Source organism: Mesorhizobium sp. M0923 (genome assembly GCF_040319365.1).
In the GTDB taxonomy this organism is placed as follows: Bacteria; Pseudomonadota; Alphaproteobacteria; order Rhizobiales; family Rhizobiaceae; genus Mesorhizobium.
The window spans coordinates 220,133-277,803 of the sequence record NZ_JAMYNW010000005.1; the positions used below are offsets into that span (position 1 = coordinate 220,133).

Genomic DNA, 57,671 nt, shown 5'->3' on the forward strand with positions numbered 1-57,671 from the left:
CGATAGAGCGAGGTGTCGCCCTTCACCCCCTGGCCGTTGCCGCTGTCGCGCGCCAGCATCAGGAAGGTCTTGTCCGACAGAGCCACGATTTCGCTCTGCGCGGCAATCTTGGTCTTGCCCTTGGCATCGGTGAACACCGGCAGCGGCACAACATATTCATGCGCAAGCTTGAGTTGGGCCGGATCCGAGGCATCGTAGACCAGCGCGCGCGTGTTCTGGCGCGTCGAAGCGGAATCGCCGCCATCCTGCCTGGGGGCCGATTGCAGCACCGCGATCAGGAACTTGCCGTCGGGCGTCAGTGCCATGCCTTCGAGGCCCTGGTTGTTCTGGCGGCCGGTTTCGGGATCCTTCGGATCTGGGTCTGCCGCGCCAGGTCCCGGATTGTTGGACGCGAAGTTCGGCGTTCCATGACGCATCGGGACAAGCGCCGCCGGTGGCTGCGTTGCCGACATCAGACGCCCATCGGCGGAGAAGTGGTAGATGTTCGGACCATATTCGTCCGAGATGAACATGGTGCCGTCGGGCAGCCGCACGATCGCCTCGTTATCGAGCGCGAGCTTGCCGTTGGCTTCGGGCAGGATCGGCATGTCGTCGGTCGCTGCGCGCACGCCGTTGAGCGGATCTAGGCCGGTTGCATCGATGCCCTTGTCGTCGGTCAAAAGCATGGTGTCGGCTAGCGTTGCCTTGAGGCCCGACTGTTCCTGGCCGGCGGCTGGCACTGCACCCGGCGCGATCGGGGCGAACTCGAGGGCGATCGTGTTGAGGCGCGGACGGTAATCGGTGGTGCCGACGACATTGTAGCCGCGGTCCGGCAGCAGCCATAGCGAGCCCTTGTAGCCATCGGCGCCATGCGTCCAGCCGGCAGCGTCAATCGCCATGCCCGAGCCGGAGCCAAATGTCTCGCCGAACCTGTCTTTCTGGCTGGCCGGGATGCGGCCGACGCCGACCAGGCCCTTGTTGACGAAGTTGGCGCCGCCGACGGTCGCGGCGTTTTCCGCCAAGGCCGGACTCAAGGCCGTGAACATCGCGAGCGCGACAGCGAGGGGCGCGGTTCGGTGCAGGTTTTTCATGGATATCCTCTTTGAGACAAAGCTGCCGGGATCTGAAAAGCGCCGCGTCGCATCGAGAATGCCGCGAAAGCCTTCGGAGAAGCGATCTAGGACGCGAACATGATACTTGCGTGACAGTGCTGCGCTTGCCTGGCCTCGTGTGGTCGCAACTGGCCTGTGCATGGCGAATCGTTGCTATCGAAAGAGCAATTAATAACTTTACAAATAACCATTTTTGTGTGAAGTTATGACAATGAAAGATCACCGATGACAGTCTGTCGTTTCGCCACCCGCCTCAATTCCTTTTCCTCGCGGCCACAGGCCGAGTGGCCTGATCTTGTTGGTAAACCGTCCATGCTGCAAATGGCGGCGCGTGCGGCGAAGGTTGCGGAATTGACCGATCTCGACCTCAACTTCCCCGATCATGTCGATGAAAAACCTGCGGAAATGGCGCGCAAACTCGGCGATCTCGGGCTTTCCATCAATGGCTTCGCCATGCGCTACTACTCTAATCCGGCCTTCAAGCTCGGCGCCTTCACCAATCCGGATCCTTCCGTTCGCCGCGAGGCCATCGACCTGACCAAGGCCGGCATCGACGCCGCGCGCGAGGCCGGCGCCAGCCTGATGACATTGTGGCTCGGGCAGGATGGCTTCGACTACGCCTTCCAGGCTGACTACGCAACACTCTGGCAACACGAAATCGATGGCATTCGTGAAGTAGCGGCGCATGATCCGGGCTGCCAGATTAGCCTTGAATACAAACCCAACGAGCCGCGCTCCTACAGCCTGATGCCCGATGCGGCGACGACATTGCTGGCGATCCGCGAGATCGGCCTGCCCAATCTCGGCGTGACGCTCGATTTCGCTCACGTGCTCTATGCCGACGAGCAGCCGGCTTTCGCTGCCGCCCTCATAGCACGGCACAGCAAGCTGCTCGGCGTGCACCTCAACGACGGCTACGCCAAGCGCGACGACGGCCTGATGGTCGGTGCCGTGCACACGCTGCAGACGATCGAGCTGCTCAGGCAGATCCGCCGCGACGGCTATGCCGGGGCCATCTACTTCGACACGTTCCCCGACATGACCGGGCTCGATCCCGTCCACGAATGCGAAGTCAACATCGCCACCGTCAAGCGCATGCTGCGCGTCGTCGAGCGGCTGGAAAAGGACAACCGCCTGTCAGCCGCCGTCGATCGTCAGGACGCGGTCGCGTCGCAGGCCATCATCCAGGAAGCCATGCTCGGGCCGGACAGCTGAGGCCGGCGCCATCACCGTTTTTCAACAAGGGAGGAAAGACCATGAAATTTCTGCTCGTCACCGCTACCGCTGCCCTGATGACGCTGTCCATCGGCTCGGTGTTTTCCGCGGATCTCGCGCCGCTCAATTCCGACACCGAGAAGGATCGCATCGACTGGTCGCAGCTCGAGGCCAAGTTCGGGGCTTTCCCCAAGCTGCCCGAGGGCACCAAGGCGGGTGCGGTCTCCAAGACGCTGACCAACGAATACTGGCGCTCGCTGGGTGAGGGCTACAAGTCGTTCGGCGACCGCATCGGCGTGCCCGTCGTCTACCAGGCGGCGCAGAGCGAGGGCGACCAGCTCGGCCAGCTCACCATCGCCGAAGGCCTGGTCACGCAAGGCTACAACGTGCTGCTCGTTTCACCGCAGACCGACTCCAATTTGCAGCCGATCATGGAACAGGCCAGGGCCGCCAACGTGCCGGTGGTCAACGTCAATGACGCGGTCATCCCGCAGGCCGAGTACTATGTCGGCAATGTCCAGCGCGACAATGGTGTGCGTGTCGCCAAATGGTTCATCAAGAACCGGCCGGATGGCGGCAAGGTTGCCATCGTCGAAGGCCAGGCCGGCGTCTACGCCGCCGTCCAGCGCACCGACGGCTTCAAGAGCACGATCACTGAAGGCGGCAAGTTCGAGGTCGTCGCCAGCGTGCCGGGCAACTGGGATCGCCAGACCTCCTACGACGCGGCCACCAATATCCTGCAGCAGCACCCCGACCTGATCGGCTTCTATGCCAATAATGACGGCATGGCGCTGGGCATCGTCGAAGCGGTCAAGGCGGCCGGTCTGCAGGACAAGGTGGCCGTCTTCGGCACCGACGGGATTTCCGACGCTTATGCCTCGATCCGGGCCGGCGAGCTGACCGGTACCGTCGACAGCTTCCCGGTGCTGACCGGCGAGGTGGCGCTGGAATCGGCGCTGCGACTGGTGGCTGGGCAGAAGCTGCCGCGTGTTGTTGCCACCCCGCAGGCGCTGATCACCAAGGACAATGCCGACCGTTACTCGGGCGGCGGCGACGCCGTGCGCAAAGCGCTGCTCGAGGACGCGGCAGCAGGCCAATAGAGCAGGGCGGCGGGTGCCGGCCTTGGGTCGGCACCCTTGCTTGGAGAACCGAAGCAATGTCAGCGCGGCTGCAATTCGAGGGCATTTCCAAGCTGTTTCCGGCCGTGCGGGCGCTGAGCGACGTGTCCTTTTCGGTCGGCGCCGGCGAAATCCATGGCCTGCTTGGCGAGAACGGCGCCGGCAAGTCGACCCTGCTGCGCATCCTGTCGGGCGTCTACCGGCCGACGGCGGGAAGCGTGCTCATCGACGGCAGGCCGGTGACGCTGAACAACCCGGTCCAGGCGCGCGCCGCGGGCGTCGCGATGATCCATCAGGAATTACAGCAGGTGCCACGTCTCAGCGTTGCCCAGAACATGTTCCTGGGCCATCCGCTGACGCGCGGCGGCGTCTTCGTCGACCGGCGCGAGCAGGAACGCCGCGCTGCGGAAGCCCTCGCCGCCATCGATCCGACCATCGACCCGGCAGCCCCGCTCGGCAGCCTGAAGGTGGCGCAGCGGCAGATCGTCGAGATCGCCCGGGCGCTGCTCGACTGCGCCAGGATCGTGGCGATGGACGAGCCGACGTCGAGCCTCACGCCGAGCGAGTTCGAACGGCTGGCGGAAGTCATTGCCGGTCTGGCGCGCGACGGTGTCGCCGTCGTTTACGTCTCGCACAAGCTGGACGAGATGTTCGGCATCTGCCAGCGCGCCACCATCATGCGCGACGGCGCCGTGGTGGAAACCGTTGATCTCGCGCAGGTGTCGGAAAAGGCCGTCGTTTCGATGATGGTTGGCCGCGAGCTTGCGCAGGAACAACACCGCTCGCATGCTTCCGGCGAGATCAGGCTGAGCGTGCGTGGCCTCGCCTCGGCGACCAAGGTCCGTGACGTTTCGTTCGACCTGCATCGCGGCGAGGTGCTGGGCATTGCCGGCCTGGTCGGCTCGGGCCGCACCGAGCTGCTGCGATTGCTGGCCGGCGCCGACCGGGCGTCATCAGGCACAATGGAGATCGACGGCAAGGCGACAAAACTTTCCAGTCCGCGCGACGGCATCGCCGCCGGCATCGGCCTGGTGCCGGAGGAGCGCAAGCGCGAAGGCATCGTGCCGTTGCGGTCGATCTCCAGCAACATCGCGCTGGCGTCGATGGGCGTGTTCGCGCCGCGCGGCGTCATCGACCACCGCCGGCTGAAGCGCGTGGCAGCCGAGAAGATGAAACGCGTCAATCTCAGACCGTTCCTGCTCGACCGGCCGATCCGCCTATTCAGCGGCGGCAACCAGCAGAAGGCGATCATCGGCCGCTGGCTGGCGGCGGGAACGCGGATCCTTCTGTTCGACGAGCCGACGCGCGGCATCGATGTCGGCGCCAAGGCGGAGATCTATCACTTGATCGAGGAGCTCGCCGCCGAAGGCCATTCGGTAATCGTCGTTTCGTCCGAGTTGCCCGAGGTGATCCGGCTCGCCGACCGGGTGCTGGTCATGCGCGACGGCACGGTCGCCGCCGAACTGGGCCGCGCAAGTCTCAGCGAACAGGCGATCGCCGCGCACGCCATACCCCAAACGGAGATTGAGGCCGGCAAGGCGCAAGGCCGTCGGGCCGGTGCATAACGGACAGGACCATCGGATGACCGATATAGCCGAACACACAGCAGCGCGCCCAAGCGCAGATTTCCTGCACCGGTTTTCGGTGCGCGACGCTGGCACGCTGATCGGCCTGGTGGTGATCCTCGCTGTCTTCGGGGCGCTGGTCCCCGGCTTCTTTGCCGAGCGTAACCTGATCAACATCCTGCAGCAGTCGAGCATCAATGCCTGCCTGGCGTTGGGCATGACGCTGGTCATCATCTCGGGCGGCATCGATCTGTCCGTCGGGCCGACGGCAGCTCTTTCGGCCGTCATCTCGGCCTCGATGCTGGTTGCCGGCGTGCCGTTTCCGCTGGCCATCGCCGCCGGCTTCGCCATCGGCCTCGCCTGCGGCCTGCTCAATGGCGTGCTGGTCGCCTATGTCGGGCTGCAGCCCTTCATCGTCACGCTGGGAACCCTCAGCACCTACCGGGCGCTGGCGCTGATCTATACCGGCGGCAATCCGGTGCTCGGCCTGCCTGCCGGCTTCCGTGCCATCTTCAATGGCTCGCTGTTCGGATTGCCGTTGGCGGTCATTATCGTGGCCGTGGTCGCGCTGATTGCCTGGATCATCCTCAAGAAGACGCCGTTCGGCGAATATCTGCTCGCCGTCGGCGGCAATGAGGAAGCGGCCTATATAGCCGGCGTGCCGATCGCCCGCACCAAGATCGCCGCGTATATGATCTCGGGCCTGCTGGCGGCGCTTGCCGCACAGATCCTGATCGGCCGGTTGGGTGCGGCCGAACCCATTCTCGGCAATCTCTGGGAGCTCGACGCCATAGCAGCGGCGGCGATCGGCGGTGCCTCGCTGATGGGCGGCAAGGGCAGCGTCGTCGGCACAATCCTGGGTGCCGTCATCCTTGGCAGCATGCGCAATGGCCTGACGCTGATGAACGTGCAGTCCTTCTATCAGCTCCTGGCAACTGGCCTTATAATCCTCGCCGCGATGCTTATCGATCGCGTGACGAGGGGACGTGGATGACATTGACCGGGCTGGATCTGAAAGCAGTAGGGCCGCGCATCCGCATGATGATGCCGCATCTGACGCCGCTCGAGGCGAAGGTGGTGGAAACCGTCTTCGGCAGGCGCGGCTTCGACGAGACTATCCCGCTCAAGCAGATCGCAGAGGAGGCCGGCGTCTCAGAGGCGATGGTGGTCAAGATCGCGAAGAAGCTGGGTTTTTCCGGCTATCGTGACTTTCGCACGGCGGTCTATGAATACAGCCGCCTGCCGACCGCCGAGATGCATCAGGAGCTGTCGGTGGACGACAGTTCGGCGGAAATCGTGCAGAAGGTGTTCCGCACCTCCATCCAGGCGCTGGAGGAGACGCTCGCCATCCTCGACATGGACGATTTCGACCGCGCCGCCGATCTGCTTTACCGCGCCAGGAACCGCGATTTCTACGGCGTCGGCGGTTCGGCGCAGATCGCACGCGATGTCTCGCACAAATTCCTGCGCATCGGCATCCGCACCTCCGTTTACGACGATTCGCACATGATGCTGATGTCGGCCTCGCTGCTCGGCGCCGACGACATTGCTGTCGGCTTCTCGCATTCCGGCAACACGAGCGCCGTCATCGACGCCATCCAACTTGCGCGCAAAAGCGGCGCGCGCACGCTGGCCATCACCAACTACGATAACTCGCCATTGGCAGCCGTCGCCGACATCGTGCTCTGCTCGACCGCGCAAGGCTCGCCGTTGATGGGTGAGAACGCCGCGGCGCGCATTGCCCAGCTCAACATCCTCGACGCGCTGTTCGTCGCGGTGGCGCAACGCGACTACCAGGCGGCGGAGCGCAATCTCGGCCGCACCATGTCCGCGGTGACGTCGAAACGAAAAGACAAGAACTCATGAAAGGCAGCGGCTCGTGAAAGTCAGGGGCACATGACGGCTTCCCCGCCGCTGGTCACCGTATTCGGCAGCCTGCATTACGACATCATGGTCGAAGCCCCCGATCGCCCACGCAAGGGCGAAACGGTGACCGGTCATGCCTGGCATCCAAAATGCGGTGGCAAGGGCGGCAACCAGGCGGTATCGGCAGCGCGGGCCGGCGTGCGTGCGGCAATGATCGGAGCTGTCGGCGATGACGATTTCGGCCGCACGCTTCTCGACAATCTCGATCGCTGGGGCGTTGACCGGCGCTCCGTGCGGGAGGCTTCCGGCGCCGGCTCGGGCATGAGCGTAGCGATTTTCGACGACAGCGGCGACTATGGCGCGGTGATCGTCTCGGGCAGCAACCTCACTCTCAGCGAAAAGGACATTGCGGAGGCGGCCGAGCTGATCGCGCAAACGGCGGTGCTGCTGCTGCAAAACGAGGTGCCGGAAGCCGCCAATATCGCCGCGGCGCGGGCGGTGAAGGCGCAAGGCGGCCGCGTCCTCCTCAACGCCGCACCCGCCCGGAAACTGTCCGCCGAGCTGATCGCGCTCACCGACATCGTCATCGTCAACGCCATCGAGGCGGAATTCCTGGCCGGTGTTCCGGTCGTCGACACGCTCGAGGGTGCTGCGAATGCGGCCGGTATGCTCGTCGGCTCCTACCCGGCTGCCATCGTCACCGCCGGCGGGGAGGGGGTCGCCTATCGCGACCGCGACGGCCAGGCGTTCGCCTTGCCTGCGATGCCGGTGAAGGTCATCAGCACCCACGGTGCCGGCGACGAATTCGTCGGCGCCTTCGCGGCGGGGCTTGCGCGTGGGCAGCCTGTCGAGGCGGCACTTGCCGCCGCCAATGCCGCAGCGGCCTTGCTGGTCGCAACGCCGGAGCGCGAGCGCGGCCGGCTTGATCAATCTGAGCCTGCTCAGTGACCGCCGCGCTCAATCGCTATCGCGCGCGATAAGCTCCAGCGGCCAGACTTCGCGGATGATGCGAGCGCCTTCGGTGCCGGCGAAGGCCGGAATCGATGCCAGCAGCATTTCGGCCAGCCGCTCGCCCATCGGCTCCAGCGCCGGGCGGAAGCCGGTCAGCGCCGGCGAAAAATAGCGGCAGAGCGGCGTGTCGACGATGACGATCACCGCGATGTCGTGGCCGGGCTTGATTCCCGCCTCGGCCAGAGCCTTGCAGCCGCCAAGCGCCATCGCGTCGTTGTTGAAGATGATGGCGCTCGGCGGGTCCTTGGAGCGCATGACCTTCGGTGTCACCGCGTAGCCGCCGGCCTCGTTGATGAAGCCGTCGGCGATCAACTCGGAGTCGAATTCGATGCCGTGCCGCCGCAACGCCTTGCGATAGCCGGCGAGGAACAGATAGCCGAAATTGAGGTCGAGCGACGGGCGGATGGCGGCGATGCGCCGGTGGCCGCGCGCGACGAGACGATCGACGGCGTCAGCTCCGGCTTTTTCGAAGTCGAGGTCGAGCGAGGGGTAGGCATCGCCGCCGGAACGGCTGCGGCCGAGCGTCGCGAACGGGAAACCGGCCTGGGTCAAATAGTCGATGCGCTCGTCTTCGCGCCGCGTCCAGGCCAGCACCACGGCATCGGCCCGGCGGGTCTCGACGACACGGCGCAGGCGCTCCTGCTGATAGTCGCCCGGCGCGCCCATCACCACGATCAGGTCGAGCCCGCTTTCGGCGAGCTTGGCCTGCAGCCCGGTCAGGAATGGAATGAAGAACGGCTCGCCATACTCCTGGTCGCCCGGATGCGGCTGCAGCATGAAGGCGATCGAATGGGTGGCGCCGCGCCGCAGGCTGCGGCCGGACTGGTTCGGTGAATAGTTCAGTTTCTTGGCCGCATCGAGCACGCGCTGGCGTGTGTCGGCATTGACGTCGGCGCGACCGTTGAGCGCGCGCGACACCGTGCCGATCGAAATGTTCAGGTGACGCGCAAGGTCGTGAATGCTGGACGCCAAAGGACAGTTCTCCCCCTTGCCTGGCTAGCACCGGCTGCTCTCCGGGCCAAGCCGACACCACGATTTTTCGCAACCGGCCAATTGACATTCTACGCCATCGGGTGTGTTCTCGTAAACGTTTACGGAAAAACATTCACGGCCCTGCCGTGAATGCCGTGAGGATCGGTCTGGAGGGGCCGAGAGGGAGGAACACTGGATGATCAATGTCGTCCTGGTCGGCTGCGGAGCGATGAGCAAGGCCTGGCTCGATGCGGCCAGGCAGATCGACGGGCTCGCCATTGTAGGCCTGGTTGATATCGACGCCGAAAGGGCGCGGGCGAGGGCGCGCGAATACGAGCTTTCCGGCGCTGTCATCGGAACCGACCTCGACGCCGTGCTCGACCAGACCAGGCCCGACGCGGTATTCGACGTGGTGGTTCCCGCCGCCCGCCGCGAGGTCGCGTTTTCCGCCTTTGCCCATCATTGCCACCTCTTGACCGAAAAGCCGCTGGCCGACAGCCCGGGCAATGCGCGTGCCATTGTCGAGGCCGCCCGCAGCGCCGGGCGCATCCATGCCGTCGTGCAGAACCGCCGCTATGTCGCCAATGTCAGGCGCATCCGGCGCTTTCTCGCTTCCGGCGTCATTGGTGCTGCGACCAGCATCCACGCCGATTTCTTCGTTGCGCCGCATTTCGGCGGTTTTCGCGAAGAGATGCGCCATGTGCTGCTGCTCGATATGGCGATCCACACATTCGATGCCGCCCGCTACATGGTGGCCGGCGAGCCGGCCGGTGTCCATTGCCAGGAGTGGGAGCCGGCCAATTCCTGGTATCGGCAAGGGTCGTCGGCAACCGCAAGCTTCGACCTCGGCGGCGGCAAGCTGTTCACCTATGCCGGCAGCTGGTGCGCGGCCGGCTTCCGTACCAGTTGGGACAGTAGATGGCGTATTGTCGCCGAGCGCGGCAGCATTGTCTGGGACGGCGAGGATGGGCTGAAGGCGGAAGTCGTGCGGCCGGTCCGTGAAGGCCTGTTCGACCGCACCGAACCGATCGCCGTGCCGCCGCTCGACCCGGCCGATCGCGTCGGCGGCCATCTCGGCATTATCCAGGATTTCGTCCGCGCCGTCGAAACCGGCACCGAGCCGGAGACGCGCGGTGCCGACAACATCAAGAGCCTGGCCATGGTTTTCGCTGCGATCGAGAGCGCCGAGACCGGGCATCGGGTCGCTATCACTGCACAGGAAGGATCATGATGCCAAACCCGCTGCTCGACATCAGGATCGGCACCATGGTGCGCGCCAATCTCGACGACCCGGCCGCCTATGTCAGGCAGATCCTGCCGCTCGGCTTCGAGAGCATCCAGCCGTTCTTCTGGCAGACGCTGGGCGGCAAGGACATTCCGCGGCTGGCGGGCGAGATCCGCGAGGCGATCGGCGATGCCGATGTCATCGTCTCGTCGATCGGCGTGTTCGGCAATCCGCTGGAGAGCGGTGAAGTTGATCGCGGCGTGCTCCAGGCGTGGGAAACGATCATCGACAACGCGCATCTATTCGGCACCAACATGGTCAGCGGCTTCACCGGCCGCATTCGCGGCAAGCCGCTGCCAGACAGCCTGCCGCGTTTCCACGAGGTATGGGGGAAGTTGGCAAAACGGGCTGCCGACAAGGGCGTGCGCATCGCCTTCGAGAACTGCGCCATGGACGGCAACTGGGCCAGCGGCGACTGGAACATCGCCCACAATCCAGACGCCTGGGAGCTGATGTTCAACGAACTGCCGGACGACAATCTCGGCCTGGAGTGGGAGCCCTGCCACCAGCTGGTCTACCTGATCGACCCGATCCCGCAGATCCGCAAATGGGCGCCGCGCATCTTCCACGTCCACGGCAAGGACGCGACGGTGCGCTGGGACGTGATCCGCGAACATGGCGTGTTCGGCCGCCTGCCGTTCGTGCAGATGCGCACACCGGGGTTCGGCGACAGCGACTGGACGCGAGTGATCAGCGAGCTGCGGCTGGCCGGCTACAAGGGCGCCATCGACATCGAGGGCTGGCACGACCCCGTCTATCGTGGCGATCTCGAGATCACCGGCCAGGTGCGGGCACTGGATTATCTCAAACAATGCCGGGGAGGCGCGAGCTATCTGCCGAACCCGGTGTGAGAAGTCGGCCGGCGGGAGGTGCCGGCCAGCGAAAGATTGCGGCGCGTTGCCGAAGCGATCGTCAAAACCCCTCGGCTAGCGAGGGAACAAAGGGAGGAACGTGCATGAGCATTACGATGAGAAGGACAGTTCTGCGCTCGACCGTCGCGGCGGCCGCGATGGCGTTCGCCGCCGCACTCTCGACCTTGCCGGCGCAGGCGCTCGACGCCCAGTGGTGCAAGGATGTCCATATCCGTTTCTTCGCCGGCGGGGCGGAGGGCGATGCGTTCGGCACCATCGTCTATAATGGCGCCAAGCAGGCGGCCGCCGATCTCGGGCCCAAGGTCGACTATATCTTCTCTGGGTGGGACGTGGAGAAGATGGTCCAGCAATTGCGCGAGGCTGTTGCGGTCAAGCCCCAAGGCATCGCCATGATGGGCCACCCGGGCGACGCCGCCATCATGCCGCTGGCCGAACAGGCGCACAAGGACGGCATCAAGATGATGTACCAGAACGTGCCGGTGCCGACGGTCACGGCGGCGTTCGGCGGCGGCTATGTCGGCGCCCAGCAGGAGCAGCAGGGCCGGGCGCTCGGCGCCGAGGCGTTCAAGCTGGCCGGGCTGAAGGCCGGCGACAAGGCGATCATGATCGGCCCGTTCGAGAACGAGAGCCGCGGCGCGCGCGAACGCGGCACGGTCGCCGCACTGAAAGAGGCCGGCATCGACGTCGTTCAAATCAATTCTCAAACCGAGTGGGCAGCCGATCCCAATCTGGCCATTCCGGTGATCACGGCAGCACTGCTCAACAATCCCGACGTCAAGGCGGTCGGCTATCCCGGCGGGCAGCTGCTAGGCAATGTGCCGACTTACATGCAGGCGGCGGGCAGAAAGCCGGGCGACATCTTCAACTTCGGCTTCGACACCAGCCCGCAGATCGTCGAGGGCTTCAAGGGCGGCTGGGTGCAGCTGACGGCCGACCAGCAGCCGTTCATGCAAGGCTACCTACCAATCCTCAGCCTCTGCCAGCAGGTGGTGCTGGGTCTGGCGCCGATGAATGTCGACACCGGTGCCGGCTTCGTCACGCCGCAGAATTATGAGATCGTTTCCGAACTCGCCAAGCAGGCGTTGCGCTGATCGCCCGATCTGCCGGCCGGGTTGAATCCCGGCCGGCGACGACCGACAAACAAGCGAGGACCGCCATGGCCGAACGCCTCATCGAACTGCGTGAAATCAGCAAGTCCTACGGCCAGGTCTATGCGCTTGGCGGCGTCAGTCTCAGCGTCGACCGCGGCGAGGTCGTCGGCCTGATCGGCGACAACGGCGCCGGCAAATCGACGCTGATCAAGATCCTTTCCGGCGTGGTCAAGCCGACCAGCGGCGAAATCCTCATTCGCGGCAAACCGGTGACCGGGTGGAGTGCTGCGCGCTCGCGCGACGCCGGCATCGAAACGGTGTTCCAGGACCGGGCGCTCGCCGTGCAGCAGACGATCGTGCGCAACATCTTCATGGGCCGCGAGCTCACCGGCTGGCTTGGATGGCTGAAGGTCAACAAGGAGATCGCGGAGGCGAGCCGGCTGATGCGCGAGATCGGCTTCACCTCGAAGGTGTTCACGCCGCAGTCGATCGTCGGCCAGCTGTCGGGCGGCGAACGCCAGGGCGTGGCGATCGCCCGCGCCATCTACAAGCAGGCCGACCTGATCATCCTCGACGAGCCGACGACGGCGCTGTCGCTGACCGAAACCGCGAAGGTTTTTCATTTCGTGCGCCAGGTGCGGGCGAGCGGCCGGTCGATCCTGTTCATCGGCCACAACATCCACCACGTCTTCGATATCGCCGACCGCTTCGTGGTGCTCGACCGCGGCAAGGTCGCGCTCAGCGCCGACCGCAGCGAGGTCAAGTCGGCCGAAGACCTCATCAATTTCATGGAAGACGTGGCACATCCCGGCGGATTGCCGGGACTTCGCGACGCCGGGGAGCAGATAGCGCGATGAGCAAGACCATGGATCCCGATCTGCAGACCCCTCTAGGCAGCAGCGATGCCGCCCGAAAGGCATGGAAACACCCGTCCGATAACTGGCTGCGCGGCTTTGTCCTCGACAACCGCGCCGCACTCGGCACGCTTGCCGTGTTCATCGTGATGATGGCGGTGTTCATGATCGCCAATCCGACGGTCTTCACCAGCTGGTATCTCTATAGTTCCGTGCTTACCACGCTGCCTGTGGCGCTGTTCGTGGTGGTGCCGCTCGTCTTCGTCGTCACCTGTGGCGAGATCGACCTGTCGTTTCCGGCGACGATGGGCTTCGCCTCGTGGGTCTTCGCGCTGGTCGTGCAGGCCGGCTACGACCCGTTCGTCGGCATCGCCGCCGCAATCGTCACCGGCATGCTGCTCGGCTTCCTGGTCGGCTCGCTGGTCGTCTATGGCGGGCTGTCGTCGCTGATCGCCACGCTCGGCATGAATTTCCTGCTGCGCGGCCTGATCCAGATCATCAACGAGGGCAGGTCGACCGCGCTGACCGGCCTTGCCGACAGCTGGGCCTACAAGATCTTCTCCAGCCAGCTTTACGGCATCCCGGTGCAGATATTCTGGGCCATCGCCTTCGTCGTGCTGTCGGCGCTGCTCTACAACCGCCATCGCTTCGGTGCCCAGGTCAAGGTGGTCGGCGACAATCCCGACAGCGCCCAGCAGATGGGCATCGATGTCAAGCGCGTCAGGGTGAAAGTGTTCGTCTTCGTCGGTATCGGCGCGGCGATCGCCGGCACGTTCTCGGTAATGATCAACTTCACCTGGTGGCCGACGGCGGGCGACGGATACCTGCTGCCGGTGCTGGCATCGGTGTTCGTCGGAGGCACGCCGACCTGGGGCGGCATCGGCACCGTCGTCGGCGGCGCGATCGGCGCGGTTACGGTGTCCTTCATCCAGACCGGCGTCGTCGCGGCGGGACTGAGCGGCTTCTACGTCCAGTTCTTCAACGGGCTGATCATCATCCTGTCGCTGCTCGGCCATAAGTGGAACCAAGCGCGGTATCGGTGACCGGCGGCCTCAAACCCCCGTGACAAACCCGTCCAGCACGCGTTTCTGGCCGGCCTTGTCGAAGTCGATGGTCAGCTTGTTGCCTTCGATGGCCGAGATGTTGCCGTTGCCGAATTTCTGGTGGAAGACGCGGTCGCCAACGCTGAAGGGGGAGGGCGTGTCGGCGACGGATTTGGCGACCAGCTCGCCGTCGATGGTGCGGCCCTTGATCGAGGTGCGGCCGGCACCGTAGCCCGAGTCGGTTTCGCCATAGCCGATGCGCTCGACCTGGTGGCCGGAGCGCGTGCCCCAATTGCGGTCGGTCGCTTCGGTGCGGTTGGCCTGAGCACGTTGCCAGCCCGGTGTCGCATAGGTGCTGGAGAAGGCGCCGGATTTCTCGGCGCCGTTGTTGCCACCGATGTTATCGAAGCGCGACGCCCCATAAGGATTCTGTCTTCCAGCCCCCTGGCCGCCACGACCGGGAGCGAACGAGCCGCCACCATAGGCATTGCCGTAGCCGCCATAGGAGTTGCCGCTCTCGGCGACCTCGACATGGGCTTCCGGCAGCTCGTCGAGGAAGCGCGACGGGATGGTCGATTGCCAGAGGCCGTGGATGCGGCGGTTGGAGACAAACCAGAGATGCAGGTTCTTCTTGGCGCGGGTCAGGCCGACATAGGCAAGGCGGCGCTCCTCCTCGAGCCCGGACCGGCCACCCTCGTCGAGGGAACGCTGGTGCGGGAACAGGCCTTCCTCCCAGCCGGGCAGGAACACGGTTTCGAATTCGAGGCCCTTGGCCGAATGCAGCGTCATGATGTTGACGGCGTCGAGCTCAGCGTTCTGCTCGGCGTCCATCACCAGCGCGACATGTTCGAGGAAGGAGCGCAGCGATTCATACTCCTCCATGGAGCGTATCAGCTCCTTTAGGTTCTCCAGCCGGCCGGGCGCTTCGACCGAGCGGTCGTTCTTCCACATGTCTGTGTAGCCGCTCTCCTCCAAAATGGTCTCGGCGAGTTCGGTGTGCGGGGTGGTTTCGAGAGCCTTTTGCCAGCGCTCGAAATTGGCTGATACCTCGCGAAGTGCGGCACGCGGCTTCGGCTTCAGCTCGTCGCTTTCGGCCAGTTTTGCCGCCGCCTCCAGCATCGGGATGCGCAGCGCGCGTGCGGTGTCGTGGACCTGGCGGATGGTGGCCTCGCCCAACCCGCGTTTCGGCACGTTGACGATGCGCTCGAAGGCGAGGTCGTCGGCGCCTTGTGCGACGACGCGGAAGAAGGCCAATGCGTCGCGAATCTCGAGCCGCTCATAGAAGCGCGGGCCGCCGATGACGCGGTAATTGAGCCCGAGCGTGACGAAGCGGTCCTCGAATTCGCGCATCTGGAAAGACGCGCGGACGAGAATCGCCATATCGTTCAAATTGTGCTTCTGGCGCTGGTAGGCCTCGATGGTCTCGCCGACGGCGCGGGCCTCCTCCTCGGAATCCCAGGCGGCGTGGACATGCACCTTCTCGTCGTCCTCGGCGATCTTCTCGGTAAACAGCGTCTTGCCGAAGCGGCCCTCATTGTGGGCGATGAGATGCGAGGCGGTGCCGAGGATGTGCGCGGTCGAGCGGTAGTTGCGCTCCAGCCGGATGATGGTGGCGCCGGGGAAATCCTTGTCGAAGCGCAGGATGTTGTCGACTTCGGCGCCGCGCCAGCCATAGATCGACTGGTCGTCGTCGCCGACGCAGCAGATGTTAACTTTGCTTTCGCTCACGGCCGCGCGCGAGCTTCGCTCGCTGGCCTCCGCGGGGGCGGCCTGGCCGGCCGACGCCCGGTCGGGCTTGCGGCCTTCGGCCGAAGAGCGCCCAATCTCCCCCGCGAGGGGGGAGATTGGCTTGCCTTGAGGCCGCTGGGCCAGCAGGCGCAGCCACATGTACTGTGCGGTGTTGGTGTCCTGGTACTCGTCGACGAGGATGTAGCGGAAGCGCTTGTGGTATTCCTTCAGCACGTCCGGATTGGCGCGGAAGATGCGGATCGGGTGACATAGGAGATCGCCGAAGTCACAGGCATTCAGCGTCTGCAGCCGCTCCTGATAGGCCTTGTAGAGTTCGCGGCCCTTGCCGTTGGCGAAGGCACGGGCATCGCCCTCGGGGATGTCGGCGGGACCGAGGCCCTTGTTCTTCCAGCCGTCGATCATCTGGGCGAACTGCTTGGCCGGCCAGCGCTTGTCGTCCAGCCCTTCCGCCTGGATGAGCTGTTTGATCAGCCGCACGACATCGTCGGTGTCGAGAATGGTGAAGTCGGATTTGAGCCCGGCCAGCTCGGCATGTCGGCGCAGCAGCTTCACGCCAATCGAGTGGAAGGTGCCGAGCCACGGCATGCCCTCGACATTGCCTTCGCCGATCAACAGGCCGATGCGCTGCTTCATCTCGCGCGCCGCCTTGTTGGTGAAGGTGACGGCGAGGATCTGCGAAGGGAAGGCCTTGCCGGTGGCAAGGATGTGGGCGATGCGGGTGGTCAAGACGCGCGTCTTGCCGGTGCCGGCGCCGGCCAGCACCAGCACCGGGCCTTCGGTGGTTTCCACCGCCAGCCGCTGCTCGGGGTTGAGGCCGTTGAGATAATCGGGCGCGTTGTTTTGATTGCTGCGGGCAGCCATGGCGCGCGCGGCGATGCCCGACGGGGCCACGGGCCGCGCGTTCGGTTCGTCAAAAAAGGGCATGTCTTCCGAAAAGCCGGACATCTCTCCCCGAATGTAGTGATTCGGCAGCGAAAGGCCAGAAGTGTCTCCGTTTTGTTCTCTGTCCAGTCGGTAGACTCACAATCTGAATGGGTCCGCTAACCAAAACGCCGAGCTTGCCGTGGGTCGACGCCGTAAAACGCCGAGCTTGCTTGACAGGGGAAGCGGGCCGGAGAAAGTTGCGTGGGGGCAGGCACGCAATGCGGGGTTGCCCATGGACGCGTCGCGGAGCGCACCAGTCGAAGGAGCACCGTCTTGGCTGTGGTCATCACCTCCCTGATCCTTTTCCTCATCGGCCTGGCGCTTGGCGGCGGCGGCATCTGGCTCGTGACGCTGGGCGGCAGCTGGTATTACGTCATCGCCGGCATAGCTTTCCTGATCGCTGCCTGGCTGCTCTACAGGCGCAGATCCACGGCGCTGTGGCTCTACGCGGCGATCGTGCTCGGCACGCTCGCCTGGGCTGTCTGGGAAACCGGCTTCGACTGGTGGGAGCTCGGCCCGCGCGGCGGCATCATCGTGCTTGTCGCGCTGTGGCTATTGACGCCATGGGCGCGGCGCGGGCTTACCGGTCCCGACGGACGAGCGCCGCTGATCCTCGCGGTGCTGGCATCGCTCGGCGTCGCCGGTTATTCGATGACGACGGACCCAAAGGATATTGCCGGCCAACTCAACACCGACAAGGTGACGCCGACGGCCGAACTCGGCGGCAATGTGCCGGCCGGCGAATGGCACTATTACGGTCGCACGCAATATGGCCAGCGCTATTCGCCGCTCGACCAGATCACCCCCGAAAACGTTGCCAATCTGCAGCCGGCCTGGACCTATCGCACCGGCGACGTGAAAGGGCCCGACGACATCGGCGAGACGACCTATCAGGTGACGCCGCTGAAAATCGCCGACACGCTCTACATCTGCACGCCGCATAATTTCGCCATCGCCATCGATGCCGCGAGCGGCAAGGAGAAATGGCGTTTCGATCCGCAGGTCAAGCTCAACAAGGACCGCCAGCACCAGACCTGCCGCGGCGTGGCTTACTATGCCGATGCCAAGATCGCCGCCGGCCAGCCCTGCGCCACGCGCATCTATCTGCCGACATCGGACGCCCGGCTGATCGCGCTCGACGCGGCGAATGGCCAGGTCTGTCCGACATTTGCCGAGGGCGGCACGCTGAACCTGCTCGCCAACATGCCATATCCGAAGCCGGGCTATTACTATTCGACTTCCGCGCCGCTGATCGTCGCCAACAAGATCATCGTCGGCGGCGCGGTCAACGACAATTATTCGACGCAGGAGCCGTCCGGGGTCATCCGTGCCTACGATGCCGACACCGGCGCGCTGTTATGGAATTGGGATTCCGGCAATCCGGACCAGACGACGCCGCTGCCGCCGGGCCAGACCTACACCAACAACTCGCCCAATATGTGGTCGACGGCGAGCGCCGACGAGAAGCTCGGCCTGCTCTATGTGCCGCTCGGCAACAAGACGCCGGACCAGCTCGGCGCCGGACGCAGCGCCAATGACGAGAAATTCTCTTCCTCGATCACCGCGCTCGATCTCAACACCGGACAATTGCGCTGGGTGCGGCAGACCGTGCATCACGATCTCTGGGACATGGACGTGCCGGCGCAGCCGACGCTGGTCGACATAACCACGGCCAGTGGTGTGGTGCCGGCGCTGGTCGGGCCGACCAAGCAGGGCGACCTCTATGTGCTCGACCGGCGCAGCGGCGAGCCGATCGTTCCGGTCAAGGAAGTGCCGGCGCCGGGCGGCGCGATCGAAGGCGACCATACCTCGCCGACGCAGCCGGTCTCGGACCTCAGCTTCAGTCCGAAGCCACTGACCGGCGCGGATATGTGGGGCATCACCATGTTCGACCAGCTGGCCTGCCGGATCGAGCTTCGGAAGCTGCGGTATGAGGGCCGCTATACGCCGCCGTCGCTGCAAGGCTCGCTGATCTATCCTGGCAATTTCGGCACCTTCAACTGGGGCGGCGTGGCAGTCGATCCGGTCCGGCAGGTGATGTTCGGCATGCCGACATACCTGGCGTTCATCTCCAAATTGGTGCCGCGCGCCGACGTGCCGCCGCCGGGCGATACCAAGGGCAGCGAACAAGGCCTGAACCGCAATGACGGTGCGCCTTACGCAGTGATATTGAAGCCATTCCTGTCGCCGCTCGGCATTCCCTGCCAGGCGCCTCCGTGGGGCTATGTGGCCGGCGCCGACCTTCGGACCGGCAAGATCGTCTACAAGCATCGCAACGGCACCGTCTACGACATGACGCCGCTGCCGCTGCCGTTCAAGGTCGGCGTGCCGGGCATTGGCGGGCCGATGATCACTGCCGGCGGCGTCGCCTTTCTCGGTGCGGCGGTCGACGACTATGTGCGCGCTTATGACCTGACGACCGGCAAACAGCTCTGGCAGGCGCGGCTGCCTGCCGGCGGGCAGTCGACACCGATGACCTACACGGTAGCCGACGGACGCCAGTTCGTCGTCATCGTTGCCGGCGGCCACGGCTCGGTCGGCACCAAGCCGGGCGATTATGTGATGGCCTATACGCTGCCGAAATAGAGAAGTTCCTCAGAGCCCGAGATGCCCTTTCAGGTCGGGTACCGATGCAAGTACCTCGTTGGTCAGCTGCGGGCCGGCGGCTGTCTCGGCCTGCTGGACCAACGCGGCATCAAGGCCATCGTGCAGAGACTTATGGCAGCCCTCACTCAGCCGTGACTGGACCAGCCAGGCTTCGACCCTATGTTGCTGCCGGGGGCCGAAGACCTAGGAGCGCGCCATGACAACACCTGCCGGCCCCGCCAAGCCTGTCATTACCCAGGCGATGATCGATGCCTATGATGAATACACGCATCTGACGCTCGACCGGCGGCGCTTCATGGAGCAGTTGACCAGGCTTGCCGGGTCGGGTGCGGCAGCGGCCGCGATCGCGCCGCTGCTGGCGGCGAATTCGGCCCAGGCGGCAATCGTCGCGGAAAACGATCCGCGCGTGAAAGGCGAGGACATCAGCTATCCAGGCAGCGGCGGCGAGATGAAGGGTTATCTGGTCAAGCCGGCGGGTCAGACCGGCAGGCTGGGCACGGTCATCGTCGTGCACGAAAACCGGGGGCTCAACCCGCATATTCGCGACGTGGCGCGGCGCGTGGCGCTGGAGGGGTTCGTGGCGCTTGCCCCGGACTTCATGACACCGCTCGGCGGCACGCCGGCCGATGAAAACAGGGCACGTGACCTGTTTTCCCAGCTCGATCCAGCACAGGTCGCCACCAATGCCGTCGCAACGGTCGCCTACCTCAAAGGCCACAAGGACGGCAACGGCAAGGTCGGCGCCGTCGGCTTCTGCTGGGGCGGCGGCACGGTGAACATGCTGGCCGTCAACGCGCCGGATCTTGCAGCCGCCGTTGCCTATTACGGCATGCAGCCGAAGGCCGAGGACGTGCCGAAGATCAAGGCGCCGCTCATGCTGCATTATGCCGGGCTCGACACCCGCACCAATGCCGGCATCGACGCCTTCAAGAAGGAACTCGACGCGGCCCATATCGAATATTCGGTCTATGTCTATGAAGGCGCCAACCATGCCTTCAACAACGACACATCGGCGGCCCGTTACGACAAGAAGGCGGCTGACCTCGCCTGGGGGCGGACGATCGCTTTCCTCAAGGAGAAGTTGGCCTGATCAGGCGGGCGCCAGCGCCGGTTTGTGAAGGGCGACGCCGGCCACCACCAGCGCGATGCCGAGGCAGTCAGTGAGGCTCGGCACCTGCCGCAGCACGATGACGCCGATAAACGTCGCGGTAACCGGAAGCAATGACAGCATCAGCGCGAAACTGGAGCGCGGCAGCCGCGACATGGCAAGCTGGTCGCAAATATAGGGAATGACCGACGAGCAGATGCCGACACCGACCGCCGCAAGCAGCAGCGGCGGCGTCGAGAACGCCGGCAGCGCATCGGCAAGACCGATCGGCAGAACGACGAGAAGGGCGACCGCCATGGCGGCACCCAGCCCGGCGATGCCATCGCCAGCGTCGGCGCGCGCGACGCGGTGGCCGAGCACGATATAGAAGACGAACAGCGCGCCATTGAGGAAGGCCCAGAACAGGCCGACAGGATCGCTCGACCATTTGACGTCGATGAGCAGCAAGGTGCCGGCGACGGCGATTGCAAGGGCGGCGAGATTGCGCGGGCTTCTGAGGCCGACAAGCGCGACGCCGATGGTGCCGACGAATTCGATCGCCGCTACCAGCGAGATCGGCAGCCGGTCGAGCGCCAGGTAAAACGAGCAATTCATCACCCCAAGGCAGACGCCGAAACCCACAAGCAACAACCGCGTCGAGCGATCGGCGCGGGCGAAGACCGCCCATGGTCGGGTCAGCGGGGCAAAAACCAGTGCCGCGGTGGCGATGCGCAGCCACGCCATGCCGAGCACGCCGACATGCGAGAAAAGCAGGACTGCGAAAGCGGGGCCGAGATAGTGGAACACGGCGCTGACGCCGAACCACAGATGGGGCGGCACCGAGCTTGCCAAGGTAAAAGCCGGGCCGGCGAGTGCCGGACTTGCTGCTGGGGCTTGCGTCCGATCTTCCATGGGGTCAGTATCGCAGGCGATTTTTGCCGTTGATATGGATGATGGCCGGGCATTGCGGCTATTCCCTTTTCGAAAGCAAGGAGTATTCCGCTGAAACGCCTTCGAAATGAAAATACCGATCTGGATCCGGCGGATCTAAAAATCCTGCGCCTGCTGGAGGAGGATGCGCGCACCAGTATTGCCGAACTGGCGCGCTCAGTCGGCCTGTCGGCGCCGAGCGTCGCCGAGCGCATCAAGCGGCTGCAGGAAAGCGGCGTGATCGAGGCCTATACGGTGCGGATTAATCCGGCCGCGCTCGGCATGAAGCTGTCGGCATGGCTGCGCATCAGGCCGGTGCCGGGGCAACTCGCCGTCGTGGCCGAAATCATCCGCGACCTGCCGGAAATCGCCCAATGCGACCGGGTCACCGGCGAAGACTGTTTCATCGCGCTGGCGCATGTCGGCTCGGTCGCCGAGCTCGAGCGGGTGATCGACCGGATCATTCCCCATGCGATGACCAATACGGCGATCATCCAGTCGACGCCGGTAGTGGCACGCTCGCCGCTAGGGGCGGTGAAGCGCCCGGCCTGATGCTAGATTTAAATCTGCGACGTCAGCTCGACCGGGAAATCGTCATTGTCGGCGTCGCGCATGGCGGCGAGGCTGCGGTTGTCCAGCACCTCTGCGATCGCCTGACGCACCTCCAGCATCATGTGCCGGACCTGGCAGGTCGCCTCGTCGCAATCCTCGCAGCGCTGGTATTGTGTGCGGCTGGCGCAAGGGATCGGCGCCAGCGGCCCGTCGAGGACACGCACGACATGGCCGATCTTGATTTCGGAAGCGGGACGGGCGAGGCGGTAACCGCCTTCCTTGCCCTTGCGGCTCTGGACGAAGCCGGCATTGCGCAACTCGCCCAGGATGGCATCCAGGAATTTCTTGGGGATGTTGTTGGCGACCGCAATGTCGTTGACGAATGCGAGCTGGCCGACCGGCAGGCCGGACAGATGCACGAGAGCCTTGAGGCCGTATTTGCCTTTTTTGGTAAGCATGCCCGAGTCAACCCATTAAGCCCCAACCACCCGCATCTGGCGGCTGTTTGTGTGCAAATAATGACGGTTTGGCCGTGCGATGCCGTTCGCGCAGACAGGCCGCCCGAAGACATATTGCGCGCAAACGCGTTGATTCTTCGTAACGTTTTGGAGGGCGGGCGTCCGGAACGGGCGGAGGCCACGTTTTCGGCGAGCAAATGAAGAAAGCCGGCAAACGCCCGCTTTCAATCAGTTCACGAGGTTGCAGACGTCAGCGGCTGCCGTAAGTCTGGTCGAGCAGGCCGCCAGCGGCGAAATGCTCGGCCTGGACCTTGGCCCAGCCGCCGAAGACATCCTCCACCGTCAATAGGCGGACATCGGGAAACTCAGCCTTGTACTTGGCGGCGACCGTCGCGTCGCGGGTCCGCAGGCCGTTGCGGGCGGCGATGTCCTGGCCCTCCAGCGTATAAAGGAAGTCGAGATAGGTCTTGGCGAGGTCGCGCGTGCCATGCTCGTCGGCGATCGTGTCGACGATCGCCACCGGAAACTCGGCCAAAAGGCTGACCGAGGGCGTCACCTGCTCGAATTTGTCCTCGCCATACTCCTTGCGGACGCCGCGCGTTTCCGACTCAAAGGTGATCAGCACGTCGCCGATCTCGCGCTGCACGAAAGTGGTGGTCGCGGCGCGTCCGCCGCTGTCGAAGATCGGTACGTTGTTGAACAGCTTGGTGACGAATTCCTTCACCTTGGCGTCGTCGCCCTTGAAGGCTTCCTTGGCGTAGGCGGTGGCCGCAAGGTAGGTGTACCGGGCATTGCCGGAGGTTTTCGGATTGGGGAAGATCACCTGGACGTCGTCGCGCACGAGATCGTTCCAATCCTTGATGTGCTTCGGATTGCCGGCGCGCACCAGGAAGGAGGGCAGCGAATAGAAGGGCGAGGCGTTGTCGGGAAAATCTTTCTGCCAATCCGCGGAGATGAGACCCTTCCTGACCAGGAAGTCGATGTCGAGGACCTGGTTGAAGGTGACCACATCGGCGCCGAGGCCCTCGGCGATGGCACGTGCCTGCGCAGACGTCCCGGCATGCGACTGATCGATGGTGACGCCTGGGTGGCCGGCGACGAACGCCTTGTTGACCTGCGCAAACAGCTCGCGGCCGACATCGTAAGAAGCGTTCAGCAATTTGTCGGCCGACCAGGCTTGGGAGGATGCGAGGAACAGGCCGGCCAATGTGGCGACGCCAAGCAAAAATCGCTTCATGAAAACAAGGCTCCAATGCGTGCGCTTATTGCCGGACTATAGCGGCAAGGCATTGTGCGCGACGAGGCAGGCAGAGCGGCCGCTCCACGTTGTCGATAGAAGAAATATTCCCGCTGTGGAGGATTTCTAGTTTTTTCTTTCAGGCAGAGTCTTCCGGGCAGCTTGGCAGCGGTGCCGATGCCGTCGGCGTGCACGATGGTTCCCGGCCGGCCAACGCGATGGCGATTGCATCGCCGCGCGGTCTGGCATATACAAATGGTATATACAAGGAGCTATCGTCATGCCTCAACGCCGCCATTCAACAACCCCGCCGAAAGAGGCGAAGCTGTTTCGTAACAATCGCAGTCAGGCGGTGCGCATTCCTGTCGAGTTCGAACTTCCCGGCGAAAAGGTCTTGATCAGTCGTGAAGGCGACCGCCTGATCATCGAGCCGGCTCGCAAACCCGGCCTCACGGCGCTGCTCGCGCAATGGGCGAAAGAGCCGCCCCCCGGTTCCGAGGAGGACTTTCCCGAAGTCGAGGATATGCCTGTCAAATCCGAGGAATTTTTTTGATGCGGTTCATGCTGGACACGAACATTATCAGCGACATGATCCGAAATCCGGCCGGGAAAGCCGCCGCCGCCGCCCTGCGCGTGGGAGACGCCGCCGTGTGTACCAGCATCGTGGTCGCCTCGGAACTGCGATATGGCTGCGCCAGGAAAGAGTCGGCCAAGTTGCTCAAGAAGGTCGAGGAATTGCTGGCTGAGATTCCTGTCTTGCCGCTCGATGTGCCGGTAGATGCCGAGTACGGCGCGATTCGCGCAGAGCTGGAAGGCAGGGGCCAGACCATCGGCCAAAACGACCTTTTTATTGCTGCCCACGCCTATGCACTGGGAACTACCCTGGTGACCGCCAACACCGGCGAGTTCAACCGGATCAAAGGCCTGAAGGTCGAGAACTGGCTGGTGTAGCGCCTAAAAGAGGATCAAGCAGCCGGAAAAAGCTTCCAGCGCCGCGGCCTGAAAGCCACCCGGCTTTTCTGCGCCGCCGGATGGTCGACTGGCAACTCGATCTCGACCCGCTGGCGTTCGCCGCCGATTTCGAGCTCGACCCGCCTGGTGCCGGCGACGCGGCGGCTGGCGACAACCGTGCCGGCGATGCAGCCGTTGCATTCTTCCACCAGATCGACGTCGTGCGGGCGGAAGAACAGCGTCGCTTCACCTTGCGGTGCGTGCGGCGCGGAAAGCCCGATCGGCCGGTCGGCGATCCAGACCTGGCCGTCCTCGACCTTGACCGGGATCGAGCTCGATTCGCCGATGAAGCCATAGACGAAGGGCGAGTTCGGCGTGTCGTAGATCTCGTCGGCGGTGCCAACCTGCTCGATGCGGCCCTGGCTCATCACCACGACGCGGTCGGCAAGCTCCAGCGCCTCTTCCTGGTCATGGGTGACGAAGACCGTGGTGTGGCCGGTGGCGTCGTGGATGTCGCGCAGCCAGCGGCGCAGTTCGCGGCGCACCTGGGCATCGAGCGCGCCGAACGGCTCGTCGAGCAAAAGCACGGCCGGTTCGATCGCCATGGCGCGGGCCAGCGCCACGCGCTGGCGCTGGCCGCCCGAAAGCTGCGCCGGATAGCGTTTTTCCAGACCGGAAAGCTGAACGAGGTTGAGGAGTTCCGAGGCGCGGCGGCGGATTTCCTTCGCCGACGGGCGTGACGGCCCGTGCCGGACCTTGAGTCCGAAGCCGATATTGTCGGCGACCGTCATATGGCGAAACAGCGCGTAATGCTGAAAGACGAAGCCGACATTGCGCTCCTGGATCGACTTTTGCGAGGCATCCTCTTCGCCGAAGAAGATCTTTCCGCGGGTCGGCCGCTCCAACCCGGCAATCAGCCTGAGCAGCGTCGTCTTGCCGGAACCGGATGGCCCCAGCAACGCGATCAACTCACCCGACTTGATGTCGAGCGAAACGTCGTGAAGGGCCGGAAACCGCTCAAACTCCTTGCGCACGTTGGCAACGCGAACTTCCATACAAATCCCTTTTGTAGTTGATGCATGTCGTTATCCCAAAACCGGTTCCCACTTTTGGGCGACATGCATTTTGTCAGTGTCCGCGCGTCGCGGCGATCTCGGCGCCGTAGCGCATCTCGAGAAGTGTTTTCAAGACCAGTGTGACGAGCGCCAGGCCGGCAAGCAGCGAAGCGACGGCAAAGGCGGCGGCGGCATTGTACTCGTTATAAAGGATTTCGACATGCAGCGGCATGGTGTTGGTCAACCCGCGTATGTGGCCGGACACCACCGAGACCGCGCCGAACTCACCCATGGCGCGGGCATTGCACAACAGTACGCCGTAGAGCAATCCCCATTTGACGTTAGGCAACGTCACGTACCAGAACGCCTGCCAGCCATTGGCGCCGAGCGACAGGGCCGCCTCCTCGTCGCCATTGCCCTGCTCCTGCATCAGCGGGATCAATTCGCGGGCGACGAAGGGGAAGGTGACGAAGATGGTGGCCAGCACGATGCCCGGCACGGCAAACAGGATGACGATGCCATGCGCCTTGAGCCAGGCACCGAGCAGGCCTTGCGCGCCGAAGAGGAGTACATAGACCAGGCCGGAAATGACCGGGGAGACCGAAAACGGCAGGTCGATCAGCGTGGTCAGGAACGCCTTGCCCTTGAACTCGAACTTGGCAATCGCCCAGGCGGCGGAAATGCCGAAGACGACGTTGAGCGGCACCGAGATCGCCGCGACCAGAAGCGTCAGGCGGATCGCCGAGCGCGTATCCGGTTCCGACAGCGCCTGTGTGTAGGCCTCGATGCCTTTGGCGAAAGCTTCCTTGAAGACGATGATCAGCGGCAAGAGCAGGAAAATGCCGAGGAAGGCAAAGGTCACGATCATCAGCACGGTTCTCGCCGTGCGGCTTTCGGTCACCGCCGGCGACTGGCTTTCGTGGTGCGGCGCGTAGGATTTGATCTCCGGGTCAGCCATAGCGCTTGCGGCTCCACGTCTGCACCAGGTTGATGACCAGCAGCATCACGAAGGACAGCGCCAGCATGATCGCCGCGATCGCTGTCGCCGCAGCGTAATTATATTCCTCGAGCCTGATGACAATCAGAAGCGGTGCGATCTCGGATTTATAGGGCAGGTTGCCGGCGATGAAGATGACTGAGCCGTACTCGCCGACGCCGCGCGCGAAGGCCAGCGCGAAACCGGTGACGATGGCCGGCGCCAGTCCGGGAAGCAGGACGCGGCTGATGATCTGGAAGCGATTGGCGCCGAGCGTTGCGGCCACTTCCTCGACCTCCTTGTCGATCTCCTCCATGATCGGCTGCACGGTGCGCACGACGAAGGGCAGCCCGATGAAGATCAGCGCAATGACAATGCCGAGTGGCGTATAAGCGACTTTGATGCCGAGCGGCGTCAGCAGGCTGCCGATCCAGCCGTTCGGTGCGTAAAGCGTGGTCAGCGCGATGCCGGCAACCGCCGTCGGCAGCGCAAAGGGCAGGTCGACCATGGCATCGACGATGCGGCGGCCGGGAAAGCTGTAGCGCACCAGCACCCAGGCGACGATCGTGCCGAAGACGACGTTGACGGCGGCGGCAATGAAGGCGGTGCCGAAGCTGATTTCAAGCGCGTTGATGGTGCGGCGGTCGGTGACGATCGCCCAGAAGTCGGTCCAGCCGAGCGCCGCCGAGCGCCAGATCAACCCGGACAGGGGAATGAGGATGATGAGGGTGAGGTAGGCAAGCGAGAAGCCGAGCGTCAATCCGAAACCCGGAATGACGCTCGGCTGCCTGAACCGCCACCCCGCCTTGGCGGGTGCTGTGGTCATGTCGTCCTGATCTAAATGCTACTGGGCCGGCTTATAGATCTGGTCGAATATACCACCGTCGCCGAAATGATAAGGCTGTGCCTTCTTCCAGCCGCCAAAAAGTGGGTCGTCGATGGTGACCAGCTTGATCTCAGGCTGCTTGGCCAGGTCCTCCGCCGGCACCAGGTCGGGCTTCGAAGGGCGATAATGGTTCTTGGCGATGATCGTCTGGCCTTCCTTGGAATAGAGGTAGCTCAGATAGGCTTCGGCAACTTTGCGTGTGCCTTTGGCGTCGACATTGGCGTCGACCACTGCGACCGGCGGCTCGGCCAGGATCGAGGTCGGCGGGTAGACGATATCGAAATTGTCAGCGCCGAACTCGTCGAGCGCCAGATAGGCCTCGTTTTCCCAGGCGAGCAGCACGTCGCCTAGCCCTTTTTGCGCAAAGGTCACGGTGGCGCCGCGCGCACCGGTGTCGAGAACCGGGACATGCGCATAGAGATTGCCAACGAATCCCTTGGTCTTGGCCTCGTCGCCGCCATCCTTGGCGCTGGCATAGGCCCAGGCGGCAAGATAATTCCAGCGCGCGCCGCCGGAGGTCTTCGGATTGGGCGTGATCACCTGGACGTCATCCTTGACCAGATCGCCCCAATCATGAATGCCCTTGGGGTTTCCCTTGCGGACGAGGAAGATGATGGTCGAGGTGTAAGGCGCCGAATTGTTTTCGAATTTCGTCCGCCAGTCGGGATTGATCTTCTTCGTTTTCGAGACAATGGCGTTGATATCGCCTTCGAGCGCCAGCGTCACCACGTCGGCGTCGAGCCCGTCGATCACGGCGCGCGCCTGGGCGCCGGATCCGCCATGCGACTGCTGGATGGTCACCGTCTCGCCTGTCTCGGCCTTCCAGTGGGCGACAAAGGCCTCATCGAATTGCTTGTAGAGCTCACGCGTCGGGTCATAGGACACGTTGAGAATGGTGGTGTCGGCAAACGCGAAACCGAGCGTGCCGAACTGGACCGATGTGGCGACCAGTGCGCCGAGCAGTTTCCTGAAATGAGGTTTGGTCATTTCCGCCTCCGTTGAACTCGCGCCAAATCTACCGAATTGATAGAATTTAGATGCATTCAATGTTGCCTTTTTTGGCCTATTGAAGCAATTTTTCGCCTACTTTCGGCGATAGGAGGAACTATTTTCCCTTGCACGGGACCTGCGCTCCCGACGCGATTATCTAGAGACGGCTAGCTCTTCGGCAATGGCGGCGTCGCGTCCGAACGAGGTTTTGGCGGACTATTCGGCGGTGACGGGAAAGTTGAAGCGCTCTCTTGGAAACGGCTCGTTTTCCAGCGTGAAGTGCCACCATTCGCGTGCGTAATTCTTGAAGCCGCCGGCGCGCATCGCCTCGACAAGTTTTTTGCGGTTTGCCGCCGCTTCACTGGCGATCGGTCGGTGAGCCGTTTCGCTCGTCGGATCGAAACAGTCGAAACCGGTGCCGAAATCCAGCGTGTCGGCATCGGTCGCGCCGCAGGCCGGTTTCGGAGCGCTCTTGCGGTCCGCTCGCGTGATGGCGACATCGACCGTCGATCCGCGCGAATGGGTGGACAGTTCGCCGATATAGCCCTTGGCGATGAGATCCTTGCGCTTGACCTTTGGGTACCATTGCGGGTCCGGTGGTCCGCTCGTTTTTGTCCAGTCACCCATGTCGGAGACAGCACGCGCAGGGCGGTAGCAGTCGAACACGACCAGCGTCAGCCCTCCGGCAGCAATCGCTTTCTGCACTGCGGAAAGCGCTTGCGCCGCTTGGCTGGTGAGGACGCATACCGGCGCATCGTAACCGCATACCTTGCGATGCAGGAAGTTTTCGAGGCCGGCATAGCGGATATCCTGCCGGATACTGGGATCGATGTCGGCCAGCCGAACAAAGCCGGCGGGGAGGGCGTCAGCAGAGGCCGAGGAAATACCGGCGGCCGAAAGCAAGGCGTAAAACCCAATCCGCTGAATCACCTGCCGGAAACTATTCAAGGGAAACTTTCACTCGACAAAAACCTTCACACTGGCCGCGCGCCCCGCCGCATCGATTACGGTCAGGGTGGAATAGCCGGCGCCGTCCGGCTGCCAGGTCGCGGTGCGCCGCCGGTCGATGCCGACCAGCGGCTTGCCGTTGGCCAGCCAGCGGAACGGTGCGCGGCCGCCTTGCAGCTTGAGCACCAGCGGCGAGGCGTCGGCCGAGGAAGTGCCGAGATCGACACGGGCGCCGTCAGGCGGAAAGACGATGGTTGGTGCAGGTTCGGTCGGCGTCGCCTGCACCAGCCCGTCGACGCCGGCGCCGAAGCGCGTCAGCGTCACCGGCAATTCTTCGCGCTTTGGCCGGCGGACGCCGGACGGTTGGCTTGGCAGCGGCACGGCGGCTAGGCTGGAACGGACAAAGCCTTCGAACAGAATGGGCGCGGCCGAGACATAGCCGGACAGACCGGGCACCGCGCCGGCATCGGGGCGGCCGACCCAGACGCCGAGCACATAACGGCCGTCGAAGCCGACCGACCAGGCGTCGCGATAGCCGTAGGAGGTGCCGGTCTTGTAGGCGATGCCGCGTTGGGCGGCACCCTGGGGCGGCTTGACGCCCGACAGGATGTCGGTGATCTGCCAATTCGCCTGACCATCGAGGATGGTGGTGGTCGAGCGTTCGGTGTTCGCCGGCTCGGTGCCGTCATGCAGCGTGTGTGCCTTGCCGCCATTGGCAAGGCCGGCATAGAGTTGGACGAGGTCGCGCAGCGTCACTCCGACGCCACCGAGGCCGATCGCCAGGCCAGGCGCTTCGTTGACGGGCAGTATCGGCATCACGCCTGCCTGGCGAAAGCGCGCCATCAGCCGGGCCGGGCCGACCGCGTCGAGCACGCGGATCGCCGGCACGTTGAGCGACAATTGCAGCGCCTGCCTGATGCTGACATCGCCCTGATAGCCCATGTCGAAGTTCTTCGGCCGGTAACCGGAGAAATCGGCCGGGCTGTCCTCGATCAGCATCTCCTGCGCCACCAGGCCTTGCTCGAAGGCGAGGCCGTAGATGAACGGCTTCAGCGTCGAGCCAGGCGAGCGAACGACCTTGGTCATGTCGATCCAGCCCGAACGGCTGGCATCGAAGAAATCGGCAGAGCCGACCTCGCCAAGAATATCGCCGGTGCGGGCATCGGCCAGCACCATGGCCACCGAGAGGCGAGGGCCGAGCTTGGCGGCAGCATCCTTGGCCACCTGCTCCAGCCCTTCCTGGACACTCTTGCGGATCGTCAGTTGCAGCTTCTGGCCGGGAATGGCCTTGGGCAGCATTGCATAGGCAGCATGAGCAGCGAGCGCCGGCAAGGTCCGCCGCAGCCCCGACACATCGTCGAGCGCGGCTCGCGCGGCCTCGCGTTCGCCGAGCAGGCCTGCCGACACCATGCGGGTCAGCACGCGGTCGCGGGCGGCATGAGCGACTTCGAGGTTGCGGTCAGGGCGTCGCTTTTCCGGCAATTGCGGCAAAGCGACGAGCAGGGCCGCCTCAGAGACCGTCAGCCGCTTCGGCTCCTTGCCGAAATAGGCGAGCGAAGCGGCGCGCACGCCTTCGAGATTGCCGCCATAGGGCGCCAGCGTCAGGTAGCGTTCGAGGATCTCGCGCTTGGACAGCCGCCGTTCTATCTGGACGGCGCGCAGCATCTGTTTGATCTTCGAGCCGAGGCTGCGGCTGTCGCGCGGTTCGATCAGCCGGGCGAGCTGCATCGAGAGCGTCGAACCACCGGAGACGATATGGCCGCTGGTCGCGAACTGTCCGGCCGCACGCGCCAGTGCCAGCACGTCGACGCCTTGATGATCCCAGAAGCGCTTGTCCTCATAGGTGACCAGCATGTCGACGAACTGGTTGTCGACCTGGTCCAGGTTGGTCGCAAGCCGCCAATAGCCATCCGGCGTGGCGAAGGCCCGCAACAGCTGGCCGTCACGGTCCTGCACCTCGGTCGAGACCGTCAGCGCAGCCGGCAGCGGCGGCGGAAAAGCGCGGTCGAGCTGCCAGAGGGCGACAGCGGTGATTGCGGCGAAGGAAATGCCCGCAATGGCCGCTCGGCGGAGGAATCTTTTGGAGAGCACGGCGCCGCCCCTCATCCGCCTGCCGGCACCTTCTCCCCGTGGAGGACGGGGAGAAGGTGAATGGCCGCAACGCTGGCGACCCCCTCTCCCCGTCCTTCACGGGGAGAGGGTAAGGGTGAGGGGCGGCGCGGCATCACGTCGTTACCTGCAGTCAACCGGTCTGCGTCCCTCTCCATCGTTACGGCGCCTTGACCTCCATCATGCCGGTGGCGGTGCGGGCCGAATATTGCGGCCGGTACATGTCCTCGATCGTTGCCGCCGGGTGGGCGTAGATGCCCGGCGTCACCGCGCGCACGACGTAGGCGAGGGTGATGTTGCGGTCGCCGTCGCCGTCGTTCGGATTGAAGGCCGCGACGAAACGGTCGTTGCGGAATTCGAGATGGGCAGCATCGGTCTGCGCCAGCCAGGAGAAGTTCGTCAATTGGGCGCTGGAGACCAGGCCCGGATTGTCGATCTCGAAGCCGGCCGGCAACAGGTCGGTGATCAGCAGCCGCGAAGGCCAGGTGTTCTGCTCGTAAACCTTGAGCACGACGACATAGCGTTCGTTCTGCTTGACCTCCGTCACGTTGGCCTCTGTGCCGTCGAGCTTGTAGTAGGTACGGCTGATGGTAAAGCCGTTGCCGCCGGCCGGCAGAGGCTGGATCGGCGAGGCCACGGTGGTGACGACCGCCTGCAGCGGATTTCTGCCGGTGTTGACGATGGTCAGCGGACTGTCGGCCAGTTCGCCACCGGCGATCTGGTCCGAATAGCCGCCGGCATGCGGTGCGCCGTTGACGGTCAGCGCGATCGAATCATTGCCGGCCTTCAGCGCGCGGGCCGCCAGCAGCATCCAGGACTCGTCCTGGGTGCTGGTCCACCTGGCGTCGGCGCGTTCCCTGGTCACCAGCTGGATCAGCGCCGGCACGATGGTCGGCACCGGCTTGCTTTCCGCGGCAAGCGCCAGGATCGCCGCACCGTCACGCAGCGGCGAGCCATAGTCGGACCGGTAATAGTCATATTCCGGCGTCGACTTGGCCAGTTGCAACGCGGCCTGGAAGGTTGCCTCCGAGCGCTGCGTGTCACCGTAGAGCGCGAGAGAGGCCGCCAGTTGGGCGACGGCCATCGGGCTGGTAAAGGCTTCGAGCTGGGTGTCGGCGTAATAACGCAGATCGCCGACCGAGGCCTTCTTGTTGCGGGCAAGCACATAGAGCGCATAAGCGATCTCACTGCCGCGATCCTGGACGTCCTGGTCGTAGCCGATCGCGTTCTGCAGATTGCTCAGCGCCTGGTTCATCGCCAGGGCCGGCACGTCGTATTTCTGCTCGCGCGCCCGGGTCAGGAAATCGGTGACATAGGCGTCGAGCCACAGATCGCCGGAACCCGGACCCCACAGGCCGAAGCTGCCGGCCGAGGCTTGGTAGCTCAGCACCTTGTAGATGGCGTCCTGGACGCGGCCATGCAGATCGGGGTCGCTGGCCATGCCGATGCCGGAAGCCATCTCGTTGACGTAGAGAAGCGGCATGGCGCGGCTGGTGGTCTGCTCGGCGCAACCATAGGGATAGCGGTCGAGCGTCATCAGCAGCGACGGCACATCGAAGGCAGCTGACTGCGAAACGCCGACGCTCACCGAAGCGCCATCGAGCAGGCTTGCCGCCAACAGTTCCTTGTCGACGCGCAGCGCGCCGCCATTGCCCTTGAGGTCGACGACCATGCGGGTGGTCACCGGCAGTTGCGCCGGGCGCACCGGCACATAGAGCGTCTGCTCGACGGCGGTGCCATCGGCATGCGCAAGCTTGATGGTGATCGAGGCGTTGCCCGCGGTCTGCGCAATCAACGGCACGGTCAGTGTCTGCCGCTTGCCCTTGGCCAGCGTCAGCTTTTCAGGCAAGGCGGCACTGCCGGTAGACAGGTCGCCCGTCGTGTCGATGGTCAGCTTGTAGTCGCCAGCGGGGCCATCGGTGTCGGCGACGTCGAGCCGCATGACGGCGGAATCGCCGGGCGCCAGGAAGCGCGGCAGGCCGGCGGTGATCACCACCGGATCGCGCACGATGACGTCTGACTGGGCATGGCCGACCGCTTCCTTGGTCCAGGCGACGGCCATGACGCGCACGGTGCCGTTGAACTGTGGTATGTCGAAGTCGATCCGCGCCTTGCCGTCGGCGTCGAGCTGGACCGGGCCGGAGAAGAAGGCGACCAGCTTTTCGGTCGGCGGACTGCCTTGCGACTGCATGTTGGCGCCATCGCCGCCAGTGCGCAGCTTGCCGGTCGTGCCCAGCGAGCCGTCGATCAGCCGGCCATAGATGTCGCGAACCTCGAGACCGAGCATGCGCTGGCCGAAGAACCAGTTCTCCGGATCCGGTACCTTGTAGTTGGTCAGGTTGAGGATGCCGACGTCGACGGCCGCGACCATGACATAGGCGTTGGTGCCGGGCTGCACGCCGGCGACGGCGACCGGGATCGACAGCTGCTGGCGCGGCATGGTCTTGTCCGGCGGCGCCAAGCTGACGGCAAGCTTCCGCGAGCCGGGATCGAGCTTCAGCCATTTGACGCCGATGGCGCGCGCCGGCATGCGCGTCTCTTGCGCATCGCCCGGCCTGAACAGCGTTGCCGTGACGTAGGCGCCGGCACCCCAATCGTCGCCGACCGGGATGTCGACGGTGCTGCCGCCGGCCGGCACGCTGGCGGTGACCGTCCTCAAGAGCTTGTCGGCGCCGATGGTGACGAGCAATTCGCCGGCAAAGTGCGGCGACACTTTGAGCTTGGCTACTTCGCCCGCCGCATAGGTGTCCTTGTCGAGCGCTATCTCGAGCCCGTCAGGCGTTTCGGTGGTCGTCGAGCTGACATACCAGCCGGCGTCGAACTCATAGCTGGTCGCCGGGCCTTCCGGATCGGCTGTCTCGATATCGAGCCGGTAGCGGCCCCAGTCGACCGGCAGCGACATGGTAGCCTCGCCATCGGCGCTCAGGTCGACCTGGCCGTTGGCCACCGCCTTGGTGAAGATGACCGGCTCATAGTTCCAGGAATTGCTCGAGCGGTACCACTGGTAGCTGCGCTCGACCTTGACCAGCGACCACTGCGCACCCTTGAGCGCCTCACGCTTGCCGTCGGGGTCGACGGCGATCAGGCTGAACTTGGCCGTGCCGCCTTGCGGCACCTCGTCGCCGTCGAAATCGGGGCGGATGCCGATCATGTGGCCCTGCGGGCGGATGCCGATATTCAGCGAGCGCTCGATCGCACGGCCGCCGGTCTCGCGCAACCGGACCGTGACCTTGGCATCGACCAGCTTGGTGGTGGATGGCAATTGATCGACGGAAACCGGGAAAGTCGCCTTGCCGTCGTCGCCGACCACCGGCAGGCCGGTGAAGGGCGTCACCGTTGGTTCGGCCGACTGTTCGTCGGCCAGACCGAAGGAATAGCCTTTGAAGCGGTCCCAGTCGCGGGCGGTCGACAGCGTCAATTCGCCTTCGAGCGCGAGGCCCGCGGCCGGCGCGCCATAGAGAAAGCGGCCGTCGACGGTGATGTTGGCGGTCTCGCCCTGGGCGATCTCCTGCTTGTCGGCGGACAGGTCGAACTCGATGCGATCCGGGACGAAGTCCTCGACCAGGAACATCTGGCTGGCAACCGCCGCCTGCTTGGGATCGGTGTGGATCGCCACTGTCCAGGTGCCGCGCATGGCGTTGGGTTCCAGCGGCAGGTCGACGGCGTGGCCGCCGGCCGATGCTCCGTCGCTGACGATGCGGCGGTCCTCGACGCCGTCGGGCCGCGAGAAGATGAAGGTGAGCGGCAGGTTCTCGACCGCCTTGGCGGCACTGTCGCGGGCAAGAGCCGAGACGTGGACGTCCTCGCCGGCGCGGTAGATGCCGCGCTCGGTCCAGGCATAGACGTCGAGCGCGCCCGGCGCCGCACGTCCGGCGACGCCGCGGTCGGACAGGTCGAACCCGGCGCGGCCCATATCGAGGAAGACGAAGTCGTCGTCGCCCTGCTTGGCCATCAGCACCGCCGGTGCCATGCCGCTGTCGCCGCGCGTCAGGCCGGGATTGAACACCGCCCGCCCTTCCGCGTCGGTGGTCGCGGTGCCAAGGATCTCGTTGTTCCTGGCCAGCAGCGTCAGCTCGGCGCGGGCAATCGGCTTGGCGGTTGCGAGCGAACGGGCAAAGACGTTCAGCCCATCCTGTCCGGTATAGGTCGACAGGCCGATGTCGGAGACGACGAACCATTGCGTGGCGTGCGAATCATAGTCGTCGCTGCGATCGTTGACGGCTTGTGCGGTCAGCACATAGACGCCGGGCTTGCGCTTCGGCACCGCCTCGTCGATGGGGAAGGAGGTGGTGACTTCCTTGTTGAGGTCGTTGGCGATGTCGAGCTGGCCTTGCCAGACCGGCTCGCCCATCTGTTCGGAGATGTTCGAAATGTCGTAGCCGTCAAGTTGGCGCAGGAACTGATACCCCGACAGAAGCTGGGCCAGCGAGCGGTCGCCGATGCGGAAGAGCTTCATTTCGGCGGCATTCATGTTGACGGTGACGACCGGTATGCCGCGGCGTGCGCCGGCGGGCAGCACGAAGCTGTCGCCGGTGAAGCGGGCCGAAGGCGCGCGGTCCTGCACGTAGATCGACAGTACCACCGGTGCCGCGGTGACCTCGCCAATGGCGGCCGGCAGGCCGGCGCGGAAGGTCACGTCATAATGCTGGCCGTGCTCGAGCCCTTCGACGCAGATCTGCTTGTCCTTGGCTTCGACGCCCTTGGGAGCGGCGTTGTCGACGGTGACGAACTGGGAATAATCGACGCCGGTCTTGACCAACTCCTCGGAGAACTGCGCGCAGATACGCGGCGCGCTGGTGTCGGCATCGACGGTATGATCGATGACGCGGAAGCCCTTGCGGGCCTTGAGATCCTGATAAGCGGCCCTGACCGCCGGCGAATTGACCAAAGCGAGGCTCGCCTCGTACGCCTGCAGGGCCGGCCTGTAGAGGTCGCGGCGGTCAAGGCCGTCGCCGAGCAGCGCCAGCACGTCGGCGCGCGTCTTGGTGGTGCGCAGCAATTTGTAGGCGTTGAAGGCGGCGGAAGTGGCGTTCGCCGGAAGGGTCGACGGCTCCGAACTGTTGGCGGTCGGATGGACGGCAAGCGTTTCGCGCGCCAGCTCGAGCCAGAGCTGGCCATCATCCGGCAACACCGAAACCGCCGCTTCGTATTTGTGCATGGCCGAGCGATGATCGCCCGTCAGCGCCGACTGTTCGGCGGCGGCCCTCAGCGCCGTCAGCCCCTCTGTCGGCTTGGTGTAGGTCGGCCCGGTGAGCTTGTTGCGGTATTGCTGGGCCTGGTCGGCCATCCAGTTGGGGAAGAAGGCGAGTTCGGGTGGCGCGCCGATGTCGGGATCGCCATCGATGTTGACGACCTTGCCGGCGACGGCGCCGCCGAAGGGTTTCAACGAGTTGTAATCGGATTTAAGGAAGCACCATTTGGCCTTGAGGTTGTAGGTGAAGGCGCGGCAGGCCGGATCGCCGAGGCAGGTGGTCTTGCACTGGTCGAGGCTGACATTCTGGTCGGATCTGAGATCGAAACCAAAATAGTCGGAATTTTCCGATGTCACCACCCGCCGGGCTTCGGCCGCTTGCGCGACACCGCTCCAGGCGAAAAAGAGAAGGAAAAGAATCGATAGACCACGAGCCGCGCGCATTGCCATAAACCCCTCCAGACAAGTGCTTACGTCCAGAAATCTTCAAGCTTCAGTCGCGCTTGTCAACATCAGGACGCGGCAGGATCCGCCTGCCAACGGTTTGCTTTCCGGTCGGTGACCGGTAGTTGCTCCATAAGGACAGGGGATCACGCTTTCTTGCGGCGACGCAGAAGGTGTGAGTTCCAAGCCCTGTCTATTTCAGCAATTGGATTGTGGCCCCTTTACGAGTGCTTCAGAACTTCATTCCAATTTTAGGTTTGCGAGCTAGGCTAGGAGCATAATGCCGGCGTATGAAAGGCAGATGTCGGGAGGAACCGCGCCACAGCGCGCGCTTTCGCGCGCCCTGCTTTTCGCTTTGTTGTGCTCGACGGCACTTGTTGCCGAAACCGGAAGTGCGGCAGCCTTCGAGATTTTCGGCATCAAGCTGTGGGGGTCGTCAAAGGACGAAGATGCCGACATCGTCGACCCACTGCGCTATGCCGTGACGATAGAAGCGCCCGACGCCGACGAGGATCTTGCCGAGAAGCTCGAAAACGCCTCGGCGCTGAAAGCCGACGAGGAACACCCGGTATCAGGTTCGCTGGGTCTTTTGGCCAAGGCGCGCAGCGACCGTGAGCAACTTGTCGCCGCGCTCTACGCGGACGCGCGCTACGAGGGTGTCGTCACCATCACTATTCAGGGCAAGCCGCTCGACGATCTGCCGCCCGATGCCGAGTTTTCCGGCCCGCAGCCGATTCCGGTGGTGATAAGCATAGCAGCCGGGCCGAAATTCACGCTTGGCAACATCAGGCTGAAAGGCGATGCAGCGGGGCTGGCAAGTGCCGACTTCGGTCTGATCGCCGGCGGTGACGCCAGTTCGGGCGCCGTGCTCAAGGCCGAGGCGGCGATCGTGCGGGCACTCAAGCAAGAAGGCAGGCCGCTGGCCAAGGTGACGGGCCGCGAGATCGTCGCCGAGCACGCCGGTTCGACGCTCGACGTGACGCTCACCGTCGCGGCCGGGCCGGTCGCCGGCTATGGCGACACCACTGTCGAGGGCACCGAAAAGGTCGATCGCGACTTCACCGAATATATGACCGGCCTGAAGCGCGGCCGCCAATATTCGCCCGATGAGATCGACGATGCGCGCGACCGGCTGCTCGGGCTCGAGGTCTTCAACAGCGTGACGGTGAAGGAAGCCGACGCGCTCGACGCCGACGGCAACATCCCGATCGGTGTCCAGGTAAGCGAACGCAAGCCGCGCTATTTCGGCATTGGCGGCAGTTTCTCAAACACCGAAGGGCTGGGCCTCGAAGGCTATTGGGGGCACCGCAATCTGTTTGGCCGCGCCGAAAAGCTGCGCATCGACGGCAAGATCAGCGGCATCGGCAGCAACGACTTGACCCAGCTCAATTATAATGCCGGCGTCATGTTCGAAAAGCCGGGCGTGGTCGGGCCGGCGTCGAAATTCATTGCCAGCGTCAATACCGTGCTGGAGCACCCCGACGCCTACGACCATTTCTCGGTCAAGGGCAGCACCGGCCTGTCCTACGAACTCGACAAGAAGCAGACGGTTTCCGCGCAAGTCGCGCTCGACTATTCCAGGATCCACGACGCTTTCGGCAAGCACACCTATCTGATCGCCAGCATTCCGCTGCAATATGTCTACGATAATCGCGACAGCAAGCTCAATCCGACCAGGGGCTTCAGGGTGCTGGCCTATGCCGAGCCGAGCTACGACATTTTGAGCGGGGCTGCGTTCGTCAAGCTGAAGGGCGAGGGGTCGGCCTACCAGTCGCTCGATTCGGCCTCGAAATTCGTTTTCGCCGAACGTGTCGCCATCGGCTCGATCATCGGCGCCGGTCTTCAGGATGTTCCGGCCGACCGCCGCTTCTACTCCGGCGGCGGCGGCTCGGTGCGCGGTTATGCCTATCAGGGCATCGGCCCGAAGGACAGCAACGGAGAGCCGATCGGCGGGCTTTCCTTCTTCGAGACCTCGGTCGAGATGCGCATCGCTGTCACCGACAAGATCGGCGTCGTGCCGTTCGTCGATGCCGGCACGGTGTCCACCAGGCAGGTCCCCGATTTTTCGGACATGAAGGTCGGCGCGGGTGTAGGCTTGCGCTATCTGACGGCGTTCGGGCCGCTGCGCATCGACGCGGCAGTGCCGCTCAACCGCGGCCCCGACGATCCTCATTTCGGCATTTATGCCGGCATCGGCCAGGCATTCTGATGGCAATATTCAGGCGCATCCTCCGTATCCTTTTCTACACGCTGCTCATCGTGGTGGCAGCGGCGGTGGGGGCACTCGTCGTGCTGACCAAAACCGAGCGCGGCCGCGAAAGCCTTGCCGGCATCATCTCGACCATGGCCTCGACCGGCGATCGCAAGGTCACTGTCGTCGGCATCGACGGTATCTGGTCGGGCGCGCTGAGGGTCGATCATCTCGTTCTGGAGGATCGCGAAGGCGCCTGGATGGTGGCGCGCAAGGTGGCTGTCGACTGGTCGCCGCTGGCACTCCTGTCGAAGAGCTTCAGCGCCGATCGTATTGGGGCCGAGCGTATCGAGTTGGCAAGGCTGCCGGTGGCCAGCACACAGCCGAGCCAAAGCGGAGCGACCACGCTGCCGGTTTCCATCGACGTCAAGCAGCTCGACCTTCCCGAAATCGCGCTCGGGCAGGCTCTGGCCGGCAGCGGTGTCGCCGAACTTGCAGCCAAGGGAGCGCTCAAGGCGGACGCCTCGCCATTGGCCATCGAGAGCAGCCTCAACATCGTTCGCCATGACGGCAAGCAAGGCACGGTCGACGCCAAAGCCCATTTCGCGCCGGCTGACAACAAGCTCGACTTAGACCTTAAGGCATCCGAGCCGGCCGGCGGCATCATCGCCAACCTGCTCAAGCTGCCGGGCACGCCGCCAGTCGACATTGTCGTTTCCGGCACAGGACCGCTCGCCAACTGGAATGGTATTGGGACCTTCGTTGTCGACGGCCGGATCGTCACTCAACTGACCGGTCGCCATCAGCTCACCGACAAGGGTCATTATGTCGAGGCCAACGGCGATGGCGAATTCGAGCGCTTCCTGCCCGAAACCCTGAAACCGCTGTTTGCCGGCAAGACCAGCTTCGACCTCGCCGGCACAGCGACCGCGGCCGGCGGCGTCGATGTCGAGCGCGCCAATATCGACAGCGGCGCCGTGCACGCGACCGCCGCCGGCATTGTCGATCCGAACGGCGTCAGCGATCTTTCTGTGAAACTCGCCGCGAAAGGACCGCCGATCGTGCTTAGCCTCGGCAGCGAGGCACAGCCGATAACCGTGGCGATCAAGGACGCCACGGCCCGCGCTTTCGGCGATGGCAAGGCGCCGATGGTGGATATCGGCGCGTCGCTGGTCTCCGTTGTGGCGGGCGGCACGCGGGTGGACGACCTGATCGGGCAAGTGCATTCTGATGGCTTCGACATCCAGAACCGTAGCGGGCCCGTCACCATCAAGCTGACGGCGGCCGGCCTGAACACCGACGTTGCGACATTGGCGCCGCTGATAACGGGAAGGGTCAGCGCCGGTCTCGCCGGCTCGGTCAGCAAGGAACAGGTCGTTGTCGACCAAGGCACGCTGCGCAGCGACGCGCTCAATGCGTCCGTGACGGCCACTGTGGCGCTGGCCGATCTGTCGATGACGCTCAAGATGAATGCCGACGCGGCTTCGGCGGCGCTGCCGCCGCAGATCAGCTCGGTTCTCGGCGAGCGTGTGCAGTTTTCCGCAACCGCGACACGCGACCCGGACGGTGCGTTCGCCGCCAACGCATTGCAGCTCACCTCCGGTACGCTTAGTGCCAGCGGCACCGCCAGTGCGCAAGGCACCGATATCCGGGCCGATATCAAGGGCACGCTCGGCGACGTGTCGGTACTGTCGCCGCTGGTCGGCGCGAAGGTCGGCGGCGCCGTCGGTTTCGCGCTGACGGCAAGCGGCGCGCGCAGCGCACCGGATTTCTCGGTTTCGGCCAACAGCGACAGCCTGACGGCGTCCGGCCATGCGGTGAAGCAGATCAAGTTGAGCGCGAGCGGCAAGGCCGACATTGCCAGCCCTGCCGCCGATGTCTCGCTGACCGGCTCGGTCGACGACCAGCCGCTCGACCTCAAGGCATCGCTGGTCACCACCGACGGCAAGCGCTCCATCAATGGACTTGCCGTCTCACTGGCCGACAACAAGGTCTCCGGCGACCTCGGGCTCGACGACAACCTGCTGCCGCTCGGCACGTTGAACCTCGATGCCGCGGATATTGCTCCGCTGGCCAGACTTGCCGGCCAAACGGTAGCCGGCGACGTGCGTGGCACGATCCGTTTCGCGAATGACAATGGTGCGCCGACGGTCGCGATCGATGCGACGAGCGCCGCGATTTCGCGCGGCGAACTGGCGGCGAAGACAATCGCCGTCAACGCTCTGGTCGCCAATTATCTCAAAGCCCCGGCGATCTCCGGCAAGATCAAGGCCGACACGATCACCTCCGGAACCACGGTGATCAGCGGCATCGACGTCGACCTGAAGCGCGATGGCGACTGGACCGGCTTTAGCGGCGGCGCCACGGTCGCCGGCATTCCGGCCAGCGCGGCCGGGCGGGTCAGGGTTGCGAACGGCATCACCAGCATCGAGCTTGCCTCCGGCGAGGCGACCATCCGCGGCATCAAGGCAGCGGTCGCGCAGCCATCGGCGCTGACAATCGCCAATGGCATGGTGAGCATAGAGAAACTGGCGCTCGGTGTCGGCGGTGGTTCGGTTGCCGTGTCGGGTACGGCTGGCCAGACGCTCGATCTCGCTGCCACCTTGTCGGCGGTGCCGGCAGCACTTGCCAATGATTTTTCACCGGGCCTCGATGCCGCGGGCACGCTCAGCGGCACCGCGCAAGTCACGGGATCGTCGGCTGCCCCAGACATTCGCTTCAACGCCCGGCTCAGCGGCGGCGAAACCAGCCAGACCCGGCGGGCCGGGCTCGGGCCGCTCAATCTCGATGCGGCTGGCCGTTTCTCGTCGGCCAGCGGCGTCGCCATCGAGCATGCGACGCTTGCCGGCGAGAAAATCTCCGGCAAGGCAGCCGGCACCATCAATCCGAACGGTGCCAGCGATTTCTCGCTCGACCTCGCATCCACCGGCCCGAGCCTGCCGCTTTCGCTCGGCAGCAAGGAGAGCCCGATCAAGCTCGAGCTGCAGACGCTGTCGCTAAAGGCGGCCGGGCAGGGCACCCAGCCGAAGCTCGACATCTCCGCGACGCTGCCATCGGCCGCCACCAATCTAGCTAAGATCGAGGGCATCACGCTTGCGCTGCACTCCGACCGCTTCGACGTGAAAGCCCGGAGCGGGCCGATCTCCGGCTCGGTGACCGCCGAAAAAATCGGCCTCGACAATCCGACCGTCGCGCCGCTGATCGCCGGCAAGGTCACTGCCAAAGTCGCCGGCAGCCTTGCCGCCGACGCTGTCATCATCGATAGCGGCACCGTGACCAGCGACGCGTTGAACAGCGGCTTCAACGGGCGGGTCTCGCTGGCCGACGGCGCCATCGATCTAAATCTCAAGGCGGATGCCGCGTCGGCGGCGCTGCCGGTAGCGGCGCGTGGCATGCTCGCCGAGCGGACGCAACTCAGTGCCGCGCTGAAGCGGGACGCCAACGGCAATGTCACCGCCAACGCGATCAGGCTGTCATCAGGCGCGCTGACCGCAGACGGGCAGGCGAGCCTTGCCGATAACAAGCTGAGCGCCGACGTCAAAGGCGCGCTGGGCGACGTCTCGCTGCTATCCAAGGATGCCAAAGGCGCTATTTCTTTCGCGCTGAATGCGCAAGGCGCCAGCACCGCGCCGGATCTGTCGCTGACTGTCAACAGCGATAGGCTTTCGGTGGCGGCGCGTGAGATCACCGGACTGAAGCTCACCGCCACCGGCAAGGCTGATGCCGCCAACCCGGCGGCGAATGTACAACTCACCGGAAATGTCGCGGGCCAGTCGCTGCAGGGTAGTGCCGTGCTGGCGACATCGGACGGCAAACGCGCCATCAACGGGCTTTTGCTGTCGCTGGGCAAGAACCGTATTTCCGGCGACCTGGCGCTCGACGATGCCTTCGTGCCGGTCGGTACGGTAGCACTGGACCTGCCCGATATCGGTCCGCTTGCTGCCCTGGCACTGGAAAAGGCCGATGGCGATGTGCGCGGCACGATCGCCTTCTCCAAGGCTGGCGCCGTGCCGCAGGTCGCCATCAAGGCGACGACGGGCTCGATCTCGCGCGGCGATGTCTCGGCCAAGGCCGTGACCATCGATGCGCTGATCGCCAACTACCTGGCGGCACCGGTGATCTCCGGAAAAATCCGTGCCGACAGCGTCACTTCCGGCGGCACGGTTATCCGTGGTGTCGACGTCGATCTCAAGCGCGACGGCGAATGGACCGGTTTCTCCGGTGGCGCCACCGTGAAGGATATTCCGCTGAAGGCCGGCGGCCGGGTCAGGGCGGTCAAGGGCACGACGACGGTCGAACTTGCCTCCGGCGAGGCGACCATTCGCGGCATCAAGGCGGCTATCGCCCAGGCCTCGACCATCAACATCGCCAATGGAGTGACCAGCCTCGACAGGCTGGTGCTCAACCTCGGCGGCGGAACGGCGACGGTCACGGGCAAGGCTGGGCAGGCGCTCGACCTCAACGCGACGCTGGCCCGCGTCCCGATCTCGATAGCCAACAGTTTTTCGCCTGGCCTCGATGCCGCCGGCTCCGTCTCGGGCACGGTGAAGGTGACGGGCGCGCCGGCCAATCCGGCCGTCGCCTTCAAGATCGACGCCACAGGCGTTCAGACGTCGCAGACCCGCGGTGCAGGTTTCGGCGGCATGGGCGTTTCGTCTTCAGGTACGTATTCGGGCAACAGACTGACCTTCGACGCCAACATGAGCGATGCCGCCGGCCTTGGCCTCAAGGGCGGCGGCACGATGACGACGTCAGGCGCGCCCACCCTTGATCTCAACTTTTCCGGCAAGGTGCCGTTCGCCTTCCTCACCAGGACACTCGCCGCGCAAGGCCTGTCCTTGAGCGGCACGGCCGACGTCGATGTGCAGGTGCGCGGCCCGGCGACGTCGCCGGTGATCTCAGGCACGGTCCGTACGTCAGGCGCCCGCCTGGTCGACGCGCGCTCGGGGCTTGCGATCAACGACATCACCGCCGATGTCGCTATCGGTGGTGGCGTGGCCAGGATCAACCGCCTGACCGGCACGCTGTCGACGCGTGGCAGCCTTTCGGCCAGCGGCACCGTCGGCATCGATCCGGCTAAGGGTTTCCCAGCCGACCTGTCGGTCAAACTGGTCGACGGCCGTTATACCGACGGCAAGGTGGTCACTGCTAACCTCGGCGGCGACCTGACCATCAAGGGACCGCTCACCTCCGGGCCGGTGATTTCCGGTACCGTCAACCTGGCCAAGACCGTCATCACCGTACCCGAAAAGCTGCCCGGCTCGCTGGCCGAGCTCAACGTCAAGCACAAGAATGCGCCGGCAGCCGTGCGTGCGCAGGACAAGGCGTTGCGCCCGGCCGCTGCAAGCAGCGGTGGCGGCGGCAGTGGCCTCAACCTCGACGTCACGATCAATGCGCCGAGCCAGATCTTCATCCAGGGCAGGGGCGTCGACGCCGAGCTCGGCGGTTCGCTGCGGCTGACCGGTCCGGCATCGTCACCCCAGGCGGTCGGCACCTTCACCTTGCGGCGCGGGCGGCTGACGATCCTTGCCAAGCGGCTGACCTTCACCGAAGGCACGGTCGGCTTCTCGGGCTCTCTGGTGCCCTACCTCAACCTTACGGCGCAATCCAAGACAACCAGCGCCACCGTGACCATCGTGGTGTCGGGCGAGGCGACCAACCCGAAATTCACCTTCTCCTCGGTACCCGCGCTGCCGGAGGACGAGGTGCTGGCGCAGCTGATCTTCGGCCGTTCGATGTCGAACCTGTCGCCGCTGCAGATCGCGCAGCTTGCCGAGGCTGCCGGACAACTGGCCGGCGTCGGCGGCTCGACCTCCCTGCTGCAGAACCTGCGCAGCGCGATCGGCGTCGACGATCTCGACGTAATCACCGACGAAGAGGGCGGCACCGCCGTCTCGGCGGGCAAGTATCTCAACGACCGCACTTACGTGACGATCCAGAAGGGCGATAGGCCCGGCTCGGGCAAGGCAACCGTCGATCTCGACGTCGGGCGCGGCGTCAAGCTGCGTGGTGAGGCAACCGACGCCGGCGAAGCCAAAGGCGGTGTTTTCTATGAACGGGAATATTGAAACGGCTGTTCGCGCAGAACAGTTGGTTGCCCGAAGAACGAGCGGCGCAGCAGCAAATGTCCCGGTTTAATTGTCCGTGGAGATTTCGCGCGAAATCCCTGGCGCAGTAGCAAATTTGCGCCAAGACTGTCGTTATCGCGCGAACCGCCCTGCTTTCAAAGTTGCACATTCCTTGGCATGTTCCCAATCCGTGCCGTCTTTGACATCATGGCGCGAATGCGGAATGTTAAAAGGCAGAAAGCCAACAATGGGAGTTAGTCATGACGATCTACAAGAGTAACGGCGACCGCGTTCCCGATCACATCCTGGCCATGGCCGAAGACGCCAAGGCAGGCAAGATGGATCGTCGCGAATTTCTGGCTCTCGCCAGCGTCTTCGGTGCGTCGACGGCGATGGCATATGGCATGCTTGGCCTTGCAGACCCCACGCCGGCCAAGGCGGAAGAGGTCCAGGGCAAGAAAGGCGGCGTATTGAAGGTCGCGCAGTGGATCAAGGATCCGAAGGATCCGCGCAAGTCCGACTGGTCGGAAATCGCCAATGCCGAGCGTCAGGCGCTCGAGCCGCTGGTCAAATATACCACCGAATACACATTCCGCCCCTATCTGCTGGAGAGCTGGGACGTGAATGACGACGCTACCGAATACACGCTGCATGTGCGCAAAGGCGTCACCTGGAACAACGGCGATCCGTTCACCGCAGACGACGTCATCTTCAACCTCAAGCGTTGGGCCGACAAGAAGGCCGAAGGCAATTCTATGCCCGGTCGCCTCGGTTCGCTGGTCAAGGACGACAAGCTGGATGAGAGCGCGGTGACCAAGGTCGACGACCACACGATCAAGCTGACGCTCAGCAAGCCCGATATCGCCCTCATTCCCAACGTGTGCGACTATCCCGGCCTCATCGTCCACAAGACGTTCGACGAAAAAGGCGGCGACTTCAAGTCCTGCCCGATCGGCACTGGGCCGTTCGAGCTGGTCTCTTACGATGTCGGCCAGAAAGTGGTCTACAAGCGTCGTGAAGACAACAAGTGGTGGGATGGCGAGGTCTTCCTCGACGGCATCGAGTTCATCGACTACGGCACCGATCCGGCGGCGATGGTCAGCGCTTTCGAAGCTGGCGAAGTGCACACCAATTTCGAAACCTCGGCCGACTATGTGTCGATCCTCGACGGCATGGACCTGGCGAAGTCCGAGGTCGTCACCGCTTCGACGATCGTCTGCCGCACCAATGTGACCAACAAGCCTTACGGCGACCAGAAGGTTCGCAACGCCCTGCAGCTCGCGGTCGACAACGCTGTCGTCCTCCAGCTCGGCTACGGCAATGCCGGCACGGTTGCCGAGAACCACCATGTCGCCCCGATCCATCCGGAATACTACGAATTGCCGAAGGTTGCTCGCGACCCGGCCAAGGCAAAGGCGCTGATGGCGGAAGCCGGCCAAGCCGATTTCGAGCACGAGCTGATCACGGTCGACGAAGACTGGCACAAGAACACCGGCGATGCGATCGCCGCGCAGATGCGCGACGCCGGCATCAAGGTAAAGCGTACGGTGCTGCCGGGTTCGACCTTCTGGAACGACTGGACGAAGTATCCGCTGTCGATGACCAACTGGAACATGCGGCCGCTCGGCGTCCAGGTTCTGGCGATCGGCTATCGTACAGGTGAAGCCTGGAACGAGACGGCTTGGTCGAATCCCGAGTGGGATGCCAAGCTCAACGCTGCGCTGGCAGTTGCCGACGCCGCCAAGCGCAAGGAAATGATGAAGGATATCGAGCAGATCCTGCAGGATTCCGGCATTATCATCCAGCCTTATTGGCGCAAGCTCTACAGCCATTCGGTCAAGGCGGTGCAGAACTACAAGATGCACCCGACCTTCGAGCGCGACTACGGTAAGGTCTGGCTCGACCAGGCCTGACCGGACGATCCGGAAAGGGGCGTCTGGCCCCTTTCTCTCGCTCGTTGCATGGTCCTTGGACCGGAAGTCGGCGCAGCAAAAAGTTGCGGACTCTTCGGCCGGGGTCTGCAATAAAAAGGGTATTGCATCTGGGACTGGTCTGAAGGCTTGTTCTGCCGCTGGCGGCAGGGCACGGCTTGCAAACCGGTTCCACCCCCCAACCCGACCGGCAGGGGACCGCCATGCTTTCTTTCGTTATCAGGCGTCTCGGCACCATGGCATTGACGATGCTGTGCCTGACGATGATCGTCTTCTTCCTGGTCAATCTCGGGCCCAATCTGAAGAAGCTCGCGATCAGCCAAACCGAAATGCACACATCGGCCGAGCAGCTCGAGGCTTGGCTGGTCAATCATGGCTATCGGCAGAATTTCTTTGTCCGCTACGGACAATGGCTGGGCGTCGTGCCCAAGCAGCCGGTGACCGACCCGGCGACAGGCAAGCCAGCGCAGCGTTTCTCCTTCTGCAACGATCCGGTCGTGCCGACATTTTCCGGCATCCTGCAAGGCGATTTCGGCTGCTCGACCAAATTCAAGACGACGGTCGCCTCGAAACTCTTTCCGGCGCTCAGCGCCACCGGCATCCTGATGCTCTGCGTGCTTGCGGTTATGGTGCCGGTCTCGCTCCTGATCGGCATTCTTGCCGGCATGCGCGAGGGCTCACGCACCGACCGCACATTGTCGGTGGCGTCGATCGCCTCGACGGCGACGCCCGAATATGTTTCGGGCGTCATCTTCACCGTCATCTTCGCCTCCTGGCTCGGCGTGCTGAACGGCTCGGCGGCCTCGGCCAGCCAGGGCATCACCTTCTACAATTTCACCTTGCCGGTGATGACGCTGGCGATCTACGGCATCGGCTACATCGCCCGCATGACCCGCGCCTCGATGGTCGAGGTGATGACGCAGCAATATATCCGAACCGCCCGGCTGAAGGGCCTCTCCTTCGGCAGCGTGGTGGTAAAGCACGCTCTGCGCAACGCGCTGATCGCACCGTTCACGGTCATCATGCTGCAGTTCCCCTGGCTGCTCACCGGCGTCGTCATCGTCGAGGTGATGTTCCGCTACCAGGGGTTCGGCTACACGCTGGTCGAGGCGGCCGGCAACAACGACATCGATCTTCTGCTCGGCTGCTCGCTGGTCTCGGTGTTTATCGTCCTGATCACACAGCTCATCTCCGATGTCGGCTACGCGTTCCTCAATCCGCGCATCAGAGTTCAATAGGAGACCGGGCGGATGCAGGTCGAATATCTCAGCGCCTTCAACGTCGTACTCGGCGTGCTTACCCGCTTCTGGCCGGTCTGGATCGCTCTCGCCCTGGTGATGGGGGCGAGCTTCGGCTACAAGAAGAAGCTTGGCCTTTACGGCCAGCTTTTCGACAGCGGCGTCGGCATCGTCGGCGTCGGCATCTGCCTGTTCTGGCTGTTCACGGCGATCTTCGCATCGACCGTCGCGCCCTTCGATCCGCTCGCCCAGGTGCCGATCATGAAGGACGCGCTGCCGGGCGCGATCGAGCCGGCGTCGAAGCTTGTATACTATTTCGGCGGCGACAAGCTCGCCCGCGACGTGTTCTCCCGCATGGTCTATGGCAGCCAGATCGTGCTGATCATCGCGCCGGCGGCAACCGGCTTTGCACTGATGGTCGGCATCACGCTCGGCCTGCCGGCTGGCTATTACGGCGGCAGGATCGATACGGTGCTCTCCTTCCTCGCCAATTTGGTGCTGGCCTTCCCGGTGATCCTGCTGTTCTACCTCCTGGTGACGCCAGGCATCATGGACACGCCGATCCCCTACGCGATGGCCGGGCTGTTCTTCCTGTTCCCGATCATCTTCTTCAGCGTGCTGTTCTGGACGCGCTACAAGAACCGGCCCGACCGCCTCTATATCCTGCTTGGCCTGACGTTGGTCGTTGGCGGCTGGATCTATGCCGGCCTTGTCTTCGACGCCGATCCGTTCAAGATCATCCACATCGATCCCAACCAGCTCAACATCTTCGTGGCAGTGGTGTTCGCCTCCAGCCCGGGCGTGTTCCGCATCGTGCGCGGCCTGGTCATGGATATCAAAACGCGCGACTATGTTGCGGCGGCGCAGACGCGCGGTGAATCGCCCTGGTACATCATGCTGTGGGAGATATTGCCCAATGCGCGCGGGCCGCTGATCGTCGACGCCTGCCTGCGCATCGGCTACACTACGATCCTGCTCGGCACGCTCGGCTATTTCGGGCTGGGGCTGGCGCCGGAAAGCCCGGACTGGGGCACGGCGATCAAGGATGCCAGCCGGCTGCTGCGCTCTTTCATCCACCCGGCGCTGCCGCCGACGATCGCATTGATGTCGTTCGTGCTCGGCCTCAACCTCCTGGCGGATTCGTTGCGCGAACAGTCGATGAAGGATTGATGCCGGGAAAGATTGAACCGGAAAGATCGATGCCGGGTTCGGCCCGACATGCCTGCAGAACAAGGATTGGAGCGACCCATGAATGAGGCAGTTCGAAATCCCGCCAAGCCGACCAATGGGCCGATCATCGAGATCGAGAACCTGTCGATCTCCTTCTTCACCCGCAAGGGAGAGATCCCGGCCGTCATGGATTTTTCCTGCACGGTCATGCCCGGCGAGGCGATGGGCATCGTCGGCGAATCCGGCTGCGGCAAGTCGACCGTGTCGCTCGGCATCATGCGCGACCTCTCGAACATCGGAAAGATCGTCGGCGGAAAGATCAAGTTCCAAGGCAAGGACATGGGAGAACTGTCCGACGAGGAACTGCGCGCCATCCGCGGCAACAAGATCGCCATGATCTACCAGGAGCCGATGGCCAGTCTCAATCCGGCGATGAAGGTCGGCCAGCAGCTGATGGAAGTGCCACTGATCCACGACAAGATATCGAAGGATGAAGCCTATAAACGCGCGTTGGAAATGGTGCGCGCGGTGAAGCTGCCGGATCCCGAGCGCATGATGCGTTCCTACCCACACCAGCTTTCCGGCGGCCAGCAGCAGCGCATCGTCATTGCCATGGCGCTGCTGTCGAAGCCTGCGCTGCTTCTGCTCGACGAGCCGACGACAGCGCTCGACGTGACGGTTGAGGCCGGTATCGTCGATCTGGTCAAGGGGCTGGGCGAGAAGTTCGGGACCTCGATGATCTTCGTGTCGCACAATCTCGGCCTGATCCTGGAGACCTGCGACCGCATCACGGTGATGTATTCGGGCGAAGCGGTGGAGACGGGCAAGATCAAGGACGTCTTCGACCGGATGCGCCATCCCTACACGCAAGGCCTGTTCCGCTCGATCCCGTTGCCGGGCGCCGACAAGAATTCGCGGCCTCTGATATCCATTCCGGGGCAGTTGCCGCTGCCGCACGAGCGGCCGAAGGGCTGCAATTTCGGCCCGCGCTGCCACCATTTCGTCGAGGGCGTCTGCAACGCCGCCGAAATTCCGATGATCGCGGTCGAAGGCCATGACGGGCATTTCTCGCGCTGCGTACGCTTCAACGAGATCGACTGGGAGGCGCTGCCGCCTGGCGCCAAGAAAGTCAACGAGCGCGTGGTGCCCGGTGCGCCGGTGCTCCAGATCGAAGACCTCAGGAAGTACTACAAAGTCGGCGGCAGCGAAGTGTTCGGCTCGAGCGAAGGACGTGTCGTCAAGGCCAACGAGACGATCTCTTTCATGGCGCGCGAATCCGAGACCGTCGCTATCGTTGGCGAATCCGGCTGCGGAAAATCGACCCTGGCCAAGGTGTTGCTCGGCCTCGAAACGGCAAGCTCCGGCCGCGTGAAGCTGGGCAACAAGGAAATCCAGTCGACCGGGATCGAGAAGCGCAGCGTCGACACCGTGTCGTCGATCCAGATGGTGTTCCAAAATCCGTTCGACACACTCAATCCCAGCCATTCGGTCGGTTCGCAGATCATCCGTACGCTGGAAAAGTTCAATGTCGGCGACACGGTGGCCGACCGCCGCAAGCGGATGCTGGAACTGCTCGATCTGGTGAAGCTGCCAAGGGCATTCGAGACGCGCAAGCCGCGCCAGCTTTCAGGTGGCCAGAAACAGCGCATCGGCGTGGCGCGGGCCTTTGCCGGCGACGCCAAGGTGGTGGTGGCCGACGAGCCGGTCTCGGCGCTGGATGTGTCCGTCCAGGCGGCGGTGACCGAACTCTTGATGGACATCCAGCGCAAGAACAAGACCACGATGCTGTTCATCAGCCACGATCTGTCGGTGGTGCGCTACATCGCCGACCGCGTCGTCGTCATGTATCTCGGCTATATCGTCGAGCAAGGCACGACCGACCAGATATTTTCGCCGCCCTATCACCCCTATACCGAGGCGCTGCTGTCGGCGATCCCGATTGCCGATACCAGCGTGGTGAAAAGGCATATCGTGCTCGAAGGCGACATTCCGTCGGCGATGAACCCGCCCTCGGGCTGCCCGTTCCAGACGCGCTGCGGCTACAAGAAACTTGTGCCGGACAATCTTTGCGAAACTACGGTGCCGCCGGTCAAAAATCTCGGCGACGGTCATATGAGCCTGTGCTGGCTGGCCGACGACGTGCTGGCAAAAATGGAGCCGGTGATTAAATTCGACAAGGAACACGCGGCGAATGAGGGCGTGCCGGATGATGCAAACCACGGTGTTGGCCCGGGCTTTGCTGGAGATCCGCCCAAGCGCCCGCATGGCAAGACTGGCAGCGTTGAAGCCGATGCCGAGGGTCAGGCAGCGGAGAATGCCGAAGCGGTCGCCAAAGCCCGCCGTCACGAGGTTCGCGACGAGGTTTCAGAGACCGGCGGCATCTCAAGCTCTGCCGATAGCGCGGTGGCACCAATCACGCCGCCGACAGTCGGCGACGGCCGCCAAGCTGAGAACGCCACGCGCAAGCCGCGCAAACCCAAGGGCGGCTGAAATACCGTTGATATGCTAGGGCGCGCATTGCCGTAGCTGCGCGGCGTAGTCCTGCGCCATCTGTTCGGTGGCGTGCGCATAGCGCTGCACGTCGGCGCCGCCGCGATTGCCGCGCTTATAGGCATTCCAGCCAAGATAGTAGGCGAGATACAGATTGTAGGTGTCGTTGCGGGCGACGCCGAGCGTGTCGGCGGTCTTGGAATGATACCAGCCGACAAAATCGACGGCATCGGCAAACCTGGTGCGGCGCGCCGCCCAACTGCCGGTCTCGTTCTGGTATTGCGCCCAGGTGCCGTCGAGCGCCTGCGAGAAGCCGGTGGCACTGGAGATATGTTTCCAGGGAATGAAGCCCAGCAGCTTGGTGCGCGGCGGCCTGGCGTTGCTCTTGAAGCCGGATTCCTTGCGCACCGTCGCCATCAGCACGGGGACCGGCACCCCATATTTCTGCTCGGCGCGCTGTGCCGCCGCCTGCCAGTTGTCGAACCAGCCATCGTTCTGGTCGAAAACGGCGCAGACATCGTTGATGTGGTTCGGCGGCGTCGCGCATGCCGAAAGCGTCAGCGGCACGGCAATCGCTACAATTTTACTAAAACTCGACCTACGCATTGGAAGAGCATTAGGCCGAAAACATAAAAGGAATCTTGCGGCGTTCCTTAACGGCTCGTCGGCCGCTTTGGCAGGCGCTGAGGAAGTATGAAGATTCCGACGTTTGTTGTCGCTTTTACCGATATGCAATTCCCGGAATGGCGCCTTGGCTAAAATCACGCCCGCAGGTGGCGGATTCTTGACAGCTCGATCCTCGTGCCGGCGCTTTGATGCGCCGCATGAGCGAACCAAGACGCAAGCGCGGCGCCGAGCGAACGAGCAACAGGGGACCGACCGCCATCCCGCAACTGCCGCTCAGGCGGGTGACAAACCCTTATCCGCCGATGGCGATGCTCTCGGCCGACCAGATCGAGGCGATCCATGAAGCCTCTATGCATATCCTGGAGAATTTCGGCATCGAGGTGATGAGCCCGCGGGCGCTGTCGCTGTTCGAGAAGGCCGGGGCCAAGGTCGATCATGCCTCGATGAACGTCCGCATCGATCGCGGCATGATCGAGGAAGCGCTGAAGACGACACAGTCCAGCTACACTCTGACGCCGCGCAATCCCGCCCATGCCGTCCACCTCGGCGGCAATACCATCAACTTCACGCTCGTCGCCGGGCCGCCCAATGTGCACGACATGGAGCGCGGCCGCCGTGCCGGCAATTTGCGCGATTATTCCGATCTCGTCCGCCTGGCGCAGCATTTCAACTGCATCCACATGCTCGGCAACCAGGTCTGCGCGCCGGTGGAATTGCCGGCGAATTCCCGTCATCTCGACACCTATTTCGCCAATCTGACGCTGACGGACAAAAGCTTTCACGTCTCGGCCATCGGCCGTGGCAGGGCGCTCGACGGCATCAAGATGATGGCAATCGCGCGCGGACTGACGCTTGACGAGATGCGCGACGATCCCGGGGTCACCACGATCATTTCGGTCAACTCGCCGCGCCGCTTCGACGAGATGATGGCCGAGGGGCTGATGACGATGGCCGAGTTCGGCCAGTCGGTGGCGGTGACGCCGTTCACGCTGATGGGAGCGATGAGCCCGGTGACGCTTGCCGGCGCGCTCGCCCAGCAGAATGCCGAGGCGCTGTTTGGCGTTGTGCTGACGCAGCTCGTCCGTCGCGGCGCGCCGGTGATGTATGGCGCCTTCACCTCCAATGTCGATATGAAATCGGGCGCGCCGGCCTTCGGCACGCCTGAAAATACCAAGGCGAACATCGCGTCCGGACAGTTGGCGCGGCGTTACAAGCTGCCTTATCGCACGACACCGGGCTCAGCCTCCAATGCCGCCGACGCGCAAGGCGCCTATGAGACGCTGATGGCGCTGTGGGGCGCGGTGCTAGGCCACGGCAACCTCGTCTATCACGCCGCCGGCTGGCAGGAGGGCGGACTGACTGCATCGTTCGAAAAGTTCATCATCGACGTCGAGATGATCCAGCACATGATGGAGTTTTTGCGCCCGATCGAAGTCAACGAGGCCGAGCTTGCCGTCGAGGCTCTGGGTGCGGTTCCGACCGGCGGCCACTTCTTCGGCGAGCCACACACGCTGGAGCGCTACGCCACGGCCTTCTACCAGCCGATACTGTCCAACTGGCAGAACTACGAGGCCTGGCAGGAGGCCGGTGGGCTCGACGCCACGTCGCGTGCGACCAGGCTGTGGAAGAAGGCGCTGGAGGACTACGCCGAGCCGGTGATGGAAATCTCCAGGCGCGAGGCGCTGGAGGCGTACCTAGCCAAGCGCAAGGAAGCGATCGGGCAGAGCGAGCCTTAAGCACCACTCTTCTCGGATTCATCTTCTTCTCTTCCAGAATCATGAAACCCATCCAACTCTTTGAAATGACGAGAATCCCATGAAATCACATGCAAAGGTCGTGGTTATTGGCGGTGGCGTCGTCGGGTGCTCCGTGCTGTTCCATCTGGCCCGGCACGGCTGGACCGACATCGTGCTCCTGGAGCGCGATGAATTGACCTCCGGCTCGACCTGGCACGCGGCCGGCGGCATGCACACGATCAACGGCGATCCCAATGTCGCCAAGCTGCAGAAATACACGATCTCGCTCTACAAGGAGATTGAGGAACTGTCCGGCCAGGCGACCGGCGTGCATCTGACCGGCGGTGTGCTGCTGGCGGCGACCGAGGCGCGGCTCGACTGGCTGCGCGGCGTTGTCGCCAAGGGCCGCTATCTCGGCATCGAGCTCGAGGAGATATCGCCGGCCGAAGCCGCCGAACTGATGCCTCTGCTCGATCCCAAGCAGTTCGTCGGTGCCGTCCGCAACAAGGAGGATGGCCATCTCGATCCATCCGGCGTTACCCACGCCTACGCCAAGGCCGCGAGGAAGCTTGGGGCCGAGGTTGAGCGCTTCACCAAGGTCGAGGACATCGTGCGGCGCGCCGACGGGCTGTGGCGCGTCATTACCAACAAGGGCGAGGTGGTGGCCGAGCATGTCGTCAACGCCGGCGGCCTGTGGGCGCGCGAGGTCGGCCGCATGGTCGGGCTGGAGCTGCCGGTGCTGGCGATGGAGCACATGTACCTGATCACCGAGGACATGCCGGAAGTCGCCGCCTGGAACCAGAAGACCGGCACGGAAATCATCCATGCAGTCGACTTTGATGGCGAGCTCTATCTGCGTCAGGAGCGCGGCGGCATGCTGATGGGTACTTACGAAAAGGCCAACAAGCCATGGTCCGAGTTCCAGACGCCGTGGAACTTCGGCCACGAGTTGCTCGAGCCCGACATCGACCGCATCGCGCCATCGCTGGAGGTCGGCTTCCGGCATTTCCCGGCCTTCCAGAACACCGGTATCAAGCAGATCATCAACGGGCCCTTCACCTTCGCGCCGGACGGCAATCCGCTGGTCGGGCCGGTGCGCGGCCTGCCGGGGTTCTGGGCGGCCTGTGGTGTCATGGCCGGGTTCTCACAGGGGGGCGGCGTCGGGCTGGCGCTGTCGAACTGGATGATCGAGGGCGATCCCGGCGCCGACATCTGGGCGATGGATGTGTCGCGCTACGGTGACTGGGCCACGATGGCCTATACCAACGCCAAGGTGCGCGAAAACTATTCGCGGCGGTTTTCGATCCGCTTCCCCAACGAGGAACTGCCCGCTGGACGGCCGCTCAAGACCACACCGGTCTATGATCTCCTGTCGGCCAAAGGCGCGCAATGGGGCGTCGCCTATGGGCTGGAAGTGCCGCTATGGTATGCGCCGGAAGGCGTGAGGGACGAGTTCTCGTGGCGGCGCTCGAGCGATTTCGAGCATGTCGCAAATGAGGTCAAGACCGTTCGAGAAGGCGTTGGCCTGTCGGAGATTTCGAGCTTCGCCAAATACAAGGTGACGGGCGAGGGCGCTGCAGCCTGGCTCGACCGCCTGCTTGCCTGCAAGCTGCCAAGGCCCGGCCGCATGACGCTGGCGCCGATGCTGAAGGAAGACGGCAGGCTGATTGGCGATTTCACGCTAGCCAATCTCAGCAGCCCAAATTCGGAAAGGGACGGCTGGTTCCTGGCCGGCTCCGGCGTCGCCGAGCAGTACCATATGCGCTGGTTCGAAGCGCATCTGCCGAAGGACGGCTCGGTCAGTATCGAAGCGCTGGGAGCAAAACTCACCGGCTTATCGATCGCCGGGCCGAGCACGCGGAACCTTCTTGAAAAGGTCACACCATCTGATGTGTCGAATACGGCCTTTCCGTTCATGGCCATCAGCAAGATGGACATCGGCATGGCGCCGTGTCTGGTCGGGCGTGTCAGCTACACCGGCGATCTCGGCTACGAGATCTGGGTGGCGCCGGAATATCAGCGCGCCGCCTATCAGGCGCTGATGGCGGCGGGCGAAGAATTCGGCATCGGCCTGTTCGGCTCGCGAGCGCTCAACGCATTGCGGCTGGAAAAGAATTACGGCTCATGGGCGCGCGAATACCGGCCGATCTATGGGCCGCTGGAGGCCGGCCTCGATCGCTTCGTCGCCTATGCCAAGGAGGCCGATTTCATCGGCAAGCAGGCGGCGCTGGCAGAGCGCAAGCAAGGCGGCAGACTGCGGCTGCGGGCCTTTGTCGTCGATGCTGTCGATGCCGACGTCATCGGCGACGAACCAATCTGGCATGGCGGCGCCGTGCGCGGCTGGGTCACGTCGGGCGGCTATGCGCATCATTCGAAAAAATCCGTCGCTATCGGCTATGTGCCGAAAGAGATTGCCGACGAAGTCGACGGTTTTGAGATCGAGCTTCTGGGCAAACGCCATGTTGCGCGCATGCAGCCGGTCCCACTGTTCGACGCGAACTTCGAGCGGATGCGTGGGTGAGGTTTCAGGCGCTGCGGCGGTTATCCAGCGCCCATGCGCCGGCGCCGGCGAATACCAGATCGAGGAAGATGAAGCAGAACGATATTGCCGCATCGCCACCATTGTTGACCGGGAAGAAGTCGCGCGGCATGTGCGCCATGAAATAGGCGATCGCCATCTCACCGCTGAGAAGGAATGCCACCGGCCTAGTGAAAAGCCCCAATACCAGCAGGATGCCACCGGCGACTTCCAGGATGGCCGCGGTCAGCGATAGCCCGCTCAGGGCGCCGGCATGGTCGCCGACGGGGAAATTGAACAGCTTTTGCGTACCATGTTCGATGAATTGCAGTGCCGTCACGAAGCGCAATGCGGCCAGAGCCTGCAGCTGATATCTGACAAGACCGTCGAAAAGCTTCATCTAAGACTCCATTTTACCCCCGAACCGGCCATAGATCATCGCCCGACAGGGGACCATTCACTTCGCATGGCCCGCCAGCCACAATCAGTGATTGGAAATGTTCCTCGTTCTTTTAATATTTTTCTCTCCAGGGTTGTATTTTAAATGCTATAGTTGTAGTGATATCCAGACACTCCAAACCATGTGGGTTCCGTTTGCCATGAGAAAAGTCGTCGTCAGCCTATT

40 protein-coding genes (2 of these 40 running past the window's edge) are annotated in these 57,671 nt (G+C 63.8%); 25 read left to right on the plus strand and 15 right to left on the minus strand.

The genetic code is table 11. From position 1 onward, the window contains the following. Positions 1-1,070, minus strand: the 5' portion of a protein-coding gene (locus NKH89_RS11155) for an esterase-like activity of phytase family protein (RefSeq protein WP_352482897.1). 409 nt of this gene lie to the left of the window's left edge; only the first 1,070 of its 1,479 coding nucleotides appear in the window; the start codon lies at positions 1,068-1,070; the stop codon falls past the left edge of the window. A 246-nt stretch (positions 1,071-1,316) separates the two neighbouring features. Here NKH89_RS11155 and NKH89_RS11160 point away from each other — a divergent pair, with 246 nt between their 5' ends. From NKH89_RS11160 to NKH89_RS11185, 6 genes are read left to right on the plus strand one after another with little or no spacing between them, the layout of a single operon-like run. Continuing rightward, positions 1,317-2,306, plus strand: a complete 990-nt coding sequence (locus NKH89_RS11160; protein WP_352908863.1) for a TIM barrel protein — start codon at positions 1,317-1,319, stop codon at positions 2,304-2,306. Between the two features lie 41 nt (positions 2,307-2,347). Then, a complete protein-coding gene (locus NKH89_RS11165) occupies positions 2,348-3,406 on the plus strand; it encodes a sugar ABC transporter substrate-binding protein (protein ID WP_352482899.1) in 1,059 nt (352 codons plus the stop codon). Positions 3,407-3,462: 56 nt separating this feature from the next. Then, complete coding sequence (locus NKH89_RS11170; RefSeq protein ID WP_352908865.1) at positions 3,463-4,989, plus strand: sugar ABC transporter ATP-binding protein; 1,527 nt, start codon at positions 3,463-3,465, stop codon at positions 4,987-4,989. A gap of 16 nt (positions 4,990-5,005) precedes the next feature. After that, on the plus strand, positions 5,006-5,983 hold the full coding sequence (locus NKH89_RS11175) for an ABC transporter permease (RefSeq protein ID WP_352482903.1): 978 nt from the start codon (positions 5,006-5,008) through the stop codon (positions 5,981-5,983). After that, positions 5,980-6,855, plus strand: coding sequence for a MurR/RpiR family transcriptional regulator (locus tag NKH89_RS11180; protein ID WP_023721163.1), 876 nt, complete (start codon positions 5,980-5,982; stop codon positions 6,853-6,855). The genes NKH89_RS11175 and NKH89_RS11180 overlap by 4 nt, the downstream gene beginning before the upstream one ends. 30 nt (positions 6,856-6,885) lie before the next feature. Further along, a complete protein-coding gene (locus tag NKH89_RS11185) occupies positions 6,886-7,803 on the plus strand; it encodes a ribokinase (RefSeq protein ID WP_352482904.1) in 918 nt (305 codons plus the stop codon). A 9-nt stretch (positions 7,804-7,812) separates the two neighbouring features. Here NKH89_RS11185 and NKH89_RS11190 read toward each other — a convergent pair whose 3' ends face one another. Further along, positions 7,813-8,838, minus strand: a complete 1,026-nt coding sequence (locus NKH89_RS11190; RefSeq protein ID WP_352482906.1) for a LacI family DNA-binding transcriptional regulator — start codon at positions 8,836-8,838, stop codon at positions 7,813-7,815. Positions 8,839-9,034: 196 nt separating this feature from the next. Between NKH89_RS11190 and NKH89_RS11195 the strand changes: the two genes are divergently transcribed. The 5 genes from NKH89_RS11195 (at position 9,035) to NKH89_RS11215 (ending at position 13,983) form a co-directional block, all read left to right on the plus strand. Beyond that, on the plus strand, positions 9,035-10,069 hold the full coding sequence (locus tag NKH89_RS11195) for a Gfo/Idh/MocA family protein (protein ID WP_352908867.1): 1,035 nt from the start codon (positions 9,035-9,037) through the stop codon (positions 10,067-10,069). Beyond that, positions 10,069-10,974 carry a sugar phosphate isomerase/epimerase family protein gene (locus NKH89_RS11200; RefSeq protein ID WP_352483073.1) on the plus strand — a complete coding sequence of 302 codons (906 nt, stop codon included), beginning with the start codon at positions 10,069-10,071 and terminating at the stop codon, positions 10,972-10,974. Before NKH89_RS11195 ends, NKH89_RS11200 begins: the two co-directional genes overlap by 1 nt. 104 nt (positions 10,975-11,078) lie before the next feature. Then, complete coding sequence (locus tag NKH89_RS11205) at positions 11,079-12,086, plus strand: substrate-binding domain-containing protein (protein WP_352482909.1); 1,008 nt, start codon at positions 11,079-11,081, stop codon at positions 12,084-12,086. Between the two features lie 65 nt (positions 12,087-12,151). Then, positions 12,152-12,943 carry an ATP-binding cassette domain-containing protein gene (locus NKH89_RS11210; protein ID WP_352857844.1) on the plus strand — a complete coding sequence of 264 codons (792 nt, stop codon included), beginning with the start codon at positions 12,152-12,154 and terminating at the stop codon, positions 12,941-12,943. Continuing rightward, complete coding sequence (locus NKH89_RS11215) at positions 12,940-13,983, plus strand: ABC transporter permease (protein WP_352482912.1); 1,044 nt, start codon at positions 12,940-12,942, stop codon at positions 13,981-13,983. Before NKH89_RS11210 ends, NKH89_RS11215 begins: the two co-directional genes overlap by 4 nt. A 9-nt stretch (positions 13,984-13,992) precedes the next feature. Here the strand turns inward: NKH89_RS11215 and NKH89_RS11220 are convergent, their stop codons facing one another. Further along, a complete protein-coding gene (locus NKH89_RS11220; RefSeq protein ID WP_352908869.1) occupies positions 13,993-16,677 on the minus strand; it encodes an ATP-dependent helicase in 2,685 nt (894 codons plus the stop codon). Positions 16,678-16,929: 252 nt separating this feature from the next. Here NKH89_RS11220 and NKH89_RS11225 point away from each other — a divergent pair, with 252 nt between their 5' ends. Next, a complete protein-coding gene (locus tag NKH89_RS11225; RefSeq protein ID WP_352495137.1) occupies positions 16,930-19,242 on the plus strand; it encodes a glucose/quinate/shikimate family membrane-bound PQQ-dependent dehydrogenase in 2,313 nt (770 codons plus the stop codon). 217 nt (positions 19,243-19,459) lie between these two features. Continuing rightward, positions 19,460-20,353 (plus strand): dienelactone hydrolase family protein, encoded by an 894-nt coding sequence (locus NKH89_RS11230; protein WP_352788511.1) that lies wholly within the window; start codon positions 19,460-19,462, stop codon positions 20,351-20,353. Here the strand turns inward: NKH89_RS11230 and NKH89_RS11235 are convergent, their stop codons facing one another. Next, positions 20,354-21,262, minus strand: a complete 909-nt coding sequence (locus tag NKH89_RS11235) for an EamA family transporter (RefSeq protein WP_352482917.1) — start codon at positions 21,260-21,262, stop codon at positions 20,354-20,356. 90 nt (positions 21,263-21,352) lie between these two features. Here NKH89_RS11235 and NKH89_RS11240 point away from each other — a divergent pair, with 90 nt between their 5' ends. Further along, positions 21,353-21,832 (plus strand): Lrp/AsnC family transcriptional regulator, encoded by a 480-nt coding sequence (locus tag NKH89_RS11240; protein WP_352483074.1) that lies wholly within the window; start codon positions 21,353-21,355, stop codon positions 21,830-21,832. Between the two features lie 8 nt (positions 21,833-21,840). On the opposite strand, the gene NKH89_RS11245 is transcribed toward NKH89_RS11240, so the two are convergent. After that, a complete protein-coding gene (locus NKH89_RS11245; protein WP_006202816.1) occupies positions 21,841-22,290 on the minus strand; it encodes an RrF2 family transcriptional regulator in 450 nt (149 codons plus the stop codon). A 250-nt stretch (positions 22,291-22,540) separates the two neighbouring features. Continuing rightward, entirely contained in the window at positions 22,541-23,527 is a 987-nt protein-coding gene (locus NKH89_RS11250; protein ID WP_023721149.1) for a sulfate ABC transporter substrate-binding protein, read from the minus strand. Between the two features lie 280 nt (positions 23,528-23,807). On the opposite strand from NKH89_RS11250, the gene NKH89_RS11255 reads away from it, so the two are divergent. Then, positions 23,808-24,080 (plus strand): antitoxin, encoded by a 273-nt coding sequence (locus NKH89_RS11255; RefSeq protein WP_352589939.1) that lies wholly within the window; start codon positions 23,808-23,810, stop codon positions 24,078-24,080. Continuing rightward, entirely contained in the window at positions 24,080-24,478 is a 399-nt protein-coding gene (locus NKH89_RS11260; protein ID WP_023721147.1) for a type II toxin-antitoxin system VapC family toxin, read from the plus strand. The genes NKH89_RS11255 and NKH89_RS11260 overlap by 1 nt, the downstream gene beginning before the upstream one ends. A 14-nt stretch (positions 24,479-24,492) precedes the next feature. On the opposite strand, the gene NKH89_RS11265 is transcribed toward NKH89_RS11260, so the two are convergent. The 7 genes from NKH89_RS11265 to NKH89_RS11295 form a co-directional block, all read right to left on the minus strand. Further along, positions 24,493-25,533: a sulfate/molybdate ABC transporter ATP-binding protein gene (locus NKH89_RS11265; RefSeq protein WP_352482922.1), complete on the minus strand. Its 1,041-nt coding sequence runs from the start codon at positions 25,531-25,533 to the stop codon at positions 24,493-24,495. Between the two features lie 73 nt (positions 25,534-25,606). Next, a complete protein-coding gene (gene cysW, locus NKH89_RS11270) occupies positions 25,607-26,491 on the minus strand; it encodes a sulfate ABC transporter permease subunit CysW (RefSeq protein WP_023720881.1) in 885 nt (294 codons plus the stop codon). Continuing rightward, positions 26,484-27,335, minus strand: a complete 852-nt coding sequence (cysT, locus tag NKH89_RS11275) for a sulfate ABC transporter permease subunit CysT (protein ID WP_023720880.1) — start codon at positions 27,333-27,335, stop codon at positions 26,484-26,486. Before cysT ends, cysW begins: the two co-directional genes overlap by 8 nt. Before the next feature lie 18 nt (positions 27,336-27,353). Beyond that, on the minus strand, positions 27,354-28,382 hold the full coding sequence (locus NKH89_RS11280) for a sulfate ABC transporter substrate-binding protein (RefSeq protein ID WP_023720879.1): 1,029 nt from the start codon (positions 28,380-28,382) through the stop codon (positions 27,354-27,356). Between the two features lie 219 nt (positions 28,383-28,601). After that, positions 28,602-29,288 (minus strand): M15 family metallopeptidase, encoded by a 687-nt coding sequence (locus NKH89_RS11285; RefSeq protein WP_352908870.1) that lies wholly within the window; start codon positions 29,286-29,288, stop codon positions 28,602-28,604. A gap of 54 nt (positions 29,289-29,342) precedes the next feature. Beyond that, positions 29,343-31,439: a penicillin-binding protein 1C gene (pbpC, locus tag NKH89_RS11290; RefSeq protein WP_031194520.1), complete on the minus strand. Its 2,097-nt coding sequence runs from the start codon at positions 31,437-31,439 to the stop codon at positions 29,343-29,345. Positions 31,440-31,602: 163 nt separating this feature from the next. Further along, positions 31,603-37,083: an alpha-2-macroglobulin family protein gene (locus NKH89_RS11295; RefSeq protein ID WP_352908871.1), complete on the minus strand. Its 5,481-nt coding sequence runs from the start codon at positions 37,081-37,083 to the stop codon at positions 31,603-31,605. A gap of 274 nt (positions 37,084-37,357) precedes the next feature. Here NKH89_RS11295 and NKH89_RS11300 point away from each other — a divergent pair, with 274 nt between their 5' ends. The 6 genes from NKH89_RS11300 (at position 37,358) to NKH89_RS11325 (ending at position 52,165) form a co-directional block, all read left to right on the plus strand. Then, a complete protein-coding gene (locus tag NKH89_RS11300) occupies positions 37,358-39,286 on the plus strand; it encodes an autotransporter assembly complex protein TamA (RefSeq protein ID WP_352908873.1) in 1,929 nt (642 codons plus the stop codon). Further along, positions 39,286-45,336, plus strand: coding sequence for a translocation/assembly module TamB domain-containing protein (locus NKH89_RS11305; protein WP_352908874.1), 6,051 nt, complete (start codon positions 39,286-39,288; stop codon positions 45,334-45,336). The genes NKH89_RS11300 and NKH89_RS11305 overlap by 1 nt, the downstream gene beginning before the upstream one ends. A gap of 260 nt (positions 45,337-45,596) precedes the next feature. Beyond that, positions 45,597-47,249 carry an ABC transporter substrate-binding protein gene (locus tag NKH89_RS11310; RefSeq protein ID WP_023720874.1) on the plus strand — a complete coding sequence of 551 codons (1,653 nt, stop codon included), beginning with the start codon at positions 45,597-45,599 and terminating at the stop codon, positions 47,247-47,249. Between the two features lie 221 nt (positions 47,250-47,470). Then, entirely contained in the window at positions 47,471-48,505 is a 1,035-nt protein-coding gene (locus NKH89_RS11315; protein WP_023720873.1) for an ABC transporter permease, read from the plus strand. 12 nt (positions 48,506-48,517) lie between these two features. Next, entirely contained in the window at positions 48,518-49,675 is a 1,158-nt protein-coding gene (locus tag NKH89_RS11320) for an ABC transporter permease (RefSeq protein ID WP_352482929.1), read from the plus strand. Between the two features lie 78 nt (positions 49,676-49,753). After that, the gene (locus NKH89_RS11325) at positions 49,754-52,165 is read left to right on the plus strand and encodes a dipeptide ABC transporter ATP-binding protein (protein ID WP_352788493.1); all 2,412 of its coding nucleotides are present in this window, start codon (positions 49,754-49,756) and stop codon (positions 52,163-52,165) included. 15 nt (positions 52,166-52,180) lie between these two features. Here the strand turns inward: NKH89_RS11325 and NKH89_RS11330 are convergent, their stop codons facing one another. Continuing rightward, positions 52,181-52,771, minus strand: coding sequence for a transglycosylase SLT domain-containing protein (locus NKH89_RS11330; RefSeq protein WP_352495143.1), 591 nt, complete (start codon positions 52,769-52,771; stop codon positions 52,181-52,183). A gap of 218 nt (positions 52,772-52,989) precedes the next feature. On the opposite strand from NKH89_RS11330, the gene NKH89_RS11335 reads away from it, so the two are divergent. Both NKH89_RS11335 and NKH89_RS11340 read left to right on the plus strand, forming a co-directional pair. Continuing rightward, positions 52,990-54,528, plus strand: coding sequence for a trimethylamine methyltransferase family protein (locus NKH89_RS11335; protein WP_352495144.1), 1,539 nt, complete (start codon positions 52,990-52,992; stop codon positions 54,526-54,528). A 79-nt stretch (positions 54,529-54,607) separates the two neighbouring features. Next, positions 54,608-57,049: a GcvT family protein gene (locus NKH89_RS11340; protein ID WP_352908876.1), complete on the plus strand. Its 2,442-nt coding sequence runs from the start codon at positions 54,608-54,610 to the stop codon at positions 57,047-57,049. Positions 57,050-57,053: 4 nt separating this feature from the next. Here the strand turns inward: NKH89_RS11340 and NKH89_RS11345 are convergent, their stop codons facing one another. After that, positions 57,054-57,446: a DoxX family protein gene (locus NKH89_RS11345; protein WP_352908878.1), complete on the minus strand. Its 393-nt coding sequence runs from the start codon at positions 57,444-57,446 to the stop codon at positions 57,054-57,056. A gap of 181 nt (positions 57,447-57,627) precedes the next feature. Between NKH89_RS11345 and NKH89_RS11350 the strand changes: the two genes are divergently transcribed. Further along, positions 57,628-57,671, plus strand: partial view of a hypothetical protein gene (locus NKH89_RS11350; protein ID WP_031194518.1) — the 5' portion only. The gene runs 463 nt beyond the window's last position; only the first 44 of its 507 coding nucleotides appear in the window; its start codon is at positions 57,628-57,630; its stop codon lies beyond the right edge, outside the window.

Bases quoted from the DNA above. Each gene is read 5' to 3' on its own strand.
- NKH89_RS11260 (WP_023721147.1), top strand. From the start codon at position 24,080: ATGCGGTTCATGCTGGACACGAACATTATCAGCGACATGATCCGAAAT.
- NKH89_RS11310 (WP_023720874.1), top strand. From the start codon at position 45,597: ATGACGATCTACAAGAGTAACGGCGACCGCGTTCCCGATCACATCCTG.
- NKH89_RS11305 (WP_352908874.1), top strand. From the start codon at position 39,286: ATGGCAATATTCAGGCGCATCCTCCGTATCCTTTTCTACACGCTGCTC.
- NKH89_RS11250 (WP_023721149.1), bottom strand. From the start codon at position 23,527: ATGAAGCGATTTTTGCTTGGCGTCGCCACATTGGCCGGCCTGTTCCTC.
- NKH89_RS11165 (WP_352482899.1), top strand. From the start codon at position 2,348: ATGAAATTTCTGCTCGTCACCGCTACCGCTGCCCTGATGACGCTGTCC.
- NKH89_RS11160 (WP_352908863.1), top strand. From the start codon at position 1,317: ATGACAGTCTGTCGTTTCGCCACCCGCCTCAATTCCTTTTCCTCGCGG.
- NKH89_RS11175 (WP_352482903.1), top strand. From the start codon at position 5,006: ATGACCGATATAGCCGAACACACAGCAGCGCGCCCAAGCGCAGATTTC.
- NKH89_RS11205 (WP_352482909.1), top strand. From the start codon at position 11,079: ATGAGCATTACGATGAGAAGGACAGTTCTGCGCTCGACCGTCGCGGCG.
- NKH89_RS11230 (WP_352788511.1), top strand. From the start codon at position 19,460: ATGACAACACCTGCCGGCCCCGCCAAGCCTGTCATTACCCAGGCGATG.
- NKH89_RS11265 (WP_352482922.1), bottom strand. From the start codon at position 25,533: ATGGAAGTTCGCGTTGCCAACGTGCGCAAGGAGTTTGAGCGGTTTCCG.
- NKH89_RS11300 (WP_352908873.1), top strand. From the start codon at position 37,358: ATGCCGGCGTATGAAAGGCAGATGTCGGGAGGAACCGCGCCACAGCGC.
- NKH89_RS11340 (WP_352908876.1), top strand. From the start codon at position 54,608: ATGAAATCACATGCAAAGGTCGTGGTTATTGGCGGTGGCGTCGTCGGG.
- NKH89_RS11180 (WP_023721163.1), top strand. From the start codon at position 5,980: ATGACATTGACCGGGCTGGATCTGAAAGCAGTAGGGCCGCGCATCCGC.
- NKH89_RS11200 (WP_352483073.1), top strand. From the start codon at position 10,069: ATGCCAAACCCGCTGCTCGACATCAGGATCGGCACCATGGTGCGCGCC.
- cysT (WP_023720880.1), bottom strand. From the start codon at position 27,335: ATGACCACAGCACCCGCCAAGGCGGGGTGGCGGTTCAGGCAGCCGAGC.
- NKH89_RS11345 (WP_352908878.1), bottom strand. From the start codon at position 57,446: ATGAAGCTTTTCGACGGTCTTGTCAGATATCAGCTGCAGGCTCTGGCC.
- NKH89_RS11335 (WP_352495144.1), top strand. From the start codon at position 52,990: ATGAGCGAACCAAGACGCAAGCGCGGCGCCGAGCGAACGAGCAACAGG.
- cysW (WP_023720881.1), bottom strand. From the start codon at position 26,491: ATGGCTGACCCGGAGATCAAATCCTACGCGCCGCACCACGAAAGCCAG.
- NKH89_RS11295 (WP_352908871.1), bottom strand. From the start codon at position 37,083: ATGGCAATGCGCGCGGCTCGTGGTCTATCGATTCTTTTCCTTCTCTTT.
- NKH89_RS11315 (WP_023720873.1), top strand. From the start codon at position 47,471: ATGCTTTCTTTCGTTATCAGGCGTCTCGGCACCATGGCATTGACGATG.
- NKH89_RS11185 (WP_352482904.1), top strand. From the start codon at position 6,886: ATGACGGCTTCCCCGCCGCTGGTCACCGTATTCGGCAGCCTGCATTAC.
- NKH89_RS11170 (WP_352908865.1), top strand. From the start codon at position 3,463: ATGTCAGCGCGGCTGCAATTCGAGGGCATTTCCAAGCTGTTTCCGGCC.
- NKH89_RS11255 (WP_352589939.1), top strand. From the start codon at position 23,808: ATGCCTCAACGCCGCCATTCAACAACCCCGCCGAAAGAGGCGAAGCTG.
- NKH89_RS11320 (WP_352482929.1), top strand. From the start codon at position 48,518: ATGCAGGTCGAATATCTCAGCGCCTTCAACGTCGTACTCGGCGTGCTT.
- NKH89_RS11280 (WP_023720879.1), bottom strand. From the start codon at position 28,382: ATGACCAAACCTCATTTCAGGAAACTGCTCGGCGCACTGGTCGCCACA.
- NKH89_RS11330 (WP_352495143.1), bottom strand. From the start codon at position 52,771: ATGCGTAGGTCGAGTTTTAGTAAAATTGTAGCGATTGCCGTGCCGCTG.
- NKH89_RS11215 (WP_352482912.1), top strand. From the start codon at position 12,940: ATGAGCAAGACCATGGATCCCGATCTGCAGACCCCTCTAGGCAGCAGC.
- NKH89_RS11245 (WP_006202816.1), bottom strand. From the start codon at position 22,290: ATGCTTACCAAAAAAGGCAAATACGGCCTCAAGGCTCTCGTGCATCTG.
- NKH89_RS11235 (WP_352482917.1), bottom strand. From the start codon at position 21,262: ATGGAAGATCGGACGCAAGCCCCAGCAGCAAGTCCGGCACTCGCCGGC.
- NKH89_RS11325 (WP_352788493.1), top strand. From the start codon at position 49,754: ATGAATGAGGCAGTTCGAAATCCCGCCAAGCCGACCAATGGGCCGATC.
- NKH89_RS11195 (WP_352908867.1), top strand. From the start codon at position 9,035: ATGATCAATGTCGTCCTGGTCGGCTGCGGAGCGATGAGCAAGGCCTGG.
- pbpC (WP_031194520.1), bottom strand. From the start codon at position 31,439: ATGAGGGGCGGCGCCGTGCTCTCCAAAAGATTCCTCCGCCGAGCGGCC.
- NKH89_RS11220 (WP_352908869.1), bottom strand. From the start codon at position 16,677: ATGTCCGGCTTTTCGGAAGACATGCCCTTTTTTGACGAACCGAACGCG.
- NKH89_RS11210 (WP_352857844.1), top strand. From the start codon at position 12,152: ATGGCCGAACGCCTCATCGAACTGCGTGAAATCAGCAAGTCCTACGGC.